At 63.0% G+C, this 56,451-nt stretch carries 51 protein-coding genes and 3 pseudogenes (2 of these 54 only partly in view); 22 read left to right on the top strand and 32 right to left on the bottom strand.

Going from position 1 to position 56,451, the window contains the following annotated elements:
* From KS03_RS01200 to KS03_RS01215, 4 genes are all read right to left on the bottom strand, one after another.
* Positions 1 to 122: the 5' end (the start) of a type IV conjugative transfer system protein TraE gene (locus tag KS03_RS01200; protein ID WP_012732836.1), read on the bottom strand. Its footprint begins 490 nt before the window's first position; the window shows 122 of its 612 coding nt (coding positions 1-122); its start codon is at positions 120 to 122; its stop codon lies beyond the left edge, outside the window.
* A 4-nt stretch (positions 123 to 126) separates the two neighbouring features.
* Positions 127 to 414: a type IV conjugative transfer system protein TraL gene (traL, locus tag KS03_RS01205; RefSeq protein ID WP_017432612.1), complete on the bottom strand. Its 288-nt coding sequence runs from the start codon at positions 412 to 414 to the stop codon at positions 127 to 129.
* 9 nt (positions 415 to 423) lie between these two features.
* Positions 424 to 813 carry a hypothetical protein gene (locus KS03_RS01210; RefSeq protein ID WP_012735295.1) on the bottom strand — a complete coding sequence of 130 codons (390 nt, stop codon included), beginning with the start codon at positions 811 to 813 and terminating at the stop codon, positions 424 to 426.
* Between the two features lie 582 nt (positions 814 to 1,395).
* Positions 1,396 to 1,887 carry a lytic transglycosylase domain-containing protein gene (locus tag KS03_RS01215; protein ID WP_232252315.1) on the bottom strand — a complete coding sequence of 164 codons (492 nt, stop codon included), beginning with the start codon at positions 1,885 to 1,887 and terminating at the stop codon, positions 1,396 to 1,398.
* A 470-nt stretch (positions 1,888 to 2,357) separates the two neighbouring features.
* Between KS03_RS01215 and KS03_RS01220 the strand changes: the two genes are divergently transcribed.
* The gene (locus KS03_RS01220) at positions 2,358 to 3,404 is read left to right on the top strand and encodes an IS481 family transposase (protein WP_015877383.1); all 1,047 of its coding nucleotides are present in this window, start codon (positions 2,358 to 2,360) and stop codon (positions 3,402 to 3,404) included.
* Between the two features lie 208 nt (positions 3,405 to 3,612).
* Here the strand turns inward: KS03_RS01220 and KS03_RS30780 are convergent, their stop codons facing one another.
* From KS03_RS30780 to KS03_RS01230, 3 genes are all read right to left on the bottom strand, one after another.
* Entirely contained in the window at positions 3,613 to 3,960 is a 348-nt protein-coding gene (locus tag KS03_RS30780; protein ID WP_127913918.1) for a hypothetical protein, read from the bottom strand.
* Positions 3,961 to 4,131: 171 nt separating this feature from the next.
* On the bottom strand, positions 4,132 to 4,527 hold the full coding sequence (locus KS03_RS01225; protein WP_232252314.1) for an ester cyclase: 396 nt from the start codon (positions 4,525 to 4,527) through the stop codon (positions 4,132 to 4,134).
* 156 nt (positions 4,528 to 4,683) lie between these two features.
* Positions 4,684 to 5,982 carry an MFS transporter gene (locus KS03_RS01230; protein ID WP_017432435.1) on the bottom strand — a complete coding sequence of 433 codons (1,299 nt, stop codon included), beginning with the start codon at positions 5,980 to 5,982 and terminating at the stop codon, positions 4,684 to 4,686.
* 192 nt (positions 5,983 to 6,174) lie between these two features.
* On the opposite strand from KS03_RS01230, the gene KS03_RS01235 reads away from it, so the two are divergent.
* The 3 genes from KS03_RS01235 to KS03_RS30785 all read left to right on the top strand — a co-directional run bounded on the left by KS03_RS01235 (position 6,175) and on the right by KS03_RS30785 (position 12,188).
* Positions 6,175 to 7,062: a LysR family transcriptional regulator gene (locus KS03_RS01235; RefSeq protein WP_230674573.1), complete on the top strand. Its 888-nt coding sequence runs from the start codon at positions 6,175 to 6,177 to the stop codon at positions 7,060 to 7,062.
* A 117-nt stretch (positions 7,063 to 7,179) separates the two neighbouring features.
* Entirely contained in the window at positions 7,180 to 11,865 is a 4,686-nt protein-coding gene (locus KS03_RS01240; RefSeq protein ID WP_045678695.1) for an RHS repeat-associated core domain-containing protein, read from the top strand.
* Positions 11,862 to 12,188, top strand: coding sequence for a DUF7716 domain-containing protein (locus tag KS03_RS30785; RefSeq protein ID WP_127913919.1), 327 nt, complete (start codon positions 11,862 to 11,864; stop codon positions 12,186 to 12,188). Before KS03_RS01240 ends, KS03_RS30785 begins: the two co-directional genes overlap by 4 nt.
* Here KS03_RS30785 and KS03_RS32395 read toward each other — a convergent pair.
* Positions 12,145 to 12,732 carry a DNA polymerase Y subunit UmuC family protein gene (locus tag KS03_RS32395; RefSeq protein ID WP_045678696.1) on the bottom strand — a complete coding sequence of 196 codons (588 nt, stop codon included), beginning with the start codon at positions 12,730 to 12,732 and terminating at the stop codon, positions 12,145 to 12,147. The two genes, KS03_RS30785 and KS03_RS32395, sit on opposite strands and share 44 nt — an antisense overlap.
* Before the next feature lie 421 nt (positions 12,733 to 13,153).
* On the opposite strand from KS03_RS32395, the gene istA reads away from it, so the two are divergent.
* Both istA and istB read left to right on the top strand, forming a co-directional pair.
* Positions 13,154 to 14,410 carry an IS21 family transposase gene (gene istA / locus KS03_RS01250; protein WP_017432522.1) on the top strand — a complete coding sequence of 419 codons (1,257 nt, stop codon included), beginning with the start codon at positions 13,154 to 13,156 and terminating at the stop codon, positions 14,408 to 14,410.
* On the top strand, positions 14,407 to 15,273 hold the full coding sequence (gene istB, locus KS03_RS01255; protein WP_012732871.1) for an IS21-like element ISBcen28 family helper ATPase IstB: 867 nt from the start codon (positions 14,407 to 14,409) through the stop codon (positions 15,271 to 15,273). The genes istA and istB overlap by 4 nt, the downstream gene beginning before the upstream one ends.
* On the opposite strand, the gene KS03_RS32540 is transcribed toward istB, so the two are convergent.
* Positions 15,274 to 15,540: a hypothetical protein gene (locus KS03_RS32540; protein ID WP_232252313.1), complete on the bottom strand. Its 267-nt coding sequence runs from the start codon at positions 15,538 to 15,540 to the stop codon at positions 15,274 to 15,276.
* Positions 15,541 to 16,311: 771 nt separating this feature from the next.
* On the opposite strand from KS03_RS32540, the gene KS03_RS01260 reads away from it, so the two are divergent.
* The 4 genes from KS03_RS01260 to KS03_RS01275 are packed head-to-tail and all read left to right on the top strand — an operon-like array spanning position 16,312 to position 21,555.
* Positions 16,312 to 17,445 (top strand): ComEC/Rec2 family competence protein, encoded by a 1,134-nt coding sequence (locus tag KS03_RS01260; protein WP_017432521.1) that lies wholly within the window; start codon positions 16,312 to 16,314, stop codon positions 17,443 to 17,445.
* A 17-nt stretch (positions 17,446 to 17,462) separates the two neighbouring features.
* Complete coding sequence (locus KS03_RS01265; protein WP_045678697.1) at positions 17,463 to 19,688, top strand: ThiF family adenylyltransferase; 2,226 nt, start codon at positions 17,463 to 17,465, stop codon at positions 19,686 to 19,688.
* Positions 19,689 to 19,709: 21 nt separating this feature from the next.
* Positions 19,710 to 20,429, top strand: a complete 720-nt coding sequence (locus tag KS03_RS01270; RefSeq protein ID WP_045678698.1) for a hypothetical protein — start codon at positions 19,710 to 19,712, stop codon at positions 20,427 to 20,429.
* 46 nt (positions 20,430 to 20,475) lie between these two features.
* A complete protein-coding gene (locus KS03_RS01275; RefSeq protein WP_017432519.1) occupies positions 20,476 to 21,555 on the top strand; it encodes a ComEC/Rec2 family competence protein in 1,080 nt (359 codons plus the stop codon).
* Positions 21,556 to 21,711: 156 nt separating this feature from the next.
* Here KS03_RS01275 and KS03_RS01280 read toward each other — a convergent pair whose 3' ends face one another.
* Positions 21,712 to 22,071 (bottom strand): virulence factor, encoded by a 360-nt coding sequence (locus tag KS03_RS01280; protein ID WP_244130113.1) that lies wholly within the window; start codon positions 22,069 to 22,071, stop codon positions 21,712 to 21,714.
* 163 nt (positions 22,072 to 22,234) lie between these two features.
* A pseudogene (locus tag KS03_RS01285) lies at positions 22,235 to 22,701 on the bottom strand (IS66 family transposase); the annotation flags it as partial.
* A 187-nt stretch (positions 22,702 to 22,888) separates the two neighbouring features.
* Here KS03_RS01285 and KS03_RS01290 point away from each other — a divergent pair.
* The 3 genes from KS03_RS01290 (at position 22,889) to KS03_RS29290 (ending at position 24,224) form a co-directional block, all read left to right on the top strand.
* Positions 22,889 to 23,170: a type II toxin-antitoxin system TacA family antitoxin gene (locus tag KS03_RS01290; RefSeq protein ID WP_045678699.1), complete on the top strand. Its 282-nt coding sequence runs from the start codon at positions 22,889 to 22,891 to the stop codon at positions 23,168 to 23,170.
* On the top strand, positions 23,167 to 23,661 hold the full coding sequence (locus KS03_RS29285; RefSeq protein ID WP_080942736.1) for a GNAT family N-acetyltransferase: 495 nt from the start codon (positions 23,167 to 23,169) through the stop codon (positions 23,659 to 23,661). The genes KS03_RS01290 and KS03_RS29285 overlap by 4 nt, the downstream gene beginning before the upstream one ends.
* Positions 23,662 to 23,753: 92 nt before the next feature.
* The gene (locus KS03_RS29290) at positions 23,754 to 24,224 is read left to right on the top strand and encodes a ProQ/FINO family protein (protein WP_080942737.1); all 471 of its coding nucleotides are present in this window, start codon (positions 23,754 to 23,756) and stop codon (positions 24,222 to 24,224) included.
* Between the two features lie 89 nt (positions 24,225 to 24,313).
* Here KS03_RS29290 and mobF read toward each other — a convergent pair whose 3' ends face one another.
* Genes mobF through KS03_RS29295 form a run of 3 tightly spaced genes read right to left on the bottom strand, consistent with a single transcriptional unit; the run spans position 24,314 to position 29,750 of the window.
* Complete coding sequence (mobF, locus tag KS03_RS01300) at positions 24,314 to 27,235, bottom strand: MobF family relaxase (RefSeq protein ID WP_017432540.1); 2,922 nt, start codon at positions 27,233 to 27,235, stop codon at positions 24,314 to 24,316.
* A 9-nt stretch (positions 27,236 to 27,244) separates the two neighbouring features.
* Positions 27,245 to 29,311 (bottom strand): type IV secretion system DNA-binding domain-containing protein, encoded by a 2,067-nt coding sequence (locus KS03_RS01305; protein WP_017432539.1) that lies wholly within the window; start codon positions 29,309 to 29,311, stop codon positions 27,245 to 27,247.
* Positions 29,304 to 29,750, bottom strand: coding sequence for a hypothetical protein (locus KS03_RS29295; RefSeq protein WP_017432538.1), 447 nt, complete (start codon positions 29,748 to 29,750; stop codon positions 29,304 to 29,306). The genes KS03_RS01305 and KS03_RS29295 overlap by 8 nt, the downstream gene beginning before the upstream one ends.
* A gap of 2,286 nt (positions 29,751 to 32,036) precedes the next feature.
* Here KS03_RS29295 and KS03_RS01320 point away from each other — a divergent pair.
* Complete coding sequence (locus KS03_RS01320; protein ID WP_012732854.1) at positions 32,037 to 32,318, top strand: hypothetical protein; 282 nt, start codon at positions 32,037 to 32,039, stop codon at positions 32,316 to 32,318.
* Between the two features lie 120 nt (positions 32,319 to 32,438).
* Here the strand turns inward: KS03_RS01320 and KS03_RS01325 are convergent, their stop codons facing one another.
* From KS03_RS01325 to KS03_RS31940, 6 genes are all read right to left on the bottom strand, one after another.
* The gene (locus KS03_RS01325) at positions 32,439 to 32,792 is read right to left on the bottom strand and encodes a hypothetical protein (RefSeq protein ID WP_042967410.1); all 354 of its coding nucleotides are present in this window, start codon (positions 32,790 to 32,792) and stop codon (positions 32,439 to 32,441) included.
* 75 nt (positions 32,793 to 32,867) lie between these two features.
* Positions 32,868 to 33,221, bottom strand: a complete 354-nt coding sequence (locus KS03_RS29300) for a hypothetical protein (protein WP_230674529.1) — start codon at positions 33,219 to 33,221, stop codon at positions 32,868 to 32,870.
* 57 nt (positions 33,222 to 33,278) lie between these two features.
* Entirely contained in the window at positions 33,279 to 33,554 is a 276-nt protein-coding gene (locus tag KS03_RS01330; RefSeq protein ID WP_012735304.1) for a hypothetical protein, read from the bottom strand.
* A 14-nt stretch (positions 33,555 to 33,568) separates the two neighbouring features.
* Positions 33,569 to 33,859: a hypothetical protein gene (locus KS03_RS01335; protein ID WP_232252322.1), complete on the bottom strand. Its 291-nt coding sequence runs from the start codon at positions 33,857 to 33,859 to the stop codon at positions 33,569 to 33,571.
* 681 nt (positions 33,860 to 34,540) lie between these two features.
* Positions 34,541 to 36,778, bottom strand: a complete 2,238-nt coding sequence (locus KS03_RS01340) for a ParB/RepB/Spo0J family partition protein (protein WP_045678703.1) — start codon at positions 36,776 to 36,778, stop codon at positions 34,541 to 34,543.
* Between the two features lie 641 nt (positions 36,779 to 37,419).
* Positions 37,420 to 37,587, bottom strand: a complete 168-nt coding sequence (locus KS03_RS31940; RefSeq protein WP_017433877.1) for a hypothetical protein — start codon at positions 37,585 to 37,587, stop codon at positions 37,420 to 37,422.
* 658 nt (positions 37,588 to 38,245) lie between these two features.
* Between KS03_RS31940 and KS03_RS29305 the strand changes: the two genes are divergently transcribed.
* Positions 38,246 to 39,063 (top strand): IS5-like element ISBugl2 family transposase gene (locus KS03_RS29305; protein ID WP_088499524.1). Its coding sequence is split into 2 segments (ribosomal slippage): positions 38,246 to 38,594 and positions 38,594 to 39,063, totalling 819 coding nucleotides; the frame shifts between segments, so codons are not numbered across the junction.
* Here the strand turns inward: KS03_RS29305 and KS03_RS30795 are convergent.
* The 6 genes from KS03_RS30795 to KS03_RS01375 form a co-directional block, all read right to left on the bottom strand.
* Entirely contained in the window at positions 38,988 to 39,341 is a 354-nt protein-coding gene (locus KS03_RS30795; RefSeq protein ID WP_017433438.1) for a hypothetical protein, read from the bottom strand. The genes KS03_RS29305 and KS03_RS30795 overlap by 76 nt on opposite strands.
* Positions 39,342 to 39,365: 24 nt before the next feature.
* Complete coding sequence (locus KS03_RS01355; protein WP_012732859.1) at positions 39,366 to 40,019, bottom strand: DNA methyltransferase; 654 nt, start codon at positions 40,017 to 40,019, stop codon at positions 39,366 to 39,368.
* Positions 40,020 to 40,752: 733 nt separating this feature from the next.
* Entirely contained in the window at positions 40,753 to 41,580 is an 828-nt protein-coding gene (locus tag KS03_RS01360) for a DUF932 domain-containing protein (protein ID WP_012732860.1), read from the bottom strand.
* 556 nt (positions 41,581 to 42,136) lie between these two features.
* Positions 42,137 to 42,598 carry a hypothetical protein gene (locus KS03_RS01365; RefSeq protein WP_017922598.1) on the bottom strand — a complete coding sequence of 154 codons (462 nt, stop codon included), beginning with the start codon at positions 42,596 to 42,598 and terminating at the stop codon, positions 42,137 to 42,139.
* 60 nt (positions 42,599 to 42,658) lie between these two features.
* Positions 42,659 to 43,315: an LPD29 domain-containing protein gene (locus KS03_RS01370; protein WP_017432686.1), complete on the bottom strand. Its 657-nt coding sequence runs from the start codon at positions 43,313 to 43,315 to the stop codon at positions 42,659 to 42,661.
* A 65-nt stretch (positions 43,316 to 43,380) separates the two neighbouring features.
* Positions 43,381 to 43,860: a hypothetical protein gene (locus KS03_RS01375; protein ID WP_042967548.1), complete on the bottom strand. Its 480-nt coding sequence runs from the start codon at positions 43,858 to 43,860 to the stop codon at positions 43,381 to 43,383.
* A gap of 885 nt (positions 43,861 to 44,745) precedes the next feature.
* Here KS03_RS01375 and KS03_RS29315 point away from each other — a divergent pair.
* Positions 44,746 to 45,222, top strand: a complete 477-nt coding sequence (locus tag KS03_RS29315) for a hypothetical protein (protein ID WP_042967545.1) — start codon at positions 44,746 to 44,748, stop codon at positions 45,220 to 45,222.
* Between the two features lie 51 nt (positions 45,223 to 45,273).
* Positions 45,274 to 45,720 carry a hypothetical protein gene (locus tag KS03_RS01385; RefSeq protein ID WP_017432684.1) on the top strand — a complete coding sequence of 149 codons (447 nt, stop codon included), beginning with the start codon at positions 45,274 to 45,276 and terminating at the stop codon, positions 45,718 to 45,720.
* 133 nt (positions 45,721 to 45,853) lie between these two features.
* Here KS03_RS01385 and KS03_RS01390 read toward each other — a convergent pair whose 3' ends face one another.
* On the bottom strand, positions 45,854 to 47,002 hold the full coding sequence (locus KS03_RS01390; protein ID WP_017432683.1) for a DUF3560 domain-containing protein: 1,149 nt from the start codon (positions 47,000 to 47,002) through the stop codon (positions 45,854 to 45,856).
* 462 nt (positions 47,003 to 47,464) lie between these two features.
* Between KS03_RS01390 and KS03_RS01395 the strand changes: the two genes are divergently transcribed.
* Positions 47,465 to 48,163 (top strand): hypothetical protein, encoded by a 699-nt coding sequence (locus KS03_RS01395; protein ID WP_045678704.1) that lies wholly within the window; start codon positions 47,465 to 47,467, stop codon positions 48,161 to 48,163.
* Positions 48,163 to 48,549 (top strand): hypothetical protein, encoded by a 387-nt coding sequence (locus KS03_RS01400; RefSeq protein ID WP_017432681.1) that lies wholly within the window; start codon positions 48,163 to 48,165, stop codon positions 48,547 to 48,549. The genes KS03_RS01395 and KS03_RS01400 overlap by 1 nt, the downstream gene beginning before the upstream one ends.
* A gap of 429 nt (positions 48,550 to 48,978) precedes the next feature.
* On the opposite strand, the gene KS03_RS01405 is transcribed toward KS03_RS01400, so the two are convergent.
* The 4 genes from KS03_RS01405 to KS03_RS29320 all read right to left on the bottom strand — a co-directional run bounded on the left by KS03_RS01405 (position 48,979) and on the right by KS03_RS29320 (position 51,885).
* Positions 48,979 to 49,593 carry a HEPN domain-containing protein gene (locus KS03_RS01405; RefSeq protein ID WP_017432680.1) on the bottom strand — a complete coding sequence of 205 codons (615 nt, stop codon included), beginning with the start codon at positions 49,591 to 49,593 and terminating at the stop codon, positions 48,979 to 48,981.
* Entirely contained in the window at positions 49,593 to 50,618 is a 1,026-nt protein-coding gene (locus tag KS03_RS01410; protein WP_017432679.1) for a ParA family protein, read from the bottom strand. Before KS03_RS01410 ends, KS03_RS01405 begins: the two co-directional genes overlap by 1 nt.
* Positions 50,619 to 51,289: 671 nt before the next feature.
* Positions 51,290 to 51,553, bottom strand: coding sequence for a hypothetical protein (locus tag KS03_RS01415; protein ID WP_017432678.1), 264 nt, complete (start codon positions 51,551 to 51,553; stop codon positions 51,290 to 51,292).
* An 8-nt stretch (positions 51,554 to 51,561) separates the two neighbouring features.
* On the bottom strand, positions 51,562 to 51,885 hold the full coding sequence (locus tag KS03_RS29320; RefSeq protein WP_080630273.1) for an H-NS histone family protein: 324 nt from the start codon (positions 51,883 to 51,885) through the stop codon (positions 51,562 to 51,564).
* Between the two features lie 135 nt (positions 51,886 to 52,020).
* On the opposite strand from KS03_RS29320, the pseudogene KS03_RS01420 reads away from it, so the two are divergent.
* Positions 52,021 to 53,385: pseudogene (locus tag KS03_RS01420) on the top strand (helix-hairpin-helix domain-containing protein); the annotation flags it as partial.
* Positions 53,386 to 53,521: 136 nt separating this feature from the next.
* Here KS03_RS01420 and KS03_RS29325 read toward each other — a convergent pair.
* A protein-coding gene (locus KS03_RS29325) for an IS5-like element ISBugl2 family transposase (protein ID WP_088499524.1) occupies positions 53,522 to 54,339 on the bottom strand; the annotation gives its coding sequence in 2 pieces (ribosomal slippage) (positions 53,522 to 53,991 and positions 53,991 to 54,339; 819 coding nt in all).
* Positions 54,340 to 54,733: 394 nt separating this feature from the next.
* Between KS03_RS29325 and KS03_RS01425 the strand changes: the two genes are divergently transcribed.
* Complete coding sequence (locus KS03_RS01425; RefSeq protein WP_039203994.1) at positions 54,734 to 56,200, top strand: 3'-5' exonuclease; 1,467 nt, start codon at positions 54,734 to 54,736, stop codon at positions 56,198 to 56,200.
* Between the two features lie 57 nt (positions 56,201 to 56,257).
* Positions 56,258 to 56,451, top strand: a pseudogene (locus KS03_RS01430) (IS5 family transposase) (its annotated part continues 274 nt past the right edge of the window); the annotation flags it as partial.

The following is a 56,451-nucleotide window of genomic DNA, read 5'->3' on the forward strand; positions in this document are numbered from 1 at the left end:
AGCCATGCGCAGACGAGCGCGATCACCACACTCGACGACCCGTTGACCAGCAGGAGCTTCTTTAGGAAACGGATCTGGGAGCGCAGTGCATCTCGGGATGCGGCAGCCTTGTCTGGCGTCATGGCGTCACCCGTTCAGTTCGCGAATCGCGGACGCCGGCAGCACCTTGAGCGTAGGCCGGCCGATGACCCAGTACGCGACGTGTGTCGACATCCCGGGATGTTTGCCCGAGCTGAACTTCTGCCACCCGTAGGCAAGCGCGACGCCTAACGTGACACCGGCGAGCACATGGTTGAGCATGATGCCGCCCACGACACCGCCCATGCCGATCGAGGCGACGTCCTTCCGGAAAAACAGGAATTTTTCCGGATCGTCGAGCCGGCTCGGTATGTAGTGGTTGAGGTCTTCGGACATCACCGCCCCTTAGATCGTCGCGGTGTATTCGCCGTCGATAATCCCGACGATAAGACTGCCGACAATGCCGATGAAGGCGGGCTGGACGAAGGCAAAGAGGTCCTTCTTGAACATCGCCATCGCCGTGCCCCAGAGCAGGCCCGCGAGCGCGATGACTTTGGCGGGATTTCCTTTGACCCATCCTTCAACTGTCGTCGCAGCGGGTGCGAATTCCGCACCGTCCGCCCCAAACGCGATACGCGCGAAGAGAAGCAGACCGACTGTTGCGAACGCGACGAGCGCCGCGAGCATGTGCTGGCGGATCTTCGGATCGTTGAGGAGCGCCTGAGCGCGGTCCTCGAGCGCGATGAGGCGAAGGGCAAGACGGATTTCGAGCTGCGATACGGCGTTGGCGATCATATGGTCCTCGCGCGGTGTGGGCAGGTGGCCGGATACTGTTCTTGTGGTGCTCGCGCCGTTACGGGCGGCACGAGCACGGTTCAGGGGCTGGATAACAAAAAGTTCTGTTTTCGAGATTTCACTATCGATTTGTAGTCCTTACTTAATTAGATCCTCCTGTGGTAAAAATGACGAATTGGGCTAGATGAGGCTTCTAGTTACCCGCGACGCGCTTCGTCTGCCTCCCATCGCTGGGCGGCATGGGGCAGCGCGGCAGGACCGGCGCGGAATGGGTGCGGTGAGCGTGATGGACCGCCTTCAAGGCGCGTTTGCGTGCACGGCTACGATGGGTTGGCGCCGGCGCGGAAGCCTCAGCCGGCTCCGATATGGGGACGCGTGAAAGGGCTGGTTCGGGAGCGAGCTGCGGGACCGGCTCCGGCGCGTGCTTGATCGTCGGCTCGGGACAGGTTGCGGGCGAGCAGAAAACATACTGACCTGCACCCGGCGCGCCGATTTCGGTCACGGCATAATCCGGCAGCCGCGGGGCAGCGAAGCAGGGGTACGAAAGCGCGAACGCGACAGCGCAAAGGAGGGCGGGGAGCTTCATTTCGCTCTCCCGCTTGCCGACATCGCGGCAGCAGACTGCGCCCGGTAGCCGGCGTACGCACGTTGTACAAGCCGCACGTACTTGGCCTGGGCAGTGGTATTCGAGGATGCGGGGCCAGCGTTGTAGCAGCCAACCGCGGCCCAGGTGGCGCCCTTGCTGCGGATGCAGTTGGCCAGCACCCAGGCGCTCAGCTTCAGGTTGACGCAAGGATCAAGCAGATCTTCGCGGGTCACGCCGTAGGAGACGAGTTCGGGCAGATGGATGTCGTTGATCTGCGCCGCCCCCCAGGCACGGTGGCCACCGGCGAGCTTCGGGCCAACGGCGCTGGGAATGCCGCGAGACTCGACCCATGTGATTGCACGAAGCAAGTCTGGGTCGAGCTGATAAATCGCGGCCGCGGAGACGAACGGATCGCCGTGGCAAACCGACGCGGACGCCGTGCTGCTGAAATGCGCGGCGAGCGCGACGAAGCCGACGATGCCTCCCACCAGTCTATAGAGACGAGCGAAAACGGTACGGCGGGGCCAGGAGCGTACCCCATGGTCCGACCTCCGCGACGACTGCGAGGAATAAAACAGGTAGTGCGAGGACTGTGCGCTGCGCACTACCAAGCCGCCTGGTTCCGAGCATCGGGAGCTTGTGAGTTTCAGGCGGGACGCGAGAGAAAGGGGCTCGCGCCGAGAGACGTTGCCCACGACAACGAGGTCAGGGCATGCGACATGAGAAAAGACCACTCGGGGATGGCGCGCAGCGTGATCGCCATGTGATAAAGCGCCCGCTCGCCTGCATTGCGGTTCCTCGGTAGACGAGGCACCACCATGCGGTGCGCGGACGAATCTGAATTGTAGAAGTTCAGACTTGATCTGACAGTAAGGCCTTGCCAAGAGGCGGGGTTACCCGTTTTGATAGAGGTGCGAATCTTCATCAAAACAGCGCGCAAGCGCCAAGGAGTAACCCCGTGAGTAGTCTCAACCAAAATGTCATCCGCCACAAGATCGGTCTGCTGAATCTGGCCGCCGAGCTGGGCAACGTGTCGAAAGCCTGCAAGGTGATGGGGCTGTCGCGCGATACGTTCTACCGCTATCAGAACGCCGTGGCCGAGGGCGGCGTCGATGCCCTGTTCGACAGCAATCGGCGCAAGCCGAATCCCAAGAATCGAGTCGATGAAGCGACGGAAATCGCCGTGCTGGCCTATGCCATCGAGCAGCCCGCCCACGGGCAGGTTCGGGTCAGCAACGAATTACGCCGGCGCGGCATTTTCGTGTCTGCATCCGGCGTTCGTTCGATCTGGCTGCGTCACGCGTTGTCGTCCTTCAAGCTGAGGCTCGTGGCGCTGGAGAAGCAGGTCGCTGAAAAAGGCATCGTGCTGAGCGAGGACCAGGTGGCCGCGCTGGAAAGAAAGCAGGACGACGATGTGGCTCATGGCGAAATCGAAACCGCTCATCCCGGCTATCTGGGCTCGCAGGACACGTTCTACGTGGGCACGATCAAGGGCGTAGGCCGGATTTACCAGCAGACCTTCGTCGACACCTACAGCAAAGTGGCGATGGCCAAGCTGTACACGACCAAGACGCCGATCACGGCGGCCGATCTGCTCAATGACCGGGTGTTGCCGTTCTTCGAGGAGCACGGCATGGGTGTGATCCGCATGCTGACCGATCGAGGCACGGAGTATTGCGGCAAGCCGGAATCGCACGATTATCAGCTGTACCTGGCGCTGAACGACATCGAGCACACCAAAACCAAGGCGCGACATCCGCAGACCAATGGCATCTGCGAGCGGTTCCATAAAACCATCCTGCAGGAGTTTTATCAGGTCGCGTTCCGCCACAAGCTCTATCTGACGCTGGCGGAACTGCAGGTCGATCTCGATACTTGGCTGATGTACTACAACGGCGAGCGAACGCATCAAGGTAAGATGTGTTGTGGTCGCACGCCTTTGCAGACGCTCATCGCGGGCAAGGAGGTGTGGAAGGAGAAAGTGAGCCACCTGAATCTGATCTGACAGTCACGCACCGTCGGAACGGGTAACTGTCAGATCGGGTCGCGACTTCTACATCTGAATCCGTAATGGACGGACGTAGTTAATGCGTCAATCCCATACGATTGACGTAAAATACCCTCAGCCACGAGTGGTCTCTCTCAGCTTTAGCCAGCTATGTGCTTGTGGTTAGGTCGGCATTGATGTTGGTAGCATCGGTGCCGGCCGCCTTCTACTGCTCGTTTTCGCTTACCTTCTGCTGCCCTCCGTTGTTGGGAGAATTCGCAAATTTCACTTTGATCTCTGTGAGACCTGGACAGGTTTCCTTCAGCACCGACGCCACGCGATCAAAGTCTCTCCATGTTCGCTGCGCGCCTCTCTGCCCTTGCAATGAGAATGACTTCTTGTCGTCGAAGAGCACGACCTCAACCGTCCACACAGGACGGCTTTCGGTAGCGCATTCCACCGCCCAAATCTCGCAGCGCTCCCCAGCACGATAGGCAAACGCCAGTTCTTGGAGTGATATCCCCGGCATCCTTCCCTTTTCCTTCCGTTGGCGTAAAAGGGAAAGTATCGCCATGAGGGCACACCAATACGTGGTCATTCGTCAAACTATAAACTTTTCCCTAAAGTTTGCAACTTTTATCGTTCGTGCCCCGTGCCTGTTTGCAACAGGCAGCGCTTAGGCACCACATCATCTTCGTTCGTGGCGCCACCTGTCGGTAGACAGACGGCGCCTCACAGGTGAGCCTCAGGCTTTGTCTGACCGGCCTCGCGATCTGGTGAACTCAATCGCGTCGGACAGGCCGCCCATCCTTCGAGTCAGGCCGTATACGTCACCAAGAACCCAAAGGTCGCGGACGAGGTCCTCGTCGAACGTGAATATCGCCACGCCATCCCACCAAACCCGCTGGTTGCTTGGAGCGTGCCCAAAAAAGACCTTCCTGTGCTCTCCTTCAAACCTAAGCTTTGCGCAGACCTGCGCTCCTTCTTCGATGACCTCACGTATTTCTGTCGCATAGTCGCCAAGTGTCGAGGTGAGCCACTGAACATATCGCGAAAACTCTTCATAGCCCACTAGAGTGCAATTGAGCGAACTGCGAAACGTGAATTCGGAATGGAACATCGACGGCAGTAGTTGAACCACTTGCCTATCCCACACCTGCTCGTAAAATTCGCGCACGATGCGTTTGCGACGAGACTCCATTCTTTCCCCGTTGGTGCCGCTACATGCGGCTTACGTTTTTATTAAAACAACAAATTTATACTTCAAATCTCGCTACAAAAACTTCACGGACCCGATTCAGCGGTACACATTTATCGAATGCTCACCCCATTGCCGGCCTAACGGCATCGGGGAACTGTTCGTGTCATGTTCTGTGAGGTCAATACCTCGCGTCTCTGGAAGAAAGAAGAGCGCGAAAATTGCTATGCCATATGCGCAGACCGTATAAATGCCGATTGCGAAACCCAGCGGCAGGGTAGTCGAGAGAAGGCCGACGAGGGCCGGAAAGAAGGCGCCGACACCACGTCCCAGGTTGTAGGCGAAGCCTTGCCCTGTCCCCCGTAGATGCGTCGGGAAAAGCTCGGCGTAGAACGCTCCCGTGGGAGCAAACATCGCGTTCGCGAACAGCCCAAGGGGAAACCCAAGAATGAGGACCGCGTTATCCGAGATCGGAGCAAACATGTAGATACACACCATCGCCGTCGAAAGGACACCGAACGTCATAAGCGTTCGCTTTCGGCCTAGACGATCAGCGCAATGCGCGCCTAGCAAGAAGCCTAGGAAAGCTCCCAGAATCACGACTGCTAGGTAGGAGCCAGTTCCCAACACTGACAGGTGGCGCTCGGACTTGAGGTAGGTCGGCAACCACGTAACCACTGCATAGTAGCCACCCTGCATCCCGATGGCGAATAGCGACGACGCCAGAGTACGGCTGAGAAGCGGGCGCTGGAAAAGTCCAACGGGAGCCATGAACCGCCTTTGTTTTGCGTGCCGGGAGTCCGCAAAGGTGGTCGATTCGTCGACAAAGATCCGGATGAAGAGCGCGAGCAGCGCAGGAAGCAGGCCGAGCCAAAAGAGGCAGCGCCAAGCCAGATGTTGCGGCACGATCGAAAATACAACGGCAAATGCAAGCGCTGCAAGACCCCAACCGACCGCAAACCCGCTGTGAACTGTTCCTGCCGCCCGTCCACGGAAGGCGGGCCGAATGACTTCGGACATAAGCACGGCGCCGGCTGCCCACTCTCCGCCGAACCCGAGTCCCTGCAGCGCGCGGAACGTGAGCATCTCATAGAAGTTTTGAGCGAAACCGCTTGCAAATGTGAAAACCGCGAACCACACGACGGTCAATTGGAGCACGCGCACCCGACCAATCCGGTCGCTAAGGTATCCCGCCAATGCGCCGCCGATCGCAGAGAAGACAAGCGCAGCGGTTCCAAGATACCCGGCCTGGGCTTTGGTGATCCCCCACGTTGCAATCAATGCCGGTAAAACGAAACTATAGATCTGCACGTCGAAGGCATCGAGTGCCCATCCGCTGAAACATGCAGCCATGGTTCGACGTTCGTTCGATGACAACTGGAACATCCAGAAACTCATGTGGCCCTCACTATGCTCTCATTAAGTTATGGCTGAATGACGCTACAGGCGTTTCGAAGTCAGCTCGATGTGTGAGGAAGTATACAAGGTGGTCTACCGCAATAAAATATGCAAAAATGCCTGCCAACACTGTGCAATTTTGCCTAGTTTAGAGTAGGAGGTCTTGTGCGCACGACGGAGTGGACCGATTTGATGGTGTTCGTCGAGGTAGCGCGAGGACCGTCCCTTACCGCCGCCGGTCAGCGCCTTGGGATCGATTTGTCAACCGTACGCAGAAGACTTGCGACTCTACAAGACACTCTGGGCAGAGAACTCTTCCAAAAGCAAGGCCGCTCGCTCAGCCTTAGCGTCGAGGGAGAACGTATTTTCCATATCGCGCAGCGCATGGAAATGCTCGCGTCCGAGATTTCGAATGATTTTTCTGACGCAGAACGCGACCTAAACGGCGTGGTAAAGGTCTCGACCATGGAGGGGTTCGGTAGCTTCTATCTCGCGCCACGGCTTACAGGGTTGGTGAAGGCTCATCCGGGACTAAGTATTCAACTTATTAATTCGCCTCATATTCTTAACCTCGCGGAGCGCGAGGCAGACATATCGCTCAACATGATGAAGCCGCATCGCGGACGATTTTTGGTTGAGAAGCTCGCCGAATTTTCGGTGGGGCTTTTTGCGATGCCCTCGTATATCGAGGCTAACGGAATGCCTGAGACAATGGCCGACTTAAAAGAACATACCTTCGTGACCTATGTCGAGGACCTGATTTCCGTACCGTACGTACTTTGGTTACCGGAGATCCTGCCGGAGCCCCGAGTTCAACTTAGTTGCAGCAGCCTCGTTGCGCAATACCATGCCACGTGTGCTGGCGCTGGGCTTGCGATGCTTCCGCTGTTCATGGCAATTAAGGAGCCGCGCCTGGTTAGGCTTTTTCCGGAGAAGATCAACCTGATGCGAGATTGGTGGATGGTCGTGCATCGGGATCTGGAGGCGGTACCCCGTATTCGAGCGGTTATGGAATTTTTTCGGAAAGTTACCGCTGAGGACATAGAAACGCTTGTCGCGCCGATCGACAAAGAGCTGTGATTGGTGCACGCAAGAGGTTCCTCGGTCGGTTCGGTTTGAATCGTCGTTCGAGCATGCGCGGTGGAACCTGATTGTCATCTCGATCGCCTACTTTACTAGCGTAGAAGTGCTCTCACCATGACCGCATCGACTCAGATTCAACCGAAGCCCACCGACGTCTTCGTCTCGCCCCTCGACGATCTTCATCCCGCTGACATCGATGCCAATCTCAAGGCGCTCGATCGCTGGCTCGTGGATGTCAGCGGGGGCGTGCTGACGTTGGATCGTGTCGAAACCATCGCGCGCAATGCGCCCGTGCTTGCGAACATCTTCGCGGCCGTCGACCTGATCGCAGACATCCGCGCGATGATCGACCACGGCGACCGGCCGATCGACCTGTTCGATTGGGTGAATCTCGGCCTGGACCTGATCGGCGTGATCCCCATTCCGATGGGAACCGCCCAGATTCGCATGGGGGCGCGGCCCATGCTCAAGCTGCTTCGCGAGGAAATCGCGAAGAACGGCAAGGCGATGGGCGAGGCCGCGATGCAGATGGTGCGTGACGGCATCATCACCGCGATCGTCGCCAGCCTGCAGGCGCGCTACGCCGGCGAAATCGAGACCTTCCTCACCGCGCTGCGTGCCGAGTTGGCTGCCGTGCTGAGTGCCGCCGCCGACTATGTCGGCAAGGTGATGAACGGCTTGGCCGACCTGTTCGCACACGCGGCGGGCGAACCTCTGGACTACGGCAAGGATCTCGACCAGGCCGGCCAGCACCTGAGCGCGGCCACGCGCAACATCCTCTACGAGCCGGGCGAAGCGTTCGGCAACATCGGCGCGCTGTTTTACGACGCGGTCAGGGTGGTCGGGAAGGAAACGATCAACACCGCGACGTCCGTGGCGAAGTACATCGACTCGGATGCCAGCGCGAAGCTCATGAGCGTGGCCAATTCGCTACGGCGGAAGGTGCCGGCCGTGCAACAGGCGGTGCGGGGGCTCGATGGCAACGAGGTGGGCAAGATCGGCTGGCTGATCCTCGTGTGCGAGGAAGGCGTGATGCGCTGGCGCAAGACGCATCCCAAGCCGCAGGCGGTGGGCATCCCGTCGAAGGGCGCCTCGAAGGCCGAGGAGCGGCGCGGGCAGGGGCCGACCGAGACGCTCGGCGCCACGGCGCCGGCGAAGCACCCCGGGCCGAATTGCTGCAACTCGACCGGGCCGGTGCCCACGCCGGCCACCAGTTCGCCCGGCTCGATCGGCTATGCCCTGGGCGACGAGCGGATCGACCATGACGATTTCGTGATCGACGGCCCGCTGCCGATTGTCTGGACGCGAACCTATCGCTCGTTTTTTGACGGCAACGACGAGCAGGGCGAGCTCGGGCCGCGGTGGATCACGCCGTACACCGTGCGCTTCGACGTGCAGGCGACGAAACTCGTCTATCACGACGCGGAAGGCCGCAGTCTCGATTACCCCCTGCTGGAAGTGGGCGGCGCCCACGACGACCGCGCCGAAAACCTGACACTGCTGCGGGTCGACGAGCGGTGGATCGCACTGACGCGTGGCCACAACGTGCTCGAGGCATACGAACGCCACGGCGATCGGTATCGCCTGGCGTTCATCAAGGACCGCGCCGGCAATCAGCTGACGGCCGACTATGACGAGGCGGGGCGCCTCTATCGCCTGCTCGTGCCGCATCGGCAAGTCGCGTTCAAGCACGACGCGCGCGGGCGAATCGTCGAAGTCTTCGAGCACGACGCGGACGGCGAGCGCGTGGGGCGCCTCGCTGCCTACGAGTATGACGCGCAAGGCGATCTGGTTGCGGCCAGCGACCGATACGGCAACCGACGTGAGTATCGATATCGTCACCACCTGCTGACGCGCTACACCGACCGCACCGGGCGCGGCATGAACCTGGAGTGGGACGGGACAGATCCGAAAGCGCGCTGCGTGCGCGAGTACCGGGACGACGGCAGCGACGAGGTTCGGCTCGCGTGGCATCCGAGTTTCCGGATGGTCATGATCACCGACGCACTCGGGCAGGTCACCCGCCACTACTACACCATCAAGGGCTATTCGTTCCGGGTCATTCACCCGGACGGCAGTGAGGAATGGCTCTACCGCGACCGCAACGACAAGCTGGTGCAGTACATCCACCGCGACGGCGGCACCGAGTTCTTCGACTACGACGCTCGCGGCAACCTGACCCGTCATCAGCGCGTGGACGGCTCGGTGATCGAGATGGTCTACGATCAACAGGACCAGCTGGTCAAGACGATCGATCCGCACGGCCACGCCTGGATTCAGGAGTACGACGCCGCCGGCAACGTCGTCCTGGCGAGAGACCCGCTTGGGCACGAGACGAAGTACCAGTACAACGCCCAGGGGCTGCCGACGGCGGTGGTCGACGCGAAGGGCGGGAAGAAGTCGCTCGAGTACGACGAGAGCGGCCGCCTCCTGTCGTTCAGGGACTGCTCGGGGAAGACGACGCACTGGACGTACGATGCGGCCGGCCGGCTCGTGGAGATGCGAGACCCGGCCGGCACCCCGACGAGCTACCGGTACGGTGCGAACGGGCAGTTGGAGGAGATCGTGTCGCCGGCCGGCACCGAGCACGTCCAGCACGACGCGGAGGGCCGGCTTCTCACCGCGACCGATCCCTTGCAGCGCACGACCCGCTACACCTACGACGCGGGCGGGCGTGTCATCACGCGCATCGATGCGCTCGGCCAGCGCCTCGCCTACGGCTACGACCGCCTGGGCCGGCTGGTGCGGCTGACCGATGCGAACGATGCCGCCTACACGTTCCGGTACGATCCGGCCGGCCAGCTGGCCGAGGAGACGGAATTCGACGGGAGGACCCGGCGATACCGGTACGACGAGGCGAGCGGCCGCCTGGCGTCGATCGAGGAAGCGGGACGGACCACGGAACTCGGTCAGGACCGCGCCGGGCGGATCTCGCGACGCAGCTGCGGCGAAGAAGCCGAACAGTACGGCTACGACGCGAGCGGCCGCTTGGTCGAGGCCAGCAACCGGTACAGCCGAATCCAGCGCTTCTTCGACCCGATCGGCAACCTCGTTCGCGAGCATCACGCCTACGACGTGTTCGGCGTCAAGCGCAGCTTCGTGTGGCACCACGGCTACGACGAGCTGGGCAACCGGATCAGAACGGTTCGGCCCGATGGCCACGTGGTGGACTGGCTCCGCTACGGTTCCGGCCACGTCCACGGGCTGCTCGTCGACGGCGAGGAACAACTGCAGCTCGAGCGCGATGAGTTGCACCGGGAGGTGAAGCGCACGCTGTCGAGCCGAATCCAGCAGCTCACGGCCTACGATCCGGCCGGCCGCTTGGCGCGTCAGACGGTTCAGCGTCACCAAGCGCCCGGGGCGCTGAGCGCGCGCCGGTACCATTACGACGCTGCAGGCCAGCTCACGCAGATCGAGGACAATCGGCGGGGCGCGTTGGACTACCGCTACGACCCGGTGGGGCGGCTGATCGAGGCGATTGGCCCCGGCCGGCGGGAGCGCTTCGCGTTCGACCCGGCGAGCAACATCGTCGATCCCGGCCGGCCCGAGACTGCGCGCACGCCGGGCGGCAGCGCCGGCCGCCGCGAGACCACGCTGCCGGATTCGGTGCCCCGGGTGCTGGGCAACCTGCTGCGGGAGTATGCCGGGACGCATTTCGAGTACGACGTGCAGGGCAACCTGATCGAGAAGCGCTCGCCGGCGGGCGTGCAGCGGTTCGAATGGGACGGGTTCGACCGGATGCGAGCCGCCCACGCGGCTGAACAGTCGCGGCAGGCGGCGGCGACGTATTTCTATGACGCCTTCGGCCGACGCATCGCGAAGGAAGTGAACGGCGCGCGAACCGTCTACGGATGGGATGGGGATACGCTGGCCTACGAGTCGGCCGACGAGCGCAGCACGCATTACCTGTACGAGCCCGAGACGTTTGTGCCGATGGCGCAGTACGCTGGCGCGCCGGTGAACGGCATCGAGACGCCGACCGCCTCGAGCGCTGACCGCTACACGCCGGAGGACGATCCGCTGCAGCGGGTGCCGGCGGCGGCTGCGGCGGCGCATCTGGTGTTCTATCACTGCGATCAGATCGGCACGCCGCTGATGATGACGGATGAGGCGGGCGAACTGGTGTGGGAGGCGAGCTACCGTGCGTGGGGCGAGGCGCAGGAGGTGATCGAGCGGGCGTCGGCCGCGGCCGGCATCGACGTCGTGCGGAATCCGCTGCGGTTTCAGGGGCAGCAGTTCGATGACGAGACGGGGCTGCACTACAATCGGTATCGGTATTACGATCCGCTGGTGGGTCGGTTTGTCGGAAAAGACCCGATTGGGCTCACCGGCGGCATCAACCTCTTCCTGTACGCTCCCAACCCGGTTGTCTGGGTCGATCCGCTCGGACTTGCACGAGACCTGACGGGGTGTGATGGGTCCGGACGTCCTCTCAAGAGCAAGCAATATTCGGTTCTATATGAGGCGAAGTTGCCGGACGAGATGGTGGTCGGCACCGACCCAACGCACTTCAGAGAAGCAAACCGACAATTAAACGCAACGATTACTGAGGACGCTCCCTTCAAAGCCATGATGGCACAACACTATGGCGGTGTCGTAGACCACGTGGCGGAAGGGCCGAGAGGTGGGTACAGTTCCAGCGCACCAAAAGGATTTAGCTGGCATCATCACCCCTGTCGGAAGGGCGTGCTCCAGTTGGTACCTATGGCACAACATCAGGCACCTGGTCCTGTCCAGTCGGTCTTACATCCGGGTGGCCAGGGCGGAAAGCAGGTTTGGGGAGGAGGAAGAACCCGATGAAAAATTCACTCACTGTTCTGGGTGATGTTCTCACGAACGTCAGCGAATTCGCTTGGGACCACGCGCTCTTTATGCCCCACGGCGTGGACTGGGTTCCGTCCACGACTTGCGCCATTCTCGACCCAGACGATTTCGAGAACGAAGCTAATCCGGAACGCCCGCAGTTTGCCGTCGAGCACTCGTTACATTACGCCCTTGGTGTTCAAGTCGTTCAAGGCATCGTCGAGAACGCGAGACTGCAAAGGCCGGACGCTACGGTTTCGGACCTCGTGGACGCATTCATTTTTTACTACGATAACGATGCCTACGTGGACTGGTCGTAGGCGACCTGCGGCTTGTATCTGCAAACAATTTTTCGACCTCGTTACTAAAAATGGGGATGTGGATGCCCAACACCTCTTGTCGAAACTTCTCTTGGACCGACGTGCAGACGGTGACGTTCACGTTGCCTGTCTCATCCTCGATGGTGAGAAATATCACGCCTTTTGCAGTGCCCGGCCGCTGACGCACGGTGATGCGGCGGACGCCACCGAAAAGAAGCAGGTTGGCTGTCACGTCCATCGCGATGGTTTCCTCATCGCAGACCGCGACTTGCGGCGAGAAGCGCAGCATGCCGAACGCGACCTCTCGCTGCATGTCACGCTCTGGCTCGACGCTCCGGTCGTACAACAGCGCGTCGGGAGACCGCGAGATGACGCCGCCTCGTTTCATGCCCGGCAGCACACCAGCTTCGCGCGCCTTCGAATCCGCCACCAATACCTTGTCGCCCTCCAGCACGACGCAACCATGCTCAGTGCGAGGTGACCACCTCGGGCGGAACACATCCAGCGAAAGCCCGGGCAGAAAAATGGCGACGAACACGGCCATATGGGCTGAGGAGAATCGGTGACAGTTCCAACGTGATGGAGAGCGTTTCTGTTCGTGTCGGGCCTCGTCGCTTCACGACATCGACGACGAGGCCACCGTCAGCCGGTTTCACGGGCAACCGCAGCGTGGCGGGAGATGAGTCCTGAGCGCAGGCCAGCGGCCTGATGAGCACCAGCAACGTCTCAGATGCTTGGGCCGCTAGATAAAAGCGCCTGAGCGCTTCGGTTCGGATGTGCTGCTGCCACACGATGAGTGCGCCGCAGCTCTTCGCCTGCAACACGCGCTCCGCACACCAGTGTCAGCGTCGGATAGATACTCCCCACTTTCGTCGAAGTAATTTTCCCCAGTTTTTTTATCTGACGGCGCCGCGGTAGCGGCGCCGTCCTGTCGATCGCTGACCATATTGCCCTGGAGATCCGTCGTGGGGGTGTCGGTGGTCGAGCTGGAGGAAGTGATGACGATTCTGGAATTGCATCGGCAAGGGCTGAGTATTTCGGCCATCGCCGCTCGACTGGGTATGGACCGCAAGACCGTTCGCAAATACATCAGGAATGGCGTTCAGGCGCCGCGTTACGGTCCACGTACGCCGCGACCGTGCGTGGTCGATCCGTTCGTCCAGTACATCACCGAACGCGTACGCGAGTTTCCCGAATTGAGCGTCGAGCGTCTGCTGCGTGAGGTCCGGGCGATGGGTTACGCGGGCGGTCGCACGGCGCTGGGCGACCTGGTTCGGGAGGTCCGGCCGCCCCGCCAGCGCGGCTTCGAGGTACGCTTTGAGACGCCCGCCGGCCATCAGGCTCAAGTGGACTTCGCGCACTTCAGTGTCGAGTTCGACGACGCGCCCGGCCAGCGGCGTTCGATCTGGCTGTTCTCGATTGTACTCGGGCACAGCCGCTATCTCTGGGGACGCTTCGTCGAGCATCAGGACCTGCAGACCGTCTTGCGCTGCCACATGGAAGCGTTCGAGCACCTCGGCGGCGCTCCGCGTGAGATTCTGTACGACCGAATGAAGGCTGCCGTGCTCAGCGAAGTCGAGAGGCACATCGTCTACAACGCGAAGCTGGTCGCGTTTGCGCAGCACTACGGCTTCGCGCCGCGGGCCTGCAAGGCGTATCGCGCCAAGACCAAGGGCAAGATCGAGCGCCCGTATCGATACATCCGGCAGGACTTCTTCCTGGCGCGCCGTTTCCAGAACCTCGCCGACCTGAACCGCCAACTGCGCGAGTGGCTCGACACGGTCGCCAATGTCCGCGTGCACGGCACGACGCACCGCGTCGTCGCTCAGCACTTCAATGAGGAGCGTCCTACGCTGCAGGCGTTGCCGCCCGGCACCTTCAACGGCGTGATCCGGCTTGAACGGCGCGTGAGCCATGAAGGTCTCGTCTCGGTCGGTGGCAATTACTACAGCGTGCCCGATCGTACGCGCAAGCGCGTGCTCGACGTTCACAGTCTGGCGCACGAGATCCGCATCTACGAGGACGGTGAACTGCTGGCGGTTCATCCCGTGCTAGAAGGCCGACGACGAACCTCGCTGCTGCCCGGTCATCGGCGTGCAAACCAGCGTAAGCAGCAGGCACGGCACCCCGTGCCATCGGTGACGGCGAGCGTGGCTCGCCGGCCCCTGTCGTTCTATGACCAGGTCGCAAGACGTCTCGCAGAAGCCGGGAGGACCGCATGAACAGCATGCCTGCCTCGACACTGGAGCGCATCCGACGCTATCTCGTCGGCCTGCGCATGCCGCGCGCGCTCGAAACGCTGGATGCCACCCTGAACCGCTTCGAGCAAGGCGACAGTTCGATGCTCGAAGTGCTGGAAACGTTGCTGGGCGAGGAGTTCACGACACGCGAAACACGCCGCATCCGGATGGCGCTGCAGACCGCGCGGCTCGGCACGATCAAGACGCTGGCCGGCTACGACTTCAGCTTCCAGCCGAGCCTGGATCGCGATCGCATCATGACGCTTGCGCAACTCGAGTTCATCGAACGACGGCAGACCGTTCACTTCCTGGGGCCGCCCGGCACGGGCAAATCGCACCTGTCCATTGCGCTGGGCGTGGAAGCCGTACGCGCGGGCAAGAGCGTCTACTTCGGCTCTCTGGCCGAGATCGTGAACTCGATGGCCAAGGCCGAACGGGAAGGCAACCTGGCGCAGCGCGTGCGCTTCCTTGCCCGTAACAGCCTGCTCATCGTCGACGAGATCGGCTACCTGCCCATCGGCTCCAACGGCGGCAATCTGTTCTTCCAGCTCGTCAACGCCTGCTACGAGCGCTGCGCGATCATCCTGACGTCCAACCGCAGCTTCGGTGAATGGGGTGACGTGTTCGGCGACAGCGTGGTGGCCGCGGCGTTGCTCGACCGGCTGCTGCACCACGCGATCGTCGTGCAGATCGAAGGCACATCGTACCGCCTGCGAGAACACGCCGATCTGCTGCCGGACCATCTGCGCAACCGTCCGTCTTCCCTGAACCCCGTGCCCGCTGAACCGGCTCGCCGGCGCCCGGGCCGCCCCCGAAGGAACCCATTCGATCACGTCGCCGGCTGATCACCGTCCGAACAGGGTGGGGAATTTTACTTCGACACTTCTGGGGAAATTACGTCCGACGTTGACACACCAGAGCGCGTCCGCGGTCTTCGGGGCGCTAAGCCTCATCAGCCATTCCACCGGCACGCCCAGATACGCGAATGCCAGCGAATTGGGGACATGTGGAGGCTGAAGCAGCGCAATCGGCCGTGAGCTCAGTTCCGCGAACGCCGGCTTCAGGAGCCGCATGTCGCCGATCCCTGGTTGCTGGACCAGCAGTTCAACCAAGGCGCCCAGTGGCCAGCCGCCGCCGGGCAGCTCGGCCGACAGGGCCGTTCTGCCATGGACGCGCGCGACCTGCGCCAGAGCGCAGGGTGTATCGACTCGATGTTTTGGGGCAAGGCGGCCATAGCGTCAGATGCAAAATACTGTATTAATATACAGTAGGTGCAAGTTACCACAGACTATTCTGAGCGCCTAGCTTCGTGAGATTCCGCCTAAATAGGGCACTAACCACGCCGGGTAGCGCAAGCCGTCGGGGCTCCTTTTCCCGGCGCGGGCGGTATGCAGAAAGAGGCCCGACGGAGGTTTTGGCAGGGCCGTTACCGTCGCAATAGGCAGGCACCACCAGTCGCTATCGAAGGCAAACTCCATATTTTAACCGTTAAAGCCTAAATGCCTAAACGATCGTTTTGAGACATATTTTGGCCGATTTTCTAACTTGGTTAGAAAGTGTATCTGCGCGCCGCCTCGTTTAAACGCTCAGCAAACGTTTGGTTTTATGAAATTTGCCAGACATTTGGAAAATATGACCACCTTTGATGGCTTCCGCACAGACAATTGCTTACAATTTTCACCGGGCACTCGCGCTGACCACCAGATGTTGTGCTAAATTTCACTTCGTAACTACATCTTGATTGGCGCGCCGTGTTCGTGTGAGCGTACCATTCGGTAAGTGTTGCCGCTTTCTTGGTGGCAACGAAAATCCACTTGCGCTCTACAGGACGGTCCCATATGGCGACACCGAAAATTACCTTTTTCCCGGTTGGAAATGGGGACATGACTCTTATCGAATTGTCCAACGGACAAACGATTCTTATCGATATTAATATCCGTGAGCCGGGCGATGATGTCCGGGATGTGTTGAAGGACTTGCGCGAAAGGCTTTCGGAGGACGAAGAAGGACGTCCGTATGTCGATGTCATGGTCCTGAGCCACCCGGACCAAGACCACTGCCGTGGGTTGGTTGCGCATTTCCATCTCGGCTCGCTGATGGACTACCCGGTGAAGGGGGAGGCATCCAAAATCGTGATTCGCGAGATGTGGTCGTCGCCGCTCGTCTACCGGCGCGCGTCGAAGACCCATACGCTGAGCGAAGATGCCAAAGCGTGGAATAAGGAAGCGAAGCGTCGAGTACAACTGTTCAAGGACGAAGGCGCTCTTGACGACGGTGACCGCATCCAAATCATGGGTGAGGATGCCGACGGCAAGACCGACGACATCATGCAAATCGTCGTCAAGGCGGGAGAGCAAATCACCAAAGTGGCTGGGAAGTCGTACGAGAATTTCAGCGCCTTGCTGCTCGCTCCGCGAAACGCTGATAACTCGGATGATGCCGAGCAACTGACGAAGAACGAATCGAGCGTCATCATCAATTATTCCATCGGCACCGGCGCCGACCCGGAGGCAGTGAAATTCCTCTCCGCTGGCGACGCCGAGGTGTACATCTGGGATAAAAAGCTTTGGCCGCGTTACAAGAACAACACGGCGGCACTCGAGTATGACCTGCTGGCCACGCCCCATCATTGCTCCTGGCACACGCTGTCATACGACAGCTGGAGCGACTATGGCGAGGACGCAAAAGTGTGCGGGGACGCGCGCAACGCTTTGTCGCAAGCTCGCGCAGGCGCCGTGATTGTGGCTAGCAGCAAGAAAATCGTTGACGACAAGAACGACCCGCCGTGCATTCGCGCCGAGCGCGAGTACAAGAAAATCGCGAGCAATGCGAAGGGCGAATTCCTCAACACCTCTGTGCATCCGAGCGAGGCAAATCCGGAGCCCATGACGTTCGAAGTTTATGGCGATGGCTTGAAGCCCGCGTGGAGAAAACACTCGGGCGGCACGGGAGCTGGTGCAGGTGCTGGTGCCGCTGCCGCTATCGGCTCGCAACCGCTGTCGCACGGTAGTGACTGAGAAGGGGCGGGCCAACGATGAGTCCACTTATTCAAGGCGCGATTGACCTCATCGCGGTCCATTATGCGGTTGAGGCGTTCACCGTCACCGAGGTGGCCGACGGTGTTGTAGAGGTCCACGCGCAGTTCCAAGTAGAACTCCCGTCCCGCTCGAAAGCCGAGGGGAAAAGTCGAAACGGCGTGCGAGCGGTCGAGGAAGTTCTCTTCTGTTTCGCGCCGGACTTCCCGACCAGCGCGCCGAGGATTACTTTGCGCGAGGACTTCCCCAGCACGCTTCCGCACATCTATCGGCACAAGAAAGGCGAGCGGGTTCCTCCGTGCATCACTGTTGGCGACAAGCGTGACGTGATGCATTCGGATGGCGTCTATCGTCTGGCGGACCAGGTGTCGGATTGGCTCGACAAAGCAGCCACCGGTGAGCTCGCGCAGAACGACCTCGGGTGGGAGCCGAGTCGACGTGAAATTGGTCGCGACTTTCTTGACTTGGCCTCCGACGAGGTTACGAAGAAGCCGGCGTTCGGTGGCTGGCGACTGTACCAATGCCGCTCCATGTGGACCAAGGATGGCGGCTCGTCGATTGCGAAACACGCCCAGCCTGTAACGGCGATTCGCGTCCCGTCGTTCATCCGAACAATCCCAAACCATCTGCAGTTCAACCGCCGCGTGTGGGTTGGCGACGTCCCATTGTTCGTCTTCTGGCCGCAAGCCGGCAACGATGGGCTACCTACGGTGAACTCGCAATACAAGGTCGACACCATAACGACCTTCGCCGAGCTGGCCGCCCAGGCTGAGGAGTGGAAGTGCAGGGTCGCGCTCGATGACTTCATAAGCAATTTCAACAGGGCTTGGGTCCAACCGAAATCGACCTGTGAAGTCATCGCGTATATGGCGTTTCCTGTTCGTCGCCCAAAGAACATCATCGGGCTAGAGACGGAATTCGAATTGATGGTTTATCGCATGCCGTTCGCTCTTGGTGCCAAGCTCTCGACGACGGCGACTACTGCAGTGAAGCCGGTCGCGATTATCGAGCCCATTTCGCCCAAGCTGTTGCGCCGCACATCAAGCCTCCGCGAAGAAGCGGCCGAGTTGACACTGAGCTTCTTGGGTTGCGGAAGCCTCGGGTCGAAGGCGCTGATGCACGTTGCTCGCGCTGGGATAAGCATCGGGCTCTTGGTCGACGGAAAGGATGTCGCATCTCACAATGTCGCGCGTCATGCCTTGTTTCCGGAGGACACTGGAAATCTCATTGCCAAGGCTGAAAGGCTTGCAAACATCGTCGAGGACTTTGGCGAAAATCGACCAAAAATACACGTTGGCGACATTCGCGACCTCGATTTTGCGGCCCCCAAGTGCCAGAAATTCTTCAACGCTGACGACACACTCGTCGTGAATACAACTGGTTCGTCTGCCGTGCGGACCTACCTTTCCGCCGCGCCAATTCAGGCTCGCGTCATGGAAAGCGCACTGCTGAATCACGGGGACGCGGCGTTCATGACCCTGGAGGGGCCGGGCCGATGTCCTTCGACGCTCGACCTTGTTCATCACGCGTATGAGCAACTTCGTCCGCTGGGCGTCCTCTCCGCTCAGGACGACGAGAAGTCCAATGTGCTTGAGATTGGCGTCGGCTGCCAGTCGGTGACCATCCCGATGCCGGACGCAAGGGTCTCGCTCATAGCTGCAGGTGTCGGACAGAAGCTCCTCCAACTCCACCAAGATGGCTTGCCAGAGAGTGGCGTGGCGGCCGTGGCGACTGTAGGTGTCGACGGCATGTCGATAAATTGGAAAGTCGAGAACGTCGGTCCAACCCAAATTGCACGTATGTACGACGGCGAAAACTGGTCGGTACGCATTCTCGATGCTGCTCACCAGAAGATTGTCGCCGACGTACGAGGGTACCCCGGCGTGGAGACAGGAGGCCTCATCGTTGGACGTGTCTCAACGTTGACGCGCGAAGTTTTCATCACAGACGTTCTGCCCGCAGCACCTGACAGCACCCGCTCGGCGACGCGGTTCGTCCATGGCACGGACGGTACAGAGGCCTCCATCCGCGCGTATGAGGCGCTCGGCGGGAAGACGCTGTCATGCATTGGAACTTGGCATAGCCATCTCGCGGTGAGCGGGCCGTCTCAGATGGACAAAGACACGGCGACGAAGCTCGAGGGAAAGCTTCGGGGAGCAGCGGTTCTTCTCATTCGTCATCCGGAAGGGTACGCCGCAGTTGTGCGTGACGGCGCACCAAACTAACTGAAGAATCGGGGAGAAAGAATGGATGCACTTAAATCCGTCGCGGAAGCAGCGACATCAGGGAAATCGTTGAAGCGCCGCAACATGCTGTGGCTCATAGCGGTCGGGATTGTGGACGTTGTCGCTTTGTCACTGGTGGTGTTTCATCAGCCGTTGAGCGATTTCACTGTCGACAAGATGGCTGCGATGAGAGTGCCCCTGAGCGTGCTGCTGCCCGCACCCATTCTTGCGCTCTCGTATCTGCTGTCTCAATCGCAGAAGGCAACGATTGTGTTCTGGCGACTGAAGCACCCGATGCCAGGCTCGCGCGCGTTCTCAGTGCATGCTCCAGCAGACGTCCGCATTGACCTGGATGCACTGAGGAAAAACGTTGGAGAGTTTCCCGTCGACGAGCGTGCCCAGAATGCCATGTGGTATCGGCTCTATAAGCTGGTCCAGGACGACACGACTGTGCTCGAGAGTCACCAGAACTTCCTCATGCTCCGTGACGTTGCGTCAATGTCGCTTCTGCTGGTCGTCCTGGCACCCATCGCTCTCGCGCTGGCTGGCGTCGGTGGTCGCACCGTCGCGTGGTGCAGCCTCTTCTTTCTCGCGCAGTACATCCTCACCGCAATAGCGTCGAGAAACAACGGGGTCCGCTTCGTGCAAAACGTCTTGGCAATTCACGCGACGAAGAAGGTCGCAACGGCGAAGCCTGCAACACCTCGAAAGACGAAGGCATCCGAAGCCGTAGATAAGTGATGCCTGCACTGGCCCCAAGCCATCACACAACGATGACGAGACGACAATGATTACTGGTATCGAAATTGATTTTCTGCCGGTGGGAAGCGGCGAGCACAGCGGTGACGCTATCGCCATTCGTTGGATGGAAGACGGCACTTCCAAGGTCATGCTATACGACGGCGGAACTAGAGAGTACGGTCGGGCGCTCGTCGAGCATGTTATGACGCATTTCCAAACCGACTATGTCGATTACGTCGTCAACTCGCATCCAGACAATGACCACGCTGGTGGGCTTCTGTATGTTCTCGAGAACGTGACCGTCGGCGAACTCTGGATGCATCAGCCGTGGAAGTACGGCAGCCAAATTCGCCATTACTTTCACGATGGTCGCATTACCGACGAGAGCCTGGCTGACCGCTTGCGCAAGAAAATGGCCGCAGCGTTCGCGCTCGAACAAATGGCCGAGAGAAAAGGAGTGCCGGTGAAAGAGCCGTTTGCAGGCTCCCGGATTGGCATCTTTACGGTTCTGTCGCCCGACCGCCATCGTTACATCAATCAGCTCATACCGGCGTTCGAAAAGTCCCCCGAACTCGCGAAAACTGCATCAATCTTCGACTCCATCGGCGACGCCGTGACGGGGGCGCTATCCTCGTTCGCCGATGTGTGGAACAGAGAATATCTCCCCGAGACAGTTACGACCTCCGCGGAAAACGAGAGCAGCGCAGTCCTGTTCGCTTCATTCAACCAGAAAGGCTTCCTGCTGACCGGCGACGCGGGCATCGAGACGCTTCGCGCATCAGCAGCATATGCGAGCTCTCTGGGTATCAACCTACCGCTTCAGGTTACGTTTGCGCAGATTCCGCACCACGGCGGTAGGCACAACGTGTCGACCGAGACATTGAACCTGGTCTTCGGCGAGCCCCACCCCGAGCGCCCTGAGAATCCAAAACGGAGCGCCTTCGTCTCCGCCGCCGCAAAGGCCCCCCGGCATCCTAAGAAGGTCGTCACAAATGCCTTCCATCGTCGAGGATTCAAAGTCGCGCAGACCAAGGGCCGAAATATCTGCCACTACCACGGCATGCCAGTTCGCGCGGGGTATGGTCCGCTTGACTATGTCCCGTTCTACGACAATGAGGATGAGTAAACAGCAGTGACGCGCTAGGCCTAGCAACCGCCCATTGCCGGGCTCGCCGAGCCAACCCCATGATGTCGTCGACCCGCGGGCACCACGGCAACCCAACCGCCCAAAAAAAATGCAAGCTGTGCGCTGGCATTTTCTATCCACTCAAGGGTGCTCAGCTTACAGAGCCGGCCCAAGGTCGTTCATTTCTTCGATTCGCAGCATGCGAATATCCCGAACCGCCGCCTTGAACCAAGGCAACGCACGGCTCATCGCTTGGGCCGCCAAGACGCACTTCACCGCCGTCATTTCCTTGTCGCCAAAGTAGACGCTACCTTGCTGCCACTGGAAACCATTGGCTGTCAAAAATGCCTTGATTTCACCATAAGCGTTGGTGTACGAGGGCTTGCCGTAGGCTTTCTTCAGCTCCTCGGTCTCCAAATCGAACGAAATTGCGTACATACGACCTGATTCTTTCGGCAGTTCTAGCTTCTGAGCTTCTTGAAGCATAGTGTGCAACATTTCATTAAATTGACCCACGGTCATCTCCCAAAGTCACGGCGCATTTTCGCGCCACATTGGCCAGACTCAACAAGCCAACCCCAAACCCCAATGTTAGCTCGGCATCCAGTCACCGTATAGGGCAATCCTTCCCGGTGATGGCGCAAAGCTACATCCTCAAGTCGCCCCCAATTCTGACCGGCTCCACATGCAGCACGCCCGTGAAGTGAGCGAGATGCTGTTGGGGATGTTCACCGCGGCGATCTGGCGTATAGGTGAACCAGACTGCTGTCGGATCTTCGGAAGCGGTCGGCCGGTCGCGTCACGCACGTAGACCCACAGACGTCCCGTCTTCGTGCGACCGTTGCCTGGCGCCAGCGCCGGCAGCGGCGTATCGTCCCCGTGAACCTTGCTACCGGCCAGCCCGTAGCGGCGCACGGGGTCGACCGGTGCAAGCAGACTCGCGATGCTGCCCATCCAGAAGCCCATGGTGCCGGGCTCGATCTCGACGCCGTCGCTCGGATGCATGACCGCCTGGCAGTGCAACGGGATGTGGTAAGAGAACTTCGACACGTCGATGTGCGCAAGCAGCGCCGGGTCCGGGATGCCGCGGTCGATCGGTCTGCTCGGTGCCGCCGCCTGCACGATGCGATCGCAGCACGCGAGACGCGTCTGCAGGGCGCTCCACTTGTCCTGTTGCCGGCTGACGGGTAATCGGAACATCACAGAACGCGATCCGTCCGGCAGAAGCCCAACTGGGGCCGAGCCCTACCGCGTAGGGGCGGATTGGGCCTCGGTTCGTACTGACAACGTCATTACCGCTGCCCTATACTGGTGTCTTCACAGGGAGCAGCCCATGACCTCGACCACCCCACGCGACACCCTGAACCTACGCATTCGTCCTGACGATCGCAGCTTGATTGACCGCGCCGCAGCGGCCGCCCACAAAACGCGTACCGACTTCGTCTTGGACGCAGCGCGGGCCGCCGCCGAACAGACCTTGCTCGACCAGGTTGTTCTGAGCGCTGAGCCGCAGGCCTACGCGGCCTTCCTGGCGCGCCTGGATGCGCCCGCCCAACCGAATGCGGCATTGCGTCAGACCATGCAGACGCGCGCGCCCTGGGACCCCGCCGCATGACGGGCTGGCTCGCGCCCGAACCGCTCGGCGACGCGCATGGACTCGACGATTTCGATTCCGGCGTCGCGAGCCTCGACACGTGGCTCAAACGTCGTGCATTTGCCAATCAGCGAAGCGGTGCGTCGCGGACCTTTGTGGCGACGCGAGACGGTCGGGTGGGGGCGTACTACGCACTCGCGTCCGGCGCGGTTACGCTCGAGGTCGCACCGGGCCGCTTCCGACGCAACATGCCCGATCCGATACCCGTGGTTGTGCTCGGGCGTCTAGCCGTCGATCGCGCCCATCAGGGCAATGGAGTTGGGCGTGCGCTGGTACGCGATGTCGGTTTGCGTGTACTGCACGCCGCAGCGGCCATCGGAATTCGCGGCCTGATTGTCCATGCGCTCACGGATTCGGCCAAGGCGTTTTACGAGCGGGTGGGCTTTGAGGCGTCGCCAATCGATCCGATGCTGCTCCTGATCACGCTGGCCGACCTTGAACACGCCTTATGATGGCATCGAACCCATGAGGCAACTGGCGAGAACCGGGTCAAACTGCCGCTGCCTGGCCCCCACACAACATTTGAATACCTGAGATTGCACCGATGAAGCCCGAACCGCCGCGTTCGCCACGCAGCCGCCTCACGCTCAAACGCCCGAGTCCTGCGCCGGCGCCAGCGGGTGCCGCCGAACTGCCTGAACCCGAGCCGCGAAAAGGGCAGACTTCGAAACGGGTTCCCTATTTCGCCGATCGCCCCCCGCTCCCGGTCGAGGCCACCCTGGCTAAGCTCCAGAGGCACTTCCCGGTGGCGTTTCCGCCGGAGCCGGCCGCCCCGTTACCTTTGTGCGTGCGGGTCCAGCGCAAGTTTTGGCGTTACCTGGCGCAATACGACATTGGCGAGGACGAACTGGACGCGGCGCTGGCTGTTTGGTGCTCGGCACAGCGGTACCTGCGAACCATCGTCGAGGGCGCAACGCGTGTCGACCCCGAGGGCCGGCCGGCAGGCCGGGTGCCGGCCGCCAATGCAGCGAATGCGAGCGAGCGATTGCACGCCTTGTCGCGTCAGACGACCTGACTTGGTGACGCTCGTTTGACATGACCATCGCGTCGCACGTGGCCCGCACCGGGACGCCCGGCCAACATCCGCCTGCGTACGGCCCGGGCTCAATCCAGATCGAACTGAGTCTGCTGTAGCACCTGCTGTTGCCGCCGAGGCTGCGGCGCCGCGTTGACCGGCTGCGGTTGCAGCGACGGGTTAGCCAACTGAGCCTCCTCATGCTCGCGAAGCGTCTGCAGAGCGCTCGACTTGTCCTGATGCTGGCTGACTGCCCATCGGGCGGTCTCGGCGCCTGTCGTGTAGACCAGCAGATCGTCGACGGCACGGGTGATACCAACGTAGAAACTGCGGTCACCGAAAATGCGACGCACGGTCATCGCAATGTCTGACTGTCGGCGTGGGTCGTCAGGGTCACGCCCAAGCTTTTCGGACGGGATGTGCAGGATGGCCTGCTCGCGCGTCGCGCCCTGGCCGGCGTGGACCGTCGCCGCATAGGCGTGATCCCAATGCCGCTGGGCGTCGAGATCCCACGGGATCTCCTTTCCGTCCGCGAGACGCAGGACGGCCTGGTTGCCCTGGATGGAGACCACCGTCGCCTCGTGACCGTTCTTGACCAGTTCGTCGCCGCGCGTAAAGCGGATGACGTCGCGAGCCGCCAGCGCGCGCTCCTCCGAGAGATAGATCTCGACGCGGCTGTATTTCTTCGGCTCCCACTCCATCAGCGAGCCATCGGCTTTGCGGAGCACAACGATGCCTTCATCCGGTCGGGTCGCGACGACTGTCATATATTCGCCGCGGGCCGCGAGGATCTTCTGGTAGTCTCGACCGAACCGCACGGTCATGTCCGTGGTGTAATACTGCGCCTCTTTTTGCTTGGCCCGGGTCATCTCACTTTCGGACCTGAAAATCGTGTGGTCCGACTCCTGCGTGTCAAGCTCGCCGCGCGCTTGTAGCTGAGACCGAATCGCGTTGTTGATGTTGACGCGGTCCTCGTTGAATGGCGTGATGATGATGGTCTCGTTGCGTCGATCGCCTCGCTCGACGTACCGGCGCGCCAAGTTTTGCACCAGCTGCTCCCCATCGGGGATTTCAATGACGCGGCCGGCTTGCTCGAGAAAATCGAAGACGCGGACATTGCGTTCCAGGTTGATCTCGGTTAATTGCTCGCCCGGCGCCAAGTCGGCGGTGCCTACGGCGATAGCCACGGCTTGCTGCAGCTCAGGGTTTCGCTGGCGCTGAATCTGCGACATGATCGCCGTCGTGAGGCCCTCGTCCTGCAGAACCTCAAACGGCTTGCCGGCCTCGATCGCCTGCAGCTGAACCTTGTCGCCGAGGAGAACGATCTTCGCGTCGGCACGCTCGACCATTTTGAGGAGTCGAGCCTGCTGGCGTTGGCTGACGAACGACGCTTCATCGACAAGCCAGAGTTCGGGCTCCCGGTTCATCTCTGGGACGTATTCACGGAGCACCTTCAGGTCTTCCTGCCGTCGTTGCTCGTGGATTTCAAACATCGTGATGGTATGGGCTTCGATGCCGCCGTCGGCCCCAAGTTGCAAGGCCGCTTTGCCGGTAGCCGCCATCCCGCGTACCACATAGCCCTGCTCGCGGGCGATTTGAACGGTACCCTTGACCATCGTCGTCTTGCCGACGCCGGCGAGGCCTTGGACGGCGACAACGCGGTCCTCGGTGGTGAGCGCAAGCTCAATCGCCGCGCGCTGACCGCTGGTGTAATCGAAGTTTGGATCGCCGCGCTCCGTGCGCGCGGCAGCGATCGCCTGTTCGATGCGTGTCCTCACTAGCTCGAGCGGCGCGATAGGACGCGTCATGCCTTGCTGAGACAGGGCCTGCTCAACTGTCCAGCGTTCGGTGTTCAACATCTTCTCGGTGGTGATGTTGCCGTCCGGCAGGTTGACGATCTTGCCGCCCTCAACCAGTTTCTGGTATGCGTTCAGGATCGCAGCCGGGGACGTGCGGCCAACGGCGTGCTCGATGGCGGTCTTGACCAGGTCGTAGCGGTTCAAGACGATCTCGCGCTCTCCCAGGTGCGCGGCCGCAAACCGAAGCGCGTCGAGCCCGGACAATTCGACGACGCGGGCATCGGTGCCGGCCTCCCGCGCCTCGTGCGCCTTCGCCTGGATGGCGCCGTAGTCCAAGCCGACCGACTGCGCGCGCTCGCGCCAGGTATGGGAGAGCACGGCGTGGTCAACGTCGCGCTTGCGCTCGCGGGTGGCGAGCACCGCGCGCTCCTTCTCTGCCGGAGTCGCGTTGGCCGGGTCGATCCCGTTCGCCCGGAGCCAGCGATCACGCGCGGCGGATCGCTGGCTGAAATGCTCGATCTGCTCGCGGGTGACGCCCACCAGCTCGAAGTTGCCGTTCTTGTCCGGCGCCGTGATTGCATAGCCGCGCTTCTGCAAGGCGCGCGCGAGCGAGGCGGTATAGACGGCGCCGATGACCTTCTGCTGCAGGTACAGCTCGTCATTCGTGAGCGCGCGCCATTGCCCGTCCTCGCGTCGCGTGGCATTGAGGATCACGGCGTGCGTGTGGGTGTCCGGGTCCAGGTCGCGGCTCGTGTTGTGGCGGAACAGGGCGGCGACGATGTTCCCGGTCTCCTCGGTGATCGTCTCGCCGTCGACCGTCTTGCGAGCCTGGGCGGCATATTCCTCGACGTACTCGAGCGCCTCCTTGACGGCCTCCTCGTGCGCGAGGCGCACCTGGTGATCCTCGAACACCTCGGCCGCGATGCTGACGCTCTTGGGCGCGGAAAACGTCAGATCGATTCCCGGGCGGTGGACCCAGTCCGGCTGGCCATTATCGTCGCGCACGACGCGGCCCAACTGTTTACCGGCGACGCGGCCGGAGAGCAGCTCGAAGAATTCCTTCTCATCAACCTGGCCGTCGAGCCCGAGCGCGGCGGCACCCTTACCAAACCATTGAGAGCGCTCGAGGCCCTGCTCGGTGGTGTAGTAGTTGTCCTTGGAGAAGTAGTGCAGCGCCTGGCCGGCACTGCCTACATTGTGCATGCTCATCATGGCGCGGTCTCAGAACAGGTCGAAGTTGCCGGTGGAATCGTCGGGCGCGCTGCTGGTGCCGCGCGACTGGGCGCTGGCTCGCCCCTGGACCTCGCCGGTGTCCGCGTCGACGACGTCTCCGGACGGGAGCATGATGAGATTGGCCGGCGCGGCAGCGGCAGGCGCGGTACGGGCACCGACAGCCGTGGACGTGGAAGCGGCAGGCGCGGCCGAGCCAGCAGAAGGCGGGGGAGAGGCAACCGGGTCAGTCGATGCCGCTGGCGCCGGTTGGCTTGGTGCAGTCGCAGAGGACGACGACGCGGCCGGGGCCGGCACCGCGATCGGCGGGCTCGAGACCGCTGACGGCGGAATCCACAAGCCTGGATCTTGGCGCGGCACGAAGGGGGTGGCGACTTGCGGAAACGGGACGTAGCGGTACTTGACCCGCGCAATCGGATAGTCGCTCGGGGTCACGAGATACCCTTGCATGTCGGGCAGATGCAAAATCTCGGAGGACAGCACGATGTCACGCAAATTGCGCTTGGCAAAAACGCTCATTCCGTCGCGTCGCTCATCGATGCCCAGGTTGAAACTTTCTTCCTTTTCATCCAGATCCGCCTGGCCGATGGCATTGACCAGCGCTTTTGCTGAATCGCCGTCGGTGACACGGAGGAGTAGCTTGGTCTGGCATCCGGAGATGATGGTACGGGCGAGGTAATCGCCATAGATCTCGAAGAGTTGCAAGAAATCCTGGAGGCCGAGGACGAAGCAGCCGCCGAATTTGCGCGTGCCGGTCACGGCCACCTTCATGATCTCCAGCTTCTGCAAACCGGGTAGCTCGTCGTAGAAATACCAGATGCGTTCTTCATGAATCGGCTTCAAGGACAGCAGCGCCTGGATCGCGATATCGCACCAGAGACTGATGAGCGGCAGGAGCGCTGATTTCTGTTCTTCGTTGACCGTGATGAAAAGCCAGGAGTCGTCGTCCTCCTTCTGCGTCCACTCCCGAATCGAAAATGGGTCACCCTCGTCATGCAGGAAGCGAAAACTATCGAGCTGATTCTGGACGGTCATTTTCAGGCTCATGCCAGTACGCTCGGTGACCGGATCGACGTAGGTGGCAGCAGCCTCCCGAATCAGAAGCGCGTGAAGCTCGTCGAGATTGCTGCGCGAGATGGCGTTATATAGATCGGCGTTCGTTCGTTTGTTGGATTTACCGAGCGCTCGAAGCGAATCCTTGAATACCATCCGAGCCGCGATCGCGAAAAAGGGTTGCGGGTCCTTTGGTGGCAGTGGAATGAGCGCTTCCGCTATGTTGTCATAGTGGATCTCGCCGTGAATTTCTCGCCAAGGGTTCCAGTTCGGACTGCGCGCATCGAGCGGGTTGAGGATGATGTCCTTCCCTTCTCGGTAAAACGCCGCGGTGAACTCACCGGAGGAATCGTAGACGACGGCCTTTTTGCCACGTGCGCGTACCTGCCGCATGAGTTCGAAAAACTGCCGGGACTTACCGGTTCCCTGCGCGCCGGCAATGAGGGTGTTAAGGTTCTCGGCCCCCTTGCGCATCGGCACGTCGGCGATGCGATAGGGGCTCGCGTCGTTGCGAGCCACCAATTCGGATTTGAGCTGTTTTGCCTTGACCAGGCGAGCGCCACGGACCTGATGATCGGTGAGTCGCTTGCGGCCGTACTCCATCCAGAAAATCGTGGCGATGACGAAGCAGCCGATGGCGGCCAGCGTGCCGTAGAGAGCCGCGTTGTAGATTTCGACGTTGACCGAGTCGGCGGCGTCTTGCGTAAAAGCGAGCGCCTCGGCGGGCTGCATGGAGGTGCCGCCGGAGTCGAAATTGAAGTTGATCGTGCGGTTGGCCATCGGCACGACTGTGAGCAAATCGGCCTGGAGATGCTTGAGCGCGAGATACCGGTCTTCAGAGGAAGTGGCGAGAAACAGCGAGCCGGCCGCGACCAGGATGCCTGCGATGAGCGAACCGACGAGGACGAAGAGGACCCCGCTGGCGAAGAGTTTTGCCTGTTGCCACCACAGGGCGATGCCCCGGGAAAAGGTGGCGCTAGTGCTCGGAGCGCGGGCGTTAGTCATGGGCGCCTCCGGTCAATTCGCGAATTTTTGCCCGAGCGGCATCCTGGGCGCGATCGCGCACCTGCGGGCTCCGGTCGTGCGCGATCGTTCCGAGAATCTCGGCACTGGTAAAGACGGCTTCGAGCTGGGCCTGCTGAACCTTATTCAGACGGATACCGCTCGGGGGTCGAGCGTCTTCCTGCGGAGACGAGGGCTTGGCAGGCGGCGCACTCACCTGTGCCACCAGTTCCTGAACGGCGGCCATTAGTGCGAGGACGCGTTGCTCGAGCTGAACCACATTGTCGTTGAGAACGCCCTGGGCAAGATATCGCCGGACGTACTCGGAAAGGGAAAGCCCGGCTTCTTGAGCCTTGGCACGATAGAAGGCATCCGTTACCGGATCGGCCTTGATTGACCAAGGGTTGCGCGCACGCTTGCCTGGCGCTTTGAGACGCGGCATGGAGACCTCATGTCGAGAGATCCCTACCTTGAACCCCGAATATTTTTTATCGGCTCGGCTCGAAACCTCGCCGTCCGTGTGGCGTGGATCGTAGCACGACGAGCAAGAGTCGGCACGCTTTCAACCGGGAATTTTCGCGCGTGTCTCTTTTGCGGCCCGATTGATTTCACTCGTTCCGGTAATACGCAGGAATACTATGCAAGTCGATGAATTCAAAGCCTTATCTTCCCGCGTATCTTCCGTGATAGCGGGTTAGGCGTATTACCGATGCGATTTGGGCGTACTACCGGCAAAGGTCTTGATGCGAAAGCCTTTGCGGGATGTGTTGGGGATTTTCACGGCAGCAGAGCGCATGCCTAGGCGTCGTACCGTTAAAAGCCTTGCGTAGCAAGGCTTTTAACGCCTGCAACGGAGTTGCGTGGTGTGTGACCGCCTACTCGGGGAGTGGGGCCTCGGCCCCACGCGGGTCCTGGGTAGGCGCGTTCATCTGGATGGGAAGGTCGGCCACTGCCGACCGGACCGGTTTTTCAGCAGGCGTCGCGATCGCCATCGCAGCCAGCCGGAGCGGTGCTTCGTTTCCGGTGAGGCGGGAGCCTGGATGAGCGACATCGGTACTTCGCAGGACGGTTGCGGTTGAGTGCGTGACGAGAAAAGTGAGGACGGAAGGCGAGCGTCGATCACTTCGTCATGGGCCGATTTTGCGCGAGGGGGCGGAGCGCAGACAGGGTGCGGGTAGTGAGAATTTCGGAGCGGTGGGGGTGGTTATGCCGCGCAGGTTTTCCACATGTCCACGGGTCCGGACCGACGCCGCGATGAGTAAACATCGCAGAGCGTCGGCCGCGCGCCGTTATCCACGACGGTGTTTGTTGTGGATAACGGGAGAAGCGCGGGGACCGGTGCGGCATGTGGGAAACCTGCCCGCGTTGCGGAGTGAGGATGGCCGGTTTCGGGTTGGTTTTGCTGTGCGGCGTTTGGTTCGAGCTGGGCGATCTCGAGGCGATGGGGTTGGTCGGCCGCGACGGTGGCGGCCGACGTGGGCGACACGGCGCAGCGGGAGCTGCGCACCTGGGATTTCCGCGGCGGGCGGCTCGATCTCGGTGGAGACGAGCCGCCCGCCGCGGCCGCTGCATGTGGGGCGCGGTTGCGCAGATTTTTTTGTCGGCGCTGGCTGCCCGGCCGCCCGCGTCAGCGGGCTCGTCCATCACGACCGGCCGTTGGCCCGCGAGCAGCGGGCGCGTTCTCCTGGCTGGTTGTCCCGCGCCGGTCGGCTGGCGTTTTCGCAGAGCGGGCCGGCCGGCGCGGTCGCTGCACGCGCGGCGCGATCGCGGTTTTTTCCCGCCGGCGCCGGTGGCCTGGCCGCCCGCGCCAGCGGGCTCGTTGATCACGACCGGCTGTTGGCCCGCGAGCAGCGGGCGCGTGCTCCTGGCTGGCTGTTCCGCGCCGGGCGGCTCACGTTTTCGTAGAGCGGGCCGGCCGGCGCGGTCGCTGCACGCGCGGCGCGATCGCGGCGTTTTCCCGCCGGCGCCGGTGGCCCGGCCGCCCGCCCCAGCGGGCTCGTTCATCACGACCGGCCGTTCGCCCGCGAGTAGCGGGCGCGGTCGCTGCACGCATGGCGCGATCGCGGCGTTTTCCCGCCGGCGCCGGTGGCCCGGCTGCCCGCGCCGGCGGGCTCGTTCATCACGACCGGCCGTTCGCCCGCGCGCAGCGGGCGCGTGCTTCTGGCTGGCTGTTCCGCGCCGGGCGGCTCGCGTTTTCGCAGAGCGGGCCGGCCGGCGCGGTCGCTGCACGCGCGCCGCGATCGCGGCGTTTTCCCGCCGGCGCCGCTGGCTCGGACGCCCGCGCCAGCGGGCTCGTTCATCACGACCGGTCGTTGGCCCGCGAGCAGCGGGCGCGTGCTCCTGGCTGGCAGTTCCGCCCGGGTGGCTCGCATTTTCGTAGAGCGGGCCGGCCGGCGCGGCCGCTGCACGCACGGCGCGATCGCGGGGTTTTCCCGTCGGCGCCGGTGGCCCGGCCGCCCGCGCCAGCGGGCTCGTTCATCACGACCGGTCGTTGGCCCGCGAGCAGCGGGCGCGTGCTCCTGGCTGGCAGTTCCGCGCCGGGCGGCTCGCGTTTTCGTAGAGCGGGCCGGCCGGCGCGGCCGCTGCACGCGCGGCGCGATCGCGGCGTCTTCCCGCCGGCGCCGACGGTGTCCGGCCGTCGCGCGCTGGCGGCTCGCGTTTTCGCGCCGGCGCGGTTCAGCTACACTTCGCGCAAGGGGGAGGGAACCACAATGGAGTAGAACCTACGATGTCGGATGCCACGCAAAAATCGGCGCGCACGCCGCGCGATCTTGACCGCGAAATAGAGCGAGCACAGGCGAAATTGAAGAAGCTCGAACAGGAGCGAAGGGAGCAGGCGCGCAAAGCGGCCGAGCGCAACGAGCGCGCCATTCTCGACTGCTTGCGTGAGGCGAAGCTGCTAGAACTGCCGGCGGAAACTTGGCAGGGGAAGATTACGGATATCACGCGGCTTCTCTCAGCCGCACCTTCCGCCGAGCAGGGGGCGGGCCAGCCTACACGCAACGGGTAACTCGCGCCGGCGTGAGTGTTGGGGCAATCTGGTGTGGCGCGCCTATTGCGCGGCACAGGATTGCCCCGATTCTTTCGGTTTGAATTGGGGTGTCAGGCGTCGCGCGCAATGACGGGCATTTCACCAGTTGGTGGTTTCGTTCATCCACACTGCTACGCAAACTCCGAGCGCGGCGGCAATCGCGACTTCGGGGCGCCGCAAACCGAGCGCGATGATGAACAAGCCGGGGGCGGACGCGGCCCCGACAACGGCGAGCTTCCGAAGTGCGGCGCGCGCGGGCAGCTTGCCCCGGTTCGGCGCGAGCGTTTCGACTGCGACGATCGCAGCGGCGATGGAGGCGACAAATGCGGTTGCGAGTTCCGGCATGCGGGTCTTGACGCCGACGTAAATCGCGAGAATCGCGAAGGTGCCGGCAATCGCGACGAAGCGAGCGGCAATCGTCTGAAACTTGGCGCGGACGGCGGTGTTGTTCATGTTCAACCTCCTGGTGCTTGGTGAGCGCGCCGGGCTCGGTTCCCGGGGGGCGAGAATTACGTGGGGATGGGCGGGTCAATGCTCTATGCGATCGTGGAACGGGCAGGGGTGCCCATCCTCATTGTTGCAACCGGGACAATATTCAATCTCTTCCACTTCAAGCCGATGTCTCCACCCCGAGCGCCACGCGCGCGAAAGAGCAGGAACGTCAGCGAAGAATGCAGGGATGTCGCTATCCGCGTTGGACCCGCCGCAGGCTTGCGCGTCGCGGTAGCCGAGCCAGACGGCATCCATCACGGCGTCGCCGCCTTCATCAATGCCGTCTGGATTGCCGATCATCTTGAGTTTTGCAAGGACGTATTCGCACCGCACGTCCAGATAGACGTTACCGAGTGATGCTGACAGAGCTTGAGCGGAGGTGGCTTTCATGGTCGGGTGTCGTGTTCGGTGGAAAAAGCGCCGGGCACGGTGCCCGGCGCGGATGGGTCAGTTGCAGAGGCAGCCGATGAATTCGCGCATGGCGCGCTTAGTCTTGGCTTCTCCGTAGCGTTCGCCGCCCGCATACGCTTTCTCGTAGACCTTGATGACGATGTTGATCTGGCAAGCCGACCATTCGAGCGACGGGAGCGTGAAGGCGAGATCGCAGGCGTCGTCGGCGTGGTAGACGGCGATCACGGGTGCTGCCGATTCCACGGCAAGCGGCACGGCAAGGAAACCCTCAGCGATGCCGTCGATGTAGCGGATTGGCGCGTGATTGTTCATGGTGGTTGCTCCAGTTAGAGCCACACCGGCGCCCATGCACCGGTCGGTTGGCGATAGAGGGTGATGCGGTGCGGGCGGCCGGCGACGATCGCCTCGACGCGCACGGCGCGTGCATCGTCGTCGGGGCGGGTCCGGCGGTAAAGCACGCGTAACGCCGCATCGATGGGACAGCCGAGCCAGTGCGCGGCGGTGGCGCGAAGCCGGTTCGACGGGCGCACGCCTGCCGCTTGGTGGGCCTCGGGGGGAGCGGGGGGAACGCCCGCGTCGTTGGTGTGTTCGGGTTGGTCGGGGGTGGTTGCGCTCATGGTTTCGTCCTTTCGCATCGGGTTGTGGATCTGCCGCTCGGAGCCGCCTCGACGCGGGTTTAGCGCGCGCCGGCCGGGGTGCAGGGGCGCGCCTCTGGCGCGGGCGCAGCCTTTACCCTTGCACCCCGGCCGGCGTGCGCTATGCGTCGAAAAGGGGCGGGTCCGAGTGGCAGATCCACGCGCTTAACCCGGTGCGAAAGGATGGAGCGCAACCACGGCTTTCCCCGGGCAGCCCGAACACACGGCGCGGGCCGCGCGCGGCCCGCGTCCTCGCGCCCGGCCATGCCGGGCGCTGACCCTGCTGTACGCCCGCGGGCAGCGGGCGCGTAACCCTGGATGAGAAGTTGGCAAGCGAAGCGCGCAGCGCCGGGACGGCGCGGAGGCGTCAGGGATGGAAGCCCGAAGGGTCGAGACTCGCGCGGCGAGGCTCGACGCGCAGCGCGACAGCCCGGTCCGGCGCGAAGCGCAGGAGACGCCCAAGGAGGACATGGCTGCGGCACGGCGAGTGAAGGAGCCCCAGGGGGTTATCGGTGAGACTCTACGGGAGACAGGGACACTGGAAAGGTGAGCCAATGCGGGAGCAAGCGGCATCGCGAATGCGCGATCAGGCTACGCCGCCGCCCGGTGAAGCCAGGGCGGCGGTGTGGAGCCGGCCGGGGGGAGAGCCGACCGGTGCGGCGCTCAGTCGAGGGCAGGCATACCCTCGGCCTCAGCGTCGGCGAGTGGGTTGCGCTCGGTGTGGTGCGTTTCGTCCTGCTCGTTGGCATCGTCAGGCGTTGCCTGCACTACGCCGACATCGGATTCGCGATCGTCCGCGTTGGCGGGGTCGGCGTCGGGCGCGTCCGTGGCGTCCGTAGCGTCCGAGTCGTCCGCATCGTCATCCTCGGCGCGGCGTTTGCGCCAGAGTTCGCGAGGCCGCGTCTCGGCGGCTGCAAGGTGTTCGGGTAGCCATCCGGTGTTGCTGACGAGGCGTTCGGCTTCAGCGGCTGCGGCGTCCTTCTTCAGCTTCAGGATGCGCATGCCCTCGGCAGGCGAAACGGCGGCGGTCACGACGTCGGCGATGCGTGCCTTCGTGACGTGGTCGAAATAGCTGGCGCGCGTGGGCTTCCAGTCGTCGGCGAGATTGAGGCCGAGGGCGGGGACGAGCGCGTTGATGCAGTGGGGCGCTTCGTCGGGGGCGAGGCCGTCAAGGCTGGCGGCGACGTACTGCGCGAGGATGGTTAGCAGCCGTTCGTCGGGCTGTTCGATACACCAGGCAAGTAAAGCGTCGGTGTCGTTGGGGATGATGCCAGCCCAGGCGCCGCGCTGCTCAGTGGCGATCCGATAGGGGAGGTCGTCGGCGAGTTCGGGCGCGTGCCGACCAACCGAACTGGTGTTGTCACGCCACTGGATATCGATCGCGCTTGCGCCGGAGCCGGGGGCGTACTCGGAGACGAGGAAGCGGTGAACGAGTGCGGCGAGTGCGACGTGGGGCTGGCGCGCGATCGCGAGGGAGATTGAGGCGGTACGTCGTGCGTTGAGGCGCAGGGTAAGGGCGGCGGAGTGCGGCCCCTTGGCGGCGGGCGCGGCGGCGGCAGGGCTACCGGCGGGGTTGCGTGCGAGGGGAGACGCGGCGTCGTCGGCGCCGTGGTCGTCGTTGTCCGCGCCGTCGTCGGCTGCAAGGTCGCCGTCCTGGGCGTGTTCGGTGTCGTCGCGCTTGATCCAACCGCGCTCGATGGTGGGCGCGCCGTGGCTGTCGATCGAGACAACCGCGCCGGCGGTGGCCATCTGCAAGGGCGTATACACCTGCAAGGATTCTTCGATCTGCACGTGGCGGTGTTCGAGCGCGGCGTACTCGTCGCCAAGCCGCTCGAAGGTGGCTTCGTCAATTTCCTCGTCTTCCTGCTCGGCCTGAATCGCGTCCATGCGGGCGGAAATGGCGTCCATCTCCTGCCGTTGCTCGTCGGTCGGGGGCGCGGCGGTCGCCGGCAGGCGTTGGAGCGTGGCGCGGGTCGCATAGTCGAAGACGGGGATAACCTTGACCCATGCCCATCCTTCGCCCCTGACCGTGGCGGCAACGGTTTCGAGCATGTCGGCGGCGACGCGCTCCATGAGGGCGTGGTCGGAATACCACGCGGTGCCCTGGTCGGAGAACAGGTCACGGCGCACGTTGCCGCCTGCGGCCTCGTAGGCGTCGATGCCGACGAACAGGGCGATGCGGTTGCTTTGAAAATCGTGTTCGCGGGCGACCAGCTTGCGGCGAATGGTGGCCGCACCTCGGTCGTAGTCCGGGGCGTCGAACCATGCGCGCTCCTGTTCGTCGTGACTGTCGGAGACGGCGAGGGCCTGCATTACATCAATGCGGATTTCGTCGTTGCGGAAAAGCTCGATCAGCTTCGGTGAGACGCGCGCCAGTTTGAGGCGTCGCCGGACGGTCTGCTCACTGGTGCCGTAGATTTCGGCGATTTCTGAGACGCTACGGCCCGCGTCCACCATGACGCGAAAGGCTTCGAACTGGTCGGCCGGGTGGGGCGGCTCACGCATTTCGTTTTCGGCGGCGCTCATCAGGACGGCATCCTCGACCGACACGACAAGGCAGCGGACCGGGTAATCGTCAGGGATGTTGCCGCGCTCGGCCAGCAAGGCAAGTGCGCGGCGGCGGCGCTCGCCAGCGGCGACGCCATAGGTCTGCGCGCGCTTGGCGCCGACCTTCATTGGGTGAACGACGAGGTTCTGCAAGAGCCCGCCGGTGTGCCAAATGTTGTCAGCCAAGGCTTCAATACCGATGGGCTGCTTGCGCCGCATATTGAAGGGAGAGGCGACGATGCGTTTGAGGGGGATCAGACGCACGTCGTCTGCCTGTTGGTGGGCCTCGGGGGGTGCGGGGGGAACGCCCGCGTCGTGAGCGAGAGCCGGGATTTCGGTGATCACTGCGTTCATGCTACCTCCTTGCTGTGGTGGAAAAGTCGCTGCCTTATGGAGCCGCCTCGACGCATGGGTGCGCGAGCGGGAAGGCATGGCAGGGGCGCGCACCAGGCCGCATGCGGAGCGCAGGCGAAGCCGCGCACCGAACGGGCGCAGGGCGCGGCGAAGCGAACCCTTGCGATGTCGGCCCGCCGCGCTATGCGTCGGGATGAGGCGGCCCAAAGGCAGCGCCACCGCAGCTGAGGGGGTGGAAGGCAGGGATGGGATGCCGAAGCCCGGGGCTCGCCGGCGCGGGCCGTGATCGGCCCGCGGCCCCTTCCGCGCGGCAGGCCGCGCGGCTGGCGGGGCGGCCAGCGCCGGGGCGGGCCGCGCGAGCGGCCAAGCCCCAGGAGCGACGGTCTGTGGACACCGTGTCGCCGGCGTGCGGCTTGCGTGACAGGCAGCGCCTGGCGCGCAAGGTGCGGCCAGGCGGCACGGCTGGATAGTCAGCCAGGCAGAGACCCAGCGAAGATGCACGGGCCGCCGACGGGGTCGGTGGTCGGCGCCGCGCGCGGCAGGCCGGCGGCAACTGCCGCCGGCACCAGCACATCAGCTCGACAAAATGGCCGGTCGTCGGGCGTGTTCAACGCCGGCATCAAATTCGTCTTTCGTCATCGTCAAGTCCTCCGCACGCCCTGGCCCAGCTCGAAGGCGTCGCGCAGCGCGTGGATGAGTTCCGCGATGGAGACGGTCACGGTGTCGGCGTCGTCGGTGCCGGTCATGCGCGAGTCGAAATGCTTCGAGATGAGGGCGCAGAGAAGGTGCTTGATGTAAAAGTGATGCATGTGAGTCTCGGGTAAGGGCGGCCGGCCGGGTCAACGGCCGGCCGCCGCGCGATGGGGATTGAGAAGGCCCGCGGTGCCGCGCCAGCGGCCGCGGGGGTAGTCTGGCTACTTCACGGACCGGCCACAGTCGAATGCCTCACGTAATGCGTATCGAAGCGATGGCATCAAGACCTCTATTTCGATGTCGTCGCCTCCGCGCCAGACGGACTCAATCTCGTCGCCAAACGCACGTTGCGCGATCGCTTTCATTAGTACCTCGATCTGATACTCAAGCATGATTGCCTTCGAAGATGGTTCGGCCGGCCGCGCGGAGCGTCCGGCGCCGCGTGGTTAGGAAAGTTGGACAGCACCGCGGTTTGACGCGAGCGTGAACGCGAAAAGCCAGGTTCGATACGTCTCGGCCATCACGACGTCCTCGTCGGCGTCAACGACGGCCATGAAGCGTTCAAAATCCTTCGCGAGCTTGCCGCATACGCTCGTGCCGATCGTGCCGAATGCGAGCGAAAAATCGATCAGCTCGTAGAAGGGCCCCGCCTTCGCCGCGATTGCGCCGTTGTGAAAAGCTCGGTTAGAGGCCAGTTCAAAAACTCCCGAGAGGGGCTGTTTACTTCCTCGGCAAGCTGTTAACCTTGGGCATCAGAACAACGGAAGTCCAAGGATGGAAGCGCCAATCATTGACGACGAACTGTGGATACTGATCGAACCATTGCTGCCACCTGCGAAGCTTCGAGCGAAGAGCGATCCTGGTCGCCCGCGCGTGTCCGACCGTGCGGCTCTCAACGGCATCCTGTTCGTGTTCAAAACGGGAATTCGTTGGAACCACTTGCCGACTCGTCTGGGCTTTGGCTCGGGCGCCACATGCTGGCGGCGATTGAGCGACTGGCAAAAGGCTGGTGTATGGGACCAACTGCACGAGTTGCTTCTCGACAAGTTGCGTGCGGCCGGCCAAATCGATCTGTCATACGCTGCGGTCGATTCGTCGTCCGTGCGCGCCGTTGGGGCGGGCGAAAAACTGGCCCGAACCCCACCGATCGCGCGCGACCCGGTTCCAAGCACCACGTCCTCGTAGACGCCAACGGCGTTCCTCTCGTTGCGATCCTGACTGGCGCGAACACCAACGACGTCACGCAGTTGCTGCCGCTCGTTGATGCGATTCCACCCATTCGCGGCGTTCGTGGCCGAGCGCTTCAGAAGCCCGGCGTCGTCTACGCCGATCGCGGCTACGATTCCACCCGACATCGTCGCGCGTTGCGCGAACGCGGTATCAAGCCCGTGATCGCCAAGCGCCGGACCGAGCATGGCAGTGGTCTGGGCAAGTATCGTTGGGTGGTCGAACGTACGCATTCCTGGCTACACAATTTCCGGCGCCTACGCACTCGCTTCGAGCGACGTGCCTACATTCACGAAGCATTCCTCAAACTTGGCTGCTCGCTCATCTGTTGGAACATCTTCAGACGAGCTGAGCAGGGTTTTTGAACTGGCCTCTTAGAAAGGCCGATCGACACGGCGGGGTATCCGGCCAGGCCGGCGAGCTGTTCGATAAAAATTGCGTGCGTGAGATGGGTGCCGGCGCTGAATTCGAACTCGTCTTGATACCGGTAGACGCGGCCGGATTCGATTTCCGGGGCGCGCTCGGGGAATCGAGGCGATAGCCTCAAGATCACGGTGTCGGGTTCAGTGGATTCACCTTGTGCGTCACGGGAGGGCGATTCGACGGGTTCGAGGCCGGCGTATGCCGTAACAAGGAGTTGCATGGCGATCTTCCTTGGACTGGTGTTTTAAGCCGCGGCGAGTTGTGCGCCAGGGAGCGGAGCCGACAGGCGGGCTTTCGCCGCGGCGAAATAGGTTTCGTCGAGCTCGATGCCGATGTAGCGTCGGCCGAGTTCGCGGGCCGCAACGCACGTCGAGCCGGAGCCCGCGAACGGGTCGAGCACCGTGTCGCCTGGCTTCGTGAAGGCCGCAATCAGCGTGCGCAGCGCGGCGACGGGCTTTTCGGTCGGGTGGTGCCGGTTGCCGGTGTACGGGAAGGGCTGAACGTCTGCGATCGGGTTCGCGGGCGCCTCGGGCCGTCCCTTTCCGAGCACGTAGGCCGCTTCGTGCTGATACTTGACCATGCCGCTCTTTGAGCCGTAGGTCTTCGTGAAAATGAGGTGGCCGCACACGCGAAAGCCGGCCCGCTTCCATGCTTGAAAGAACCGATCGACCTTGTTCCAGCCGTAGAAGCTCACGCAGACGGTGTCGCGCTTGAGCACGCGGTAGATTTCCGCGAACGCGGGATCAAGCCATTCGTCGGTGACGTCGTTGGCGATCGAGCGGCCGGAGCGGTCGCGGAAGTTGACGAGATAGGGCGGGTCCGTAATCACGCAGTCGACGGATTCGCGGGCGAGTTGGGGCAGGGCGACAAGGCAGTCGCCGCGAAATAGCAGGCTCACATCTGGCTCCAGAAGTTAGGGGGCGGTAGCCAGAGCGCTGCCGTTTGCGCACCGTGCTACCTGGGGCCAGCGGCGCGCGAACGGAGATGGCGGGCAAGCGACGTGGAATACCGCAGTGCGCGCAGCGCGCGAGGATATGCCGCGAAAGCGCTTGAAGAGACCGGGGCCGTGCGACGCTTGTCGCGCACGGCGTCCGGGCTCGGTCCGCCAGACACGGGCGGGCGATCGTCGGCGCCAGGTTGAGAGGTCGACTGCGTTCGGCCGAGACGGCGGGCTGGTCGGACGGGGCGGGGGACGCGGGCGGTGTTTCGTCCCGGTCATGAGCGACGCGGCGGCCGGCGTGCGGCGCCCCCGGGCGCCGCCGGCGGGCCGGCCGCGCGGCGCGATCGCGATTCGTCCTGCCTCGAGCACGCGGCGCGAGTCGGCGTCTGTCGAACTGGCGGAGCGGTGGCCATCGCGGTGGTTTTGTGCGCACCGCCCCGCGCCGAAGCGGCGTGGGCGGTGCGCCCGGCGCTGTCGCGATGCAGCGCCAGCTGCTCGCCGCGCTGCCCAGCGCGACGGCGCCGGCGGCTAAAGAAGAGAGTTGCTCGAGGGGGATTGCGTATCGGGGATCGCTGGCCGGTCGGCACGCAGGTGCCGAACCGCGCAGTTGCACGACGCGGAGCGCGACGGCGCCACGCTCCAGGGCGCAGCGCCGTCAGACGCGCCGGCGGGCGCCGGCGCGCGGGTCTTCTTAGCGGATGCGATCGCGCAGGGCGTCGGCGAGAATCCACAGCGACCGGTTGAGGCGGACGTCTTGATCGATGCCGGTGACCTCGCGCGTGCGGCTTCTCCGGCCGGCTGCATTGCGCCCGGGCAAGCCACCTCGCACCAGCGACTCCTGCACGCGGTTGAAGGTCGTCCACAGATCGTCGGACGTGTCGTCGGCACGGCGCGGGCGCAGGATCTGAGCTTCCGTCACGGGCGCCGGTGCCTTCGTCGTGTCGTAGCGGAGCGCGAGCGCTGCCTTAGCGAACGCATGCTGTTCATGCGGCGCCAACCGGAGGCTAGACATTTCCTCCTTGACTTCGCGAATCAGGCCGAAGCCGTCGAGCACCTCGTAGGCGCCCGACACAACGTCGTCGACCACATTGCCCTTGTGCCGGACGCGCACGTCGTGTGTCTTGTCGCCGATCACCAGACCGTTAGAACAGACATAGCGAAAGTAGCCCCCCATCATTTGGTAGCTCGAGCTGCCATCGTGGCTATTGAGAAGAATGATCTCGGGGCTGTCGGCCTTGCAGATCTGCGTTGCGTGGCGCAAGCGAATCATGTGCTTCGCATGCTCGCGCTTGCCTTGATCGCGCACGCGCGACTGGCAGGCCATGAACGGTTGGAACCCTTCCGCGCGCAGTTTTTCGATGACGGCGATCGTCGGAATGTAGGTGTAGCGTTCCGACCGAGACGCGTGCTTGTCGTCCGCGAATATCGAAGGCGCCACGCGGCGGATCTGGTCGTCGGTCAAGGGCGAGTGGGAGCGAACGATGTTGGCGGTGCGGCTGAAATTCGAGGCAAGGCGCATAGCATTTCTCCAGTGGGTTGAGGATGGGTGTCGAGCTGACCGGGACCGAAGATTCGGAGCCCCGCGTAGGGGTTGTGCGGTTTCGTTCCGGCCTCGGCTTCCTGCTGCCGCCGGTCCCGTGAGTTCGTCGCCCTGCGACACACGGAGCGCGGGCGCGGGGCCGTGCCAGGGCGGCCGCCTGCGGCCGGCGAAGCGAACCCTTGCGCGGCCCCGCGGCAGTGCTACGGTCGCGATTTGGGCGACGAACGGACGGGACTGGACGGAGCGCGCGGGCTGGAAGGGAAGCGCTCGCCGCGCGGCGAGCGCCGATTCGGGGCATCGCCCCGACTGAATAGCAGTGTTGGGCGTTCGCGAGCGCGTCACGCCCGGGTGCTCGAGCACAATGGGCTCAGCGCGCGGCGCGAGCCCGCGATCCGGCGGGTCACGCAGGGGAACACTCGAGCTGCGCGGATCTGTGTCGGATGACGGGCGCACCAGTGCGGCCGCATGCCGAGCAGCCGGGCGCAGCGCCGGCGGCACGTCGATCACGTGCAGCCGCGCCGGCGGCGCCGTCAGGCTAGAACAGCGACAGTTGTGCGGGAGACTTGGACTCGCGCGCGCGATCGGCCGACGCATCGTGCTCGAGCCACGGGTCCGCGTCGGTCTCGTCGTCAGGTGCGACAGCGCGCGCAACGGGCGCAACGCATCGGGCGGCAGCACGCGCGATCGCTTCGAACTCGGCTAGCGTGGTGGCCGCCAGCGCGTCGCTCGCCTGCTCGGACGTCGAGCACTCGACGCTCGCATAGACACCGTCATATCGTCGCGATACGCCGAACAGCCCGGCCCTCGCGTCGCGCGGAATGTAGGCGATGAGCCGGGTACCGTACCAGTCATCGGTCTTGCGCGCCCATGCCCTGTCGATATAGTCACGGACAAGTCCGTGCGCGGCCGCCACCTCGGCGCCGCGTCGGATGTGCTCTTGGTAGCGATAGTCCCGAGCGGTTCGGAAGTTCGGGAGATCCAGATATCGCTGACGCATTGCCGCGCTCCTGGTGGTGTGGGGCGGGGCACCGCATCCGGCAGGTGCCCCGCTTCGTCTTCAATGGACATCGCTGCGCGCGAACAGGGCGGCTGCCGTCGGCGATCGCGGAAACCCGGTGACATCGGTCCCCCCGCACAGGATCTCGTCGACGTCGGATTGGAGGCAGCTTCCGGTGCGCTGTCCACCTGTGCGGTGGACGCCCTCGATCTCGACGCCGCAGAGGGCGCCGGCTCGATAGCGCTCAACGGTTATCGCCGCGCGGTCGTCCGGCGAGAGCCGATCCCTGTACCGCCGCTCGCAGGTGGTGAGAGCGCGTTCGACGGCGGCATCGCTGAAAGCGCGGGTGAGCGAGATGCGATCCGCAGCGAGGCGAACCGTGCGGTATCCGACCGGCGTGAGCGTGAAATGCTCGACGGCCACGGCGCGGCCGCCGTGGGCGAGGCGTCGGGCCTGCAACGGGTGAACGAAGCGGCCCACCTGGTCGGCGCGCGGACCGTCCGTCCATGCCACGTCGAGTAGCGTGCCGGCGCCCGTCGAATGCACGGACACGGCGAAGAGGCAGGACGGGAATGCCTCGCCGAGGATCTTCTGCACCAGTTGCGCGGTGTCTACCAGGGTCAGCACGGTGACCAGAGCGAGGGGTTGTTGAACAGCGGTGACAGAGGCTTCTTTCTCGACGCGGCGCGCGCGAGTGGCAGCGGGACGATTCATCATGACCAGTCTCCAGGTTCGATCGGAATGCGGGCAGCACGCGCCGGACCGAGCCGGCGCGTTGCGGGTTACGAAAAGTAGGCGCTCATGAGTTGGCGAAGCGAGGCGGCAAGCGCGAGCGCGCCGGCGAGGAGCGGGGTTAGCTCGTCGTCGTATTCACCCAGGACGTTCCAGCCGCGATCGCCGTAAATGAACCGGATCGCACCGACGCAGCCCTCGCCATCCCTAGACCGGACATAGAGCGTTTCCTCGCCGGTGGCCATGAGCGGGGCCATGATCACGTCGAGGCGGCTCGTGAGCGGCGTGGCCCATCGCTGGCCGTCGTGGAGCCTGACCACGTGGCCGGCGCCAAGGAAGCTCGCGACCGCGCAGGCGACGATCGTGCGCTCGACCATCGCGCGGAGGATCTCGACCTCGTCCCGATGCGGGTGAGCGGCGACGTACGCGGCCGTATGGGTATCCGTGAACCGCCCGGCGCGCACCTGGGCGCACAGCTTGCCCAGGATCTCGTAGGCGTCGGTCAGGAACTCGTCCGCATCGTGGGTCATGTCGTTCGCTCCAGGGCGTGTGGAACCCGCGTCGATGGGCCGGTCGAGTTGCGAGGAAAATTCAGGCGTGCTCGGTTGACGAGTGCCTGCCTGGCGGTGAGCCTCGGGGGGTCCGGGGGGAACGCCCGGGACGTTGGTGGGGTTGGGTTGGTCGGGGGTGGTTGCGCTCACGTTTTCGTCCTTTCGTTCGGGTTGTGGATCTGCCATTGGGAGCCGCCTCGACGCGTTTTTAGCGCGCGCCGGCCGGGCCACAAGGGCACGTCCTGGCGCGGTTGGTGCGCGGCGCAGCCCTGCACCAACCGTGACAGGACGTGGGCGCGGCGCTCGCCCGGAAGCCGCACGCGGAGCGCAGGCGAAGCCGAGCACCGAACGGGTGAGGACGAGTGCCGCGCCGAACCCTTGTGGCCCGGCCGGCGTGCGCTATGCGTCGAAAAGGGGCGGCTCTCGGTGGCAGATCCACGCGCCTAACCCGAATGAAAGGATGGAGCGCAACCACGCGCCTTCCCCGGCCGAGCCGACCACACGGCCCGGGGCGTTTCCGCCCCGGGTCCCCTCGCCCGGCGTAGCCGGGCGCTGGCCCTGCTGTACGCCCGCGATCAGCGGGCGCGTCACCCACGACCAGCCGTTAGCCCGCGCCGGCGGGCTCGTCGTCCACGAAGCGGTGCCGAACCGCGACCGCATGGCCACGCCCGAAGCGCGACGCGCGCGGCACGACGGGGTACCCGCGCCGGCGGGCAAGTTCGTCACGCCCTGGTGTTCGCCGGCGCGCATCGGGCGCGCAGCAGGGCCCGGCCCGCAGAGCGAGAGCTCGGCGCGCCGCGGTGGGCGATGCGCGGCCATGCGAGTGCGGTATGCTCACGGGATCATCGTCTTCAGACTCGACACATGCTGATACGAGAGAGCAGATCACGCGTCACGCTGCTGCGAGCAGCATCGAATCGCGCACAAACGCCGGCCGAGCCGGCAAAACGGGGCCGGCCGCGGAAACACACGGTCATCGGGGCATTTCGAGCCACGGACGGCGTGCCGGAGGAGATCCTGAGCAGCCTGGGTGCGGCCGAACGGAAGGCCCTTGAGCGGTGGATGGCGGCGTTTCGGGAGAGTCAGGCGCGGGCGGCCGCGGCGCCGGTGCTGGCGAGCGCCCGCCTGCGACTGGACGAGCTCGTGAGCGCGCTCGATGCGGCGGCCGACACGCTCACGTCAACGGAAGCGGATGCGCTCTGGGAGCGGCTGCAGGCCGTGAAGCAATCGCTTCGCCGAGCTGGCCATGCGCGGCCGGCGACGAAGAAGCGGCCGCCGCCGGCGCCGATCGGCCAGCGCGACCTGGTCGACGAGCTGCAGGCGTCGAACGACGCGCGGTAGCCGAGCAGGCGGCAGCAGACCGCCTGGCGACGCTCGAACGAATACCGAACCATGCCCAGATCCCTCCCGAAGCACGCCCGCCACGTCGCGCAATCGCGGCTGCACAGGCGCACGCTGCTGCCGCTGTCCACGAAGGCCGTCGATGCGATGGCACTGAAGTATCACACTGCGCTCGCAGCACTCAAGGTCGGGCGCGGGACCGAGCGCTGCGTCGAGCTGCTGCTGCAGTTGACCACGATCGCGCGGTTCATCGGGGAAGAGAGCACGGTGAGGCTCGACCCGGTGCTGCTCGAGGAGCTGGCGAACGTCTTGCGGGCGGCGATCGAGCGAGGTCACGCAACGGGCCAATGGTTCGTTGATGCAGTGCATCAGGATCTGTGCGCGGCGCTGGTGATCGAGCACGAGCGGCAATTGCGCGTAACGCCGATCGGCACGCTGGAGCGGGCGCTGGATCGAGTCAGGCATTTCGTCTCGGCTCATCGCCCGGCCGGGCTTTAGCGTCGCCCGCGCCTGGGCGGCATGACGGTTCCGCGCGCCAGGCCGATTGCGGTGCCGCCGTTTTGACGAGACCGCGTCCGACAGGCCGGTGCGGTACGTCGCACGCGGCCAGTCGGGCGTGTCGCCTGTGCCGTTATTCGGCCGCCGGCTGCGCAGGCGGCTCGGTGCGCTTGGCGTCGGTTAGATAGACCGCCACCAGCGCGCCGTGGCGAATCATCGTTCGAACCCGGTGGCGGCCCGTCTGCTCGGCGCCAGCAGGTAGCGTGACGTCGGGCCGAAAGTGCGCCGGCCGGTTCGCGCCCACCCCGAGTTCGCGCGTCCCCTTGTAGTCGCGATGTATTTGCTTCCATTGAGCCTGCGTCATGTGATGGAAGTCCGGGCCGGCATAGTTGCACAAGGGCGGGAGCTTGCTGGCGGTCTTCGCGGCGGCCGCTTGGTCAACGCTCGGCGCTCGATAGTCGCGCACCTTTTCGATGCCGCCGTTTTCGCCCAACATCGCGCGCTCGTAGATAAGGCGGCATTCGAGGTGGTTGATCCAGCGGTCGTTGTGAGCGATGGCGCGGGTTTGGGTCTCGAGGTAGCTGGCGACGATCGCGTGATATTCGTCCCGCCGGCTCTCGAGGGTGCGCCACAGATCGGGTGCGACGCGGTATGCGATGGCCAGCGCTTGTTCCCTGGTCAGCTGTGCGGGCGAAAAAGAGGCTACGAGCGCTTCCCGATCAAGCTTGCTGCGCTGCCGCGCTCGCAGGTCTGCCTCGAGGCGCTTGATACGCCGGTGGCGCACATCGGGACGTTCCTTGTATTGCGCGTTCGCGATCGCCGCGCGTGCTCGGCGCTGCCAGTATTCGCTCTTGTCCCACAACGTGAGCGCCTGGCGGATGCTGGCGTCCATGCGCGCAAGGTCGCGGCGATGCCGACCTTCGCTGTGGTGCCCGACCAAGATCGGTTGGCCCAACGGGATATGCTCTGCGATTGCGTCAACGGCCGCGCGGCGGGCCTGCGCTTGCGCCTCGGCCCGGTCACTCGCGGCCGCGTACCGTTCAGCCCGTGCCTTGGCGCGCTCGGACAGGCTGGCGTCCTCATCGTCGATCTGTCCGCACAGTTCGATCAGCAGGTCTTCGCGCGGCGGAGTCCACATCGGAGCGACGAAAAGCGACTGCTTCGGCGCGTGGCGAAAGCCGGCTGCGTGGATGCGCTGGTACGTCTCCGAATCGAGCCTGGTTGCAGCGTACAGGCGCAGCTTGTTGTCTTCGGGTGAGTAAGTGGCAGTGAGGGTTTGCATGATTGCTCCGTCGAAAAGCCGCGATCGCCGAATTGGCGCCGACGCGGTATGCCGGGAGACCTCTTACTGAAGACCGCTTTTTGCTGTTGCTGTGGCCTTCCGTTCGTCGTCTCGCGAACAGGCCAGCTACGCCGGACGACGAGTCAAGGAAGAAGCGCGGGGTGGGGCGGGCCGCGCGCAACGCGCGCAACACGGCCCCGCGCGCCTTGACTCGCCGGGCGGCAAAGCTAAGGTCGCGGGAAAGTGACGGCGAGCGGAGGGCACGGCGATGCGGGTGCAAGGTGGAGGCGGGGTACGTGCACGCAGGGGCGGGCTGCAGTCACGGCGAGGCCCGCCCCGTCTCGAGAACCAGGCTTTTCAGGCTACGGCGCCGACAGTTCGCCTTGATGTATAGCTCGATTCGAGCTATACTGACTATGTCAGCGCGGCATTGGGCCAGCACTGTATGTCGAGGAGAGAGTCATGCGCGAATTCCAACACGGTCCGTTTCTGTATTCGGCGAATAATCAACGGTCGATCGCCGGCCGCCCTTGCCTCGACTGGGAGGTCCATTACGACGACCGAGGCCAGGCGCTTTGCTCTATGACTCTCCCCGCCGACTCGACTCAGTCGGCCGTGATCGAGGCTCTTGCCGACTCGGTCGCGTCGTTTCGAAGAAACGCGATGCGCGACGGAGCGGTCGACGTGCTGCAACTGGTGCGTCAGAGCGACGACGTCGTGCTCAGCGGCGTTCCTGTGCGGGCGCTTCCGGCGGGCATGTCGAATTGCCTGATGGATGATCGATTCCCGACCTGGGCGCAGGTCGCCGGCACGACGTTGCGGGTGCCGATGGACATCGCCGAATTCACGGAGCACGTCAGCCAGGCCCGCGCGCCGAAGAACGCCTGGATCGCAGGCCTGCTTCCTGACGAGGTGTTGACGCTCGATGCCGACGAGTGGCGGGCTCCGACGTCGTGGGAGATCCGGCACGTTGTGGGAGAGGGTTCGTTCACCGGGGTCACCGGCGCGCAGGCAGCAGCCCTCGTCGGGGTGGTCCCGCAGAATTTTCGGAAATACACAGCGCGCGAGGGGGCATCGGCGCGTCAATCGATCAGCTTCGCGATGTGGCATGCGCTGCTGCACCGACTTGGCGTGAAGGCGCTCGAAACGGAGGGGGCGTGATGATCGACGTGAAACTGCTCTCCGACGTCGAGCTGGCGCGCCTGATCTCGAGCGCGATGGCGGAGTGGGCGCAGCGGCAAGGGTTCGAGGCACAACAGACCGCTTCGGCGGCCACGGTGGCCGCCGCGGCGCCGCGGCGGCAGCTGAAAAGCGACGCTCACGCTGTCGAAGAGCCGAGCGAAGAGGACAAGCGATTCTGTCTGCACATCGCGCAACGTCTGCGGCGGAGTGACTACATCAAGGCCGACGAGCGCGCGCGAGTTGCCGAAATTGCCCGGACATCGCCGGATTGGGTTCGCCGGCAGGATTTGCCCACGTCGAAGAGCGCCGGGGACTGGGCGAAGGCACGGACAAAAAATAGGATTGGCTACGCGCGGGAGCGCTGATACACTGATTCCGCTGCTGAACAAGCAGCCGGAGGTTGATAGTTTTCTCTCCTGCTCCTGCCGTATAGGCAGCCCGGGGAAGTCAGCTCCTGGTCTGGCGTTTATCTGCCGCATAGGCAGCTTAGTGATGCTAGCTTTCGATCTTCGTATTCGCTGCTGCACAAGCAGCTCAGGTTAGTAAGGAAGTAGGCTTTGCTGCTGAACAGGCAGCTTGGCAACGAGGCCCCGCAATCGCGGGGCCTTTTTCATTTCGTCGAGCCCCGCGGTCGCAGTCCGATCTGGTCGAGCCCCGGGGCCCCGCCAACGGCCACTCCCTCAACCATGGCCAGGCCGACGGCATACGGCGAGGAATGGCCACAAGCTGACACTCAGCATTCCCGCTCGTGAGACCGCTTTAGGCTTGAAAGGAGGCATCCGCAAGTGCGTAGGTCACACGACCAAGTCGCAAATTCGATTGCCGAGGGCCAGAAGGAAGGTGGATATGTCCGTCGCTTCCGCCCGTGTGATGGCCTGCTTTTGATTAGTCACTGGATCGAGATCTGCCTCATGCACAATGGCATTTCGGCGCGTAGCAATCAGCCTCTGCTTGAGCTTGGCGACCTTGTCGGAAATTCCAAGGCCTAAAGCGATCTGCTGCCACTTCTGATCCTCATCCCAAATATAGCTCAGGCCATCGGCAATTTTCTTTGGATCTTGAAAGGATAAAGTGCTGAGTTTTTCGCGGACGATTTCCTCGAAGCGAACTGGCGGCGGCGGAACCGCGCCGGCCGCTAGGCCAGGCAGATGCTGGATGGCGACGGCCTCATTCAAGTATTTGCCCGTCGCCGGTCTTTGGCTCTCAAATATCCTCACCATGCCGATGCGAATCAAATCATGCATCAGCTTGTCAAACGCGCTAACGGCATTAACGACCTGCGAGCGCAGCAAATCATCGAACTGCGCGGGAATGGCGACAGCGTTGCTCAAATGATCGTAGAGGACTCCAAGCTCATCCGCCTGCTGAATGTTTTTATGAAAGACCGCCTTGGCGTTGAGCATAGTCATCAGTTCATGAGGTCCTGCAGCGTCTGTGCAACGGACGCAATCTGGCCATGGATCTGGTCGCGCTTTATGACCATATTGGCCAAGACGGGCCCAGTTGCGCCAAGTTCGTCATCGCGCAGTGCGAACACCGGTACGCCAGCCTGGTGAGAGCGCGGCAGCAAGGCACCGAAGTCCGGGATTTCCTCCAGACAGTAACCGCCATTGCTTAGCGCGTTCGGATACGCATTATCGGGTAGTGTGAGCCCCGCATTTCTGAGAGCGGGATACAGGCGACTCTGGGTGACAGCCTTTATCTCACCGATGTTGTCCCTGTAAGGTGCGGCCGCGCGGCCCCTTCGCACGTTGAAGCGCTGGATGACGGTGCCGGCGAACTTGGGCAGGCCCGGCCGCAGCGGGTATGCCGAATCCTGGAACGCCGTCTCGTTGTTCACCTTCCAGGAGCCCCACCTCGGGAAGATGGTTTCCAGCGTTTGCAACGCCATGATGGAGAACGGGTCAGGGTTCGTTGGGATCAGGACAAAGTCTGAGTTCAGGAAAAGGTTCTGATTGATCGCGCTCAGGCCCGGGTTGAGATCGACGATCGTGTAGTCAATTTGATTAGACTCTTCGACCTGGCGCATTAGCTCGTGGAAGGCACCTGGCAAGTTTTGCAGCGTAGCCAGCGCATTCGAAGTCTGCGCAAAGGTCAGTGAAGCATCGTATTCAGAGAGCGTCGCATGACCGGCCAGCAAGTGCAGCCGCGGTTGGCGGACCGGAGATTTACAGACCACGGGCTGGATGGGCGTGGGCTTGCCCGTGAAGGCTGGCGCGACCCCGTCCTTGATGTTGTGGAGGCGCGTCGCGTCGTCTAGGTAGTACGCATCGAAGTCATCGCCGAGTATCAAACTGGAGAGATTACATTGCGGGTCGGCATCGACCAGCAGGACCCGATGTCCCCGCTCGGCGAGCATCCAGCCCACGTTGTAGACGGTAGTGGTTTTACTGACGCCGCCCTTGTGGTTGAATAAGACCAATCGTTTTGCCATTTCTGGACTCCAAGAAGTGCTTCAGTCGTCAATAGCGGGGAATGATACTCCACCACCGGGGCGCGGGGCGCGGGGGCGATTCGAGGGGCGGTCTCGGCAGTTCAGAGCCGACTGGATCTGGTCGGTCAGTCCGATCCGGTGTTCCGATGTATTGGCTACAACTGAGTCAGCGCGATCGGCGCCGTTCCATCGCCAAGATGGCGGACATGATGTGATGTCGCCGCCCCCTGCGACCGCAATCGGCACCGGTGCTAATGACTACGATTCGCGGCCTAGCGGTCGCCTATTCTAGACGAGTGATGGACCGCTTCGGGTCGCCTAACGCCGTTCGCGGCGCGCCAGAACAGCCGTTCGCTGCCCCAGGCACGTGCTATCGTCGGAAACGGCTCGCGACGGCTAGACACTCATGACATGTTGCTGGCCAACGTCGGGCCAAAAGGGCTATGCGGGCGGCGCCCAGCTCAAGCGAATGGGGGCAGGACAGATTGTTGCGCTCACAACCAATTTGACATAATGGAATTTAACGGCGCCGCAGCTGTAGTCGTCTTGGGAAGCGTCGAATTTTCTGGTAGCGCACTGCTGGACAATCGGTTCTCGTGCCGACGCCGCTCTATAGAAACCGGCGTCGGGGTCGCCGCCCCGCAAAGAATTTTCCCCATTTCCCCATCCTCTTATACGTGCGCAGACGAGCCTTCCTGACCATCCAGACGAAGTGCGATAGGACCGTAGGCGGTCAGGATCTTGGTGATGCCGAGCTCGTCATCGACGGCGAGTGCGTCGCGCTCGGCAACCAGCACGGCACGCGCGGCGATCGCCTGGGCGAGCATTGGCTGGCTCAGTTCAGCTCGCGACTCCTCCACGGCGATCAATTCCACCTGGCGCGCGATAAGTTGGCCGATGGTCTGGCAGGCCACTTCGTATTCGACGGATACCATCTGCGTCCTCAATTTTCGTCGGATTGATTGGTTAGTAGATCGGGCTGGATCAGAAACCGCGCCGGGTCGTCACCCAGCCAGACTGGCTGGCGACCCTTCCCTGTCCATGTTTTGCCTGAGATCGGATCGCGATACATGGGTGTGTTCGACACTCGAGTCGAACGGCGCTTCGCGGCCTTCTCATGCAGGTCGTCGACACCGATATCAAGATCCTTCATCAGATCCCGAATCTGCACGATTGCAGCATCGCGCTCCGCCTTTCGTGCGATGGCAATGCGAGCATCGAGCGCTTCCAATTCCGCGAGGAGAGACAGGTAACCTTTTGTCGTCATGTTTATCGCTGTAGTTAACGTCTGTTTGAGCTCACCTACTGCTTCACAAGGAGAGGAACGCCGCAATTTTTCGTGCGGGTCACCCTCATGCGCGCCATTTTACGGTTGCGTCAGTGTGCGCTTGCAGCGCATGGATTCCAGGTCGAGTCGCGCGCGCAGATGTCGATGCTGCCCCGCCTGCAGCCGCGGTGCTTCTACGATCTTGTCATTGAGGTGGCCATCGTCCGGCCTGGCCCGGTACAGGGTGGCATGGTCCATCCGTTCCTGCGGCGCCGCCAGGGCGAGGAGCCAGTCACCTACCCTTCGCCTGACGTCGAGAAGGCATTGAAGCGCACGCTCGGCGTGCCGATCTTCCAGGAGCAAGTGATGCAGGTTGCGATGCTCGCGGCCGGCTTCTCTGCCGGCGAAGCAGACCAGCTACGCCGCGCGATGGCTGCCTGGAAGCGCAAGGGCGGCCTGGAGCCCTACCACGAGCGGCTGGTCGACGGGATGCTCGCTCGCGGATACGACCGAGATTTCGCCGAGGCCATCTTCGCGCAGATCAAGGGCTTCGGCGACTACGGCTTTCCGGAGAGCCACGCGGCCAGTTTTGCCTTGCTCGTCTACGCCAGCGCCTGGCTGCGCAGGCACGAACCAGCCGTCTTCCTCGCCGCGTTGCTGAACAGCCAGCCGATGGGCTTCTACACGCCCTCGCAACTGCTGCAGGATGCCAAGCGTCGCGACGTGTGCGTGTTGCCGGTCGACGTGGCCGTCAGCACGTGGGATTCGGTGCTCGAAGGTGCGACGACGGCATCTCCCGTGCGCTTGGGCATGTCCCTCGTGAGCGGGATGCGAGAGGAAGCTGCGGCGCGTATCGAGCTGGCGCGCGCCGTGCGGCCGTTCGTCGACGTCGCGGATCTCGCCAGGCGGGCCGCGCTCGATCGGCACGACCTGCAGGTGCTCGCCCGGGCGGGAGCGTTGCGCTCCCTAGCCGGCAACAATCGACGCGACGCCATGTGGCTTGCTGCTGCCGCCGTGCCAGACCGCGGCATCCTGCGCGGCACCGAGCGCGACGACGCGGCGCCTGCCCTTGTACAGGCCTCAGAGGGGCACGAGATCCTGACCGACTACCGCGCGATGGGCTTCACGCTCGGCCGCCATCCGCTCGAGCTCCTGCGAGATCGGCTGCGGTCCGATCGGCTGCTGCCGGCGGCCGAGCTCTCGCAGCTGCGCAACGGCCAGTTCGCGCGGGCGTGCGGGATCGTCACGGTGCGGCAACGGCCAGGCACGGCGAAGGGCGTGCTGTTCATCACGTTGGAAGACGAGACTGGCCAGACCAACGTGATCGTTTGGCCGACATTGCTCGAGCAATATCGCCGCGAAGCGCTTGGCGCGTCATTGCTGGCCGTCTACGGGATCTGGCAGACAGACGGCCAGGTCGAGCACCTGGTTGCCAAGCGTCTGGTGGATCGGACTGAGCTGCTCGGCGCGTTGCGCGTCGAGTCGCACGATTTTCATTGAACGATGTCCGACGGAGAACGAACCATGAATCGGGAACAGCGTGAAGAGGCCTCACGTCGATGGGTGCAGGCTGCAGCGCAAACAGCGGAAGCCCAGGCAATGATCGCGCTCGGCTGGCAAGTGGTAAGAGGCCAGTTCAAAAACCCTGCTCAGCTCGTCTGAAGATGTTCCAACAGATGAGCGAGCAGCCAAGTTTGAGGAATGCTTCGTGAATGTAGGCACGTCGCTCGAAGCGAGTGCGTAGGCGCCGGAAATTGTGTAGCCAGGAATGCGTACGTTCGACCACCCAACGATACTTGCCCAGACCACTGCCATGCTCGGTCCGGCGCTTGGCGATCACGGGCTTGATACCGCGTTCGCGCAACGCGCGACGATGTCGGGTGGAATCGTAGCCGCGATCGGCGTAGACGACGCCGGGCTTCTGAAGCGCTCGGCCACGAACGCCGCGAATGGGTGGAATCGCATCAACGAGCGGCAGCAACTGCGTGACGTCGTTGGTGTTCGCGCCAGTCAGGATCGCAACGAGAGGAACGCCGTTGGCGTCTACGAGGACGTGGTGCTTGGAACCGGGTCGCGCGCGATCGGTGGGGTTCGGGCCAGTTTTTCGCCCGCCCCAACGGCGCGCACGGACGACGAATCGACCGCAGCGTATGACAGATCGATTTGGCCGGCCGCACGCAACTTGTCGAGAAGCAACTCGTGCAGTTGGTCCCATACACCAGCCTTTTGCCAGTCGCTCAATCGCCGCCAGCATGTGGCGCCCGAGCCAAAGCCCAGACGAGTCGGCAAGTGGTTCCAACGAATTCCCGTTTTGAACACGAACAGGATGCCGTTGAGAGCCGCACGGTCGGACACGCGCGGGCGACCAGGATCGCTCTTCGCTCGAAGCTTCGCAGGTGGCAGCAATGGTTCGATCAGTATCCACAGTTCGTCGTCAATGATTGGCGCTTCCATCCTTGGACTTCCGTTGTTCTGATGCCCAAGGTTAACAGCTTGCCGAGGAAGTAAACAGCCCCTCTCGGGAGTTTTTGAACTGGCCTCTAAGTCCTTACGGTTATTCGCATTCAACTGGCTGGACGATCGAGGATATTCGCACCGACGGGAAGTGGGAGACGTTTTTGTGGAAAGGCAGACATATCCACGACCGATTCGAGACACCACTGGACGCAGCCACCCACCGCGCTGATTTTCTCGCTGCGTGATGATATGCAGATCGACGGCGCGCCCTCTCTTCTTCGGTATCGGACAAGTGTAGGTGTTCGGCATCCTGTACTCGACCGAATGCCAGCCAGCTAGATAAGGTGTGGCGCGATACACTACTCTCGTCCCTCGATAACCTCTGTTTCCTATGTCATCTTCATTTCAGCCGACTGCGGAGCAGGAGTTATGCGTCGCGACCGCGGCGACCGGCACGAACCTGAAGATCAAGGCTTTCGCCGGTGCCGGCAAGACTTCAACGTTGCAGCTCATTGCGGCCTCCCAGCACGCACGGAAGGGCAGCTATCTGGCCTTCAATCGCGATATCGCCGACTATGCACGTCGGAAATTTCCGTCCAACGTCACTTCGCGGACCGTCCACGCTGCCGCATATGCAGCAGCCTCGTCGAAGATACGCGCCCGGATGCAGCTCGCCACTGAGCCCTCACACGAACTCGCTGCTCGACTTGGGCTTAACCCCGTCCGCGTGAGACGTGTGGTGGGCGATCCGATCGAACTGACGCTGTTTGAACTCGGGCAGATGGTGGTGGAGGGCCTCGGCGCGTATTGTCGCTCGGCCGATGCGCAGCCCTCAATCTCGCACATTACTGTCGACGAGCGCATCGACGAACACGATGCCAACACACTGCGGCAATGGCTGTTACCTTCTGTCCAACGGCTATGGCATGAGAGCGCCGATCCCAATGGCCGAAGCGCAATTAGTCCCGACGTCACGCTCAAGCTCTGGGCGTTGGCCAAGCCCTACATCGCGTCGGACTTCATCTTGTTCGACGAAGCACAGGACAGCGACGGCGTGATGCTGTCAGTTCTAGAGCGACAGCGCCACGCTCAAATCATCTATGTCGGTGACCCCTACCAACAGATCTACGAATGGCGAGGCGCCGTCAATGCGATGGAGAAAATATCGGCGCCCGAGTGCGCCCTGACCGAATCCTTTCGGTTCGGTACGACGGTGGCCGTACTCGCGAGTCGCCTTCTCGCCCTGATGGGCGAAACAACACCGCTTCGCGGTCAGGAAACGATCGGCACGGAACTCGTTGAAGACCCAACGATAGCTCCGCCCGTCGACGCCGTCCTGTGCCGCAAGAACGTGACGGCTGTTTGGCAATATGCGGTGGGCCTTGAGCTGGGACATCGTCCGACGATTCGGATGAGCCCTGCGGAGATCGAAGCCTTTGCCGACGCAGCAGACATGCTGCAGGCGGGACGACGTGCCTTCCGCCCTGCCGCGTTCTCGCTGTTCGAATCATGGGAAGACGCACGAGCCTTTTCGCGAAGTGCGATCGGTGTCGATCTGTTGCCGATAGTCGAACTGATTGATCAATGTGGCACGGACTATCTGCGCCGCGTTGCCCGCCATGCGGGAATGAACAGCTCGGGTGACTACGTCGTATCGACGATTCACCGCGCGAAGGGACTCGAGTACAAGAGGGTAAGGATCGCTAATGACTTCAACTTCAAGTTCGAGGAAGGACGTTTCTTGTTAGAGGACGACGAGATGCGATTGCTCTATGTGGCCATTACCCGGGCCAAGCATTTGCTTGATGTCGCATCTTTGCGGGACGACTTGGTGCGCCTCATCACTCAAAGGCGGTAGCTCACCCGCCGTTTGGCTACACGATTCGTCCTAGGTCACCAGCGTCTCCAGCCCCCGGGGGGCCAGGAAACCGGCCCCAACCCGACTGATCGCGGCAAGCTCGGATCGAAACGACACATCGTCGTAGATGCACGTGGCATTCCTCTGGCCGTCACGATCACGGGAGCCAACCGACACGATTCGATGGCATTCGAGTCCACGCTCGATGCCATTCCTGCCGTGCCGGGCCTGAATGGTCAGCCGCGCAAGCG

Origin of the sequence: Burkholderia glumae LMG 2196 = ATCC 33617 (genome assembly GCF_000960995.1) — a bacterium.
Lineage (GTDB): Bacteria > Pseudomonadota > Gammaproteobacteria > Burkholderiales > Burkholderiaceae > Burkholderia > Burkholderia glumae.

Excerpts from the sequence above, each read along its gene's own strand:
- KS03_RS01415 (WP_017432678.1), bottom strand. The coding sequence starts at position 51,553 with ATGGTATCCGTCGAATACGAAGTGGCCTGCCAGACCATCGGCCAACTT.
- KS03_RS32395 (WP_045678696.1), bottom strand. The coding sequence starts at position 12,732 with ATGGCCGTGTTCGTCGCCATTTTTCTGCCCGGGCTTTCGCTGGATGTG.
- KS03_RS01305 (WP_017432539.1), bottom strand. The coding sequence starts at position 29,311 with ATGACTAACGCCCGCGCTCCGAGCACTAGCGCCACCTTTTCCCGGGGC.
- KS03_RS29290 (WP_080942737.1), top strand. The coding sequence starts at position 23,754 with ATGAAGCCCGAACCGCCGCGTTCGCCACGCAGCCGCCTCACGCTCAAA.
- istB (WP_012732871.1), top strand. The coding sequence starts at position 14,407 with ATGAACAGCATGCCTGCCTCGACACTGGAGCGCATCCGACGCTATCTC.
- KS03_RS01360 (WP_012732860.1), bottom strand. The coding sequence starts at position 41,580 with ATGCGCCTTGCCTCGAATTTCAGCCGCACCGCCAACATCGTTCGCTCC.
- KS03_RS01270 (WP_045678698.1), top strand. The coding sequence starts at position 19,710 with ATGGATGCACTTAAATCCGTCGCGGAAGCAGCGACATCAGGGAAATCG.
- KS03_RS29300 (WP_230674529.1), bottom strand. The coding sequence starts at position 33,221 with ATGAAAGCCACCTCCGCTCAAGCTCTGTCAGCATCACTCGGTAACGTC.
- KS03_RS01260 (WP_017432521.1), top strand. The coding sequence starts at position 16,312 with ATGACTCTTATCGAATTGTCCAACGGACAAACGATTCTTATCGATATT.
- KS03_RS30780 (WP_127913918.1), bottom strand. The coding sequence starts at position 3,960 with ATGGCGATACTTTCCCTTTTACGCCAACGGAAGGAAAAGGGAAGGATG.
- KS03_RS01370 (WP_017432686.1), bottom strand. The coding sequence starts at position 43,315 with ATGATGAATCGTCCCGCTGCCACTCGCGCGCGCCGCGTCGAGAAAGAA.
- KS03_RS01365 (WP_017922598.1), bottom strand. The coding sequence starts at position 42,598 with ATGCGTCAGCGATATCTGGATCTCCCGAACTTCCGAACCGCTCGGGAC.
- KS03_RS01375 (WP_042967548.1), bottom strand. The coding sequence starts at position 43,860 with ATGACCCACGATGCGGACGAGTTCCTGACCGACGCCTACGAGATCCTG.
- KS03_RS01340 (WP_045678703.1), bottom strand. The coding sequence starts at position 36,778 with ATGAACGCAGTGATCACCGAAATCCCGGCTCTCGCTCACGACGCGGGC.
- KS03_RS01210 (WP_012735295.1), bottom strand. The coding sequence starts at position 813 with ATGATCGCCAACGCCGTATCGCAGCTCGAAATCCGTCTTGCCCTTCGC.
- KS03_RS31940 (WP_017433877.1), bottom strand. The coding sequence starts at position 37,587 with ATGCATCACTTTTACATCAAGCACCTTCTCTGCGCCCTCATCTCGAAG.
- KS03_RS01410 (WP_017432679.1), bottom strand. The coding sequence starts at position 50,618 with ATGGCAAAACGATTGGTCTTATTCAACCACAAGGGCGGCGTCAGTAAA.
- KS03_RS01325 (WP_042967410.1), bottom strand. The coding sequence starts at position 32,792 with ATGAACAACACCGCCGTCCGCGCCAAGTTTCAGACGATTGCCGCTCGC.
- mobF (WP_017432540.1), bottom strand. The coding sequence starts at position 27,235 with ATGATGAGCATGCACAATGTAGGCAGTGCCGGCCAGGCGCTGCACTAC.
- KS03_RS01330 (WP_012735304.1), bottom strand. The coding sequence starts at position 33,554 with ATGAACAATCACGCGCCAATCCGCTACATCGACGGCATCGCTGAGGGT.
- KS03_RS29315 (WP_042967545.1), top strand. The coding sequence starts at position 44,746 with ATGCTGATACGAGAGAGCAGATCACGCGTCACGCTGCTGCGAGCAGCA.
- KS03_RS30795 (WP_017433438.1), bottom strand. The coding sequence starts at position 39,341 with ATGCAACTCCTTGTTACGGCATACGCCGGCCTCGAACCCGTCGAATCG.
- KS03_RS01385 (WP_017432684.1), top strand. The coding sequence starts at position 45,274 with ATGCCCAGATCCCTCCCGAAGCACGCCCGCCACGTCGCGCAATCGCGG.
- KS03_RS29285 (WP_080942736.1), top strand. The coding sequence starts at position 23,167 with ATGACGGGCTGGCTCGCGCCCGAACCGCTCGGCGACGCGCATGGACTC.
- KS03_RS01400 (WP_017432681.1), top strand. The coding sequence starts at position 48,163 with ATGATCGACGTGAAACTGCTCTCCGACGTCGAGCTGGCGCGCCTGATC.
- KS03_RS01425 (WP_039203994.1), top strand. The coding sequence starts at position 54,734 with ATGTCATCTTCATTTCAGCCGACTGCGGAGCAGGAGTTATGCGTCGCG.
- KS03_RS01320 (WP_012732854.1), top strand. The coding sequence starts at position 32,037 with ATGTCGGATGCCACGCAAAAATCGGCGCGCACGCCGCGCGATCTTGAC.
- KS03_RS29320 (WP_080630273.1), bottom strand. The coding sequence starts at position 51,885 with ATGACGACAAAAGGTTACCTGTCTCTCCTCGCGGAATTGGAAGCGCTC.
- KS03_RS30785 (WP_127913919.1), top strand. The coding sequence starts at position 11,862 with ATGAAAAATTCACTCACTGTTCTGGGTGATGTTCTCACGAACGTCAGC.
- traL (WP_017432612.1), bottom strand. The coding sequence starts at position 414 with ATGTCCGAAGACCTCAACCACTACATACCGAGCCGGCTCGACGATCCG.
- KS03_RS01395 (WP_045678704.1), top strand. The coding sequence starts at position 47,465 with ATGCGCGAATTCCAACACGGTCCGTTTCTGTATTCGGCGAATAATCAA.
- KS03_RS01240 (WP_045678695.1), top strand. The coding sequence starts at position 7,180 with ATGACCGCATCGACTCAGATTCAACCGAAGCCCACCGACGTCTTCGTC.
- KS03_RS01290 (WP_045678699.1), top strand. The coding sequence starts at position 22,889 with ATGACCTCGACCACCCCACGCGACACCCTGAACCTACGCATTCGTCCT.
- KS03_RS01335 (WP_232252322.1), bottom strand. The coding sequence starts at position 33,859 with ATGAGCGCAACCACCCCCGACCAACCCGAACACACCAACGACGCGGGC.
- KS03_RS29295 (WP_017432538.1), bottom strand. The coding sequence starts at position 29,750 with ATGCCGCGTCTCAAAGCGCCAGGCAAGCGTGCGCGCAACCCTTGGTCA.
- KS03_RS01275 (WP_017432519.1), top strand. The coding sequence starts at position 20,476 with ATGATTACTGGTATCGAAATTGATTTTCTGCCGGTGGGAAGCGGCGAG.
- KS03_RS01265 (WP_045678697.1), top strand. The coding sequence starts at position 17,463 with ATGAGTCCACTTATTCAAGGCGCGATTGACCTCATCGCGGTCCATTAT.
- KS03_RS01230 (WP_017432435.1), bottom strand. The coding sequence starts at position 5,982 with ATGAGTTTCTGGATGTTCCAGTTGTCATCGAACGAACGTCGAACCATG.
- KS03_RS01235 (WP_230674573.1), top strand. The coding sequence starts at position 6,175 with ATGGTGTTCGTCGAGGTAGCGCGAGGACCGTCCCTTACCGCCGCCGGT.
- KS03_RS01390 (WP_017432683.1), bottom strand. The coding sequence starts at position 47,002 with ATGCAAACCCTCACTGCCACTTACTCACCCGAAGACAACAAGCTGCGC.
- KS03_RS01405 (WP_017432680.1), bottom strand. The coding sequence starts at position 49,593 with ATGACTATGCTCAACGCCAAGGCGGTCTTTCATAAAAACATTCAGCAG.